The organism is Halalkalibacter oceani (assembly GCF_023715605.1).
GTDB classification, from domain to species: Bacteria; Bacillota; Bacilli; order Bacillales; family Bacillaceae_D; genus Halalkalibacter; species Halalkalibacter oceani.
Genome location: NZ_JAMBOL010000021.1, coordinates 1 through 50,670, shown reverse-complemented (window position 1 = coordinate 50,670; position 50,670 = coordinate 1). Strand labels below are relative to the sequence as shown.

Annotated in this window: 48 protein-coding genes, 1 tRNA gene and 2 rRNA genes; 2 read left to right on the top strand and 49 right to left on the bottom strand. The window is 48.1% G+C overall.

Annotated features, from left to right (window positions below; genetic code table 11):
* Positions 1–176: 176 nt before the first annotated feature.
* From ftsH to M3202_RS17065, 37 genes are all read right to left on the bottom strand, one after another.
* Positions 177–2,186: an ATP-dependent zinc metalloprotease FtsH gene (gene ftsH / locus M3202_RS17245; protein WP_251224508.1), complete on the bottom strand. Its 2,010-nt coding sequence runs from the start codon at positions 2,184–2,186 to the stop codon at positions 177–179.
* A 69-nt stretch (positions 2,187–2,255) separates the two neighbouring features.
* The gene (hpt, locus tag M3202_RS17240; protein ID WP_251195312.1) at positions 2,256–2,795 is read right to left on the bottom strand and encodes a hypoxanthine phosphoribosyltransferase; all 540 of its coding nucleotides are present in this window, start codon (positions 2,793–2,795) and stop codon (positions 2,256–2,258) included.
* 25 nt (positions 2,796–2,820) lie between these two features.
* The gene (gene tilS, locus M3202_RS17235) at positions 2,821–4,242 is read right to left on the bottom strand and encodes a tRNA lysidine(34) synthetase TilS (RefSeq protein ID WP_251224507.1); all 1,422 of its coding nucleotides are present in this window, start codon (positions 4,240–4,242) and stop codon (positions 2,821–2,823) included.
* Positions 4,223–4,672 carry a threonine/serine exporter family protein gene (locus tag M3202_RS17230; protein WP_251224506.1) on the bottom strand — a complete coding sequence of 150 codons (450 nt, stop codon included), beginning with the start codon at positions 4,670–4,672 and terminating at the stop codon, positions 4,223–4,225. The genes tilS and M3202_RS17230 overlap by 20 nt, the downstream gene beginning before the upstream one ends.
* A 21-nt stretch (positions 4,673–4,693) precedes the next feature.
* Positions 4,694–5,446, bottom strand: coding sequence for a threonine/serine exporter family protein (locus M3202_RS17225; RefSeq protein ID WP_251224505.1), 753 nt, complete (start codon positions 5,444–5,446; stop codon positions 4,694–4,696).
* A 31-nt stretch (positions 5,447–5,477) separates the two neighbouring features.
* Positions 5,478–6,452, bottom strand: coding sequence for a serine/threonine protein kinase PrkT (gene prkT / locus M3202_RS17220; protein ID WP_251224510.1), 975 nt, complete (start codon positions 6,450–6,452; stop codon positions 5,478–5,480).
* The gene (locus tag M3202_RS17215) at positions 6,418–7,158 is read right to left on the bottom strand and encodes a VWA domain-containing protein (protein ID WP_251224504.1); all 741 of its coding nucleotides are present in this window, start codon (positions 7,156–7,158) and stop codon (positions 6,418–6,420) included. Before M3202_RS17215 ends, prkT begins: the two co-directional genes overlap by 35 nt.
* Positions 7,159–7,246: 88 nt before the next feature.
* Positions 7,247–9,730 (bottom strand): stage II sporulation protein E, encoded by a 2,484-nt coding sequence (spoIIE, locus tag M3202_RS17210; protein ID WP_432805981.1) that lies wholly within the window; start codon positions 9,728–9,730, stop codon positions 7,247–7,249.
* A 336-nt stretch (positions 9,731–10,066) separates the two neighbouring features.
* Positions 10,067–10,143, bottom strand: a tRNA-Met gene (locus tag M3202_RS17205).
* 141 nt (positions 10,144–10,284) lie between these two features.
* Positions 10,285–10,761, bottom strand: a complete 477-nt coding sequence (locus M3202_RS17200; protein WP_251195275.1) for a S1 domain-containing RNA-binding protein — start codon at positions 10,759–10,761, stop codon at positions 10,285–10,287.
* A gap of 73 nt (positions 10,762–10,834) precedes the next feature.
* A complete protein-coding gene (locus M3202_RS17195; protein WP_251224503.1) occupies positions 10,835–11,215 on the bottom strand; it encodes an FtsB family cell division protein in 381 nt (126 codons plus the stop codon).
* Between the two features lie 11 nt (positions 11,216–11,226).
* Positions 11,227–11,808 (bottom strand): spore cortex biosynthesis protein YabQ, encoded by a 582-nt coding sequence (yabQ, locus tag M3202_RS17190; RefSeq protein ID WP_251224502.1) that lies wholly within the window; start codon positions 11,806–11,808, stop codon positions 11,227–11,229.
* On the bottom strand, positions 11,805–12,116 hold the full coding sequence (yabP, locus tag M3202_RS17185; protein ID WP_251224501.1) for a sporulation protein YabP: 312 nt from the start codon (positions 12,114–12,116) through the stop codon (positions 11,805–11,807). Before yabP ends, yabQ begins: the two co-directional genes overlap by 4 nt.
* 68 nt (positions 12,117–12,184) lie before the next feature.
* The gene (locus M3202_RS17180) at positions 12,185–12,448 is read right to left on the bottom strand and encodes an RNA-binding S4 domain-containing protein (RefSeq protein ID WP_251224500.1); all 264 of its coding nucleotides are present in this window, start codon (positions 12,446–12,448) and stop codon (positions 12,185–12,187) included.
* Positions 12,435–13,919 (bottom strand): bifunctional methyltransferase/pyrophosphohydrolase YabN, encoded by a 1,485-nt coding sequence (yabN, locus tag M3202_RS17175; RefSeq protein WP_251224499.1) that lies wholly within the window; start codon positions 13,917–13,919, stop codon positions 12,435–12,437. Before yabN ends, M3202_RS17180 begins: the two co-directional genes overlap by 14 nt.
* Position 13,920: 1 nt before the next feature.
* Positions 13,921–15,504 carry a putative polysaccharide biosynthesis protein gene (locus M3202_RS17170; protein ID WP_285890576.1) on the bottom strand — a complete coding sequence of 528 codons (1,584 nt, stop codon included), beginning with the start codon at positions 15,502–15,504 and terminating at the stop codon, positions 13,921–13,923.
* Between the two features lie 335 nt (positions 15,505–15,839).
* Entirely contained in the window at positions 15,840–16,379 is a 540-nt protein-coding gene (gene spoVT, locus M3202_RS17165) for a stage V sporulation protein T (protein ID WP_251224497.1), read from the bottom strand.
* 315 nt (positions 16,380–16,694) lie between these two features.
* Entirely contained in the window at positions 16,695–20,219 is a 3,525-nt protein-coding gene (mfd, locus tag M3202_RS17160; RefSeq protein ID WP_251224496.1) for a transcription-repair coupling factor, read from the bottom strand.
* 237 nt (positions 20,220–20,456) lie between these two features.
* Entirely contained in the window at positions 20,457–20,684 is a 228-nt protein-coding gene (gene fin, locus M3202_RS17155; RefSeq protein WP_251195315.1) for an anti-sigma-F factor Fin, read from the bottom strand.
* Positions 20,685–20,755: 71 nt separating this feature from the next.
* Positions 20,756–21,313, bottom strand: coding sequence for an aminoacyl-tRNA hydrolase (gene pth, locus M3202_RS17150; protein WP_251224495.1), 558 nt, complete (start codon positions 21,311–21,313; stop codon positions 20,756–20,758).
* 171 nt (positions 21,314–21,484) lie between these two features.
* Entirely contained in the window at positions 21,485–22,120 is a 636-nt protein-coding gene (locus M3202_RS17145; protein WP_251224494.1) for a 50S ribosomal protein L25/general stress protein Ctc, read from the bottom strand.
* 139 nt (positions 22,121–22,259) lie between these two features.
* Complete coding sequence (locus M3202_RS17140) at positions 22,260–23,210, bottom strand: ribose-phosphate diphosphokinase (protein WP_251224493.1); 951 nt, start codon at positions 23,208–23,210, stop codon at positions 22,260–22,262.
* A 43-nt stretch (positions 23,211–23,253) separates the two neighbouring features.
* On the bottom strand, positions 23,254–24,615 hold the full coding sequence (glmU, locus tag M3202_RS17135; protein WP_251224492.1) for a bifunctional UDP-N-acetylglucosamine diphosphorylase/glucosamine-1-phosphate N-acetyltransferase GlmU: 1,362 nt from the start codon (positions 24,613–24,615) through the stop codon (positions 23,254–23,256).
* 254 nt (positions 24,616–24,869) lie between these two features.
* Entirely contained in the window at positions 24,870–25,163 is a 294-nt protein-coding gene (gene spoVG, locus M3202_RS17130) for a septation regulator SpoVG (RefSeq protein ID WP_251224491.1), read from the bottom strand.
* Between the two features lie 175 nt (positions 25,164–25,338).
* Positions 25,339–25,716 (bottom strand): RidA family protein, encoded by a 378-nt coding sequence (locus M3202_RS17125; protein ID WP_251224490.1) that lies wholly within the window; start codon positions 25,714–25,716, stop codon positions 25,339–25,341.
* A 1-nt stretch (position 25,717) separates the two neighbouring features.
* A complete protein-coding gene (gene purR / locus M3202_RS17120; RefSeq protein WP_251224489.1) occupies positions 25,718–26,569 on the bottom strand; it encodes a pur operon repressor in 852 nt (283 codons plus the stop codon).
* Positions 26,570–26,623: 54 nt separating this feature from the next.
* Positions 26,624–27,490 (bottom strand): 4-(cytidine 5'-diphospho)-2-C-methyl-D-erythritol kinase, encoded by an 867-nt coding sequence (gene ispE, locus M3202_RS17115; RefSeq protein WP_251224488.1) that lies wholly within the window; start codon positions 27,488–27,490, stop codon positions 26,624–26,626.
* A 169-nt stretch (positions 27,491–27,659) separates the two neighbouring features.
* Positions 27,660–27,842, bottom strand: a complete 183-nt coding sequence (locus M3202_RS17110) for a small, acid-soluble spore protein, alpha/beta type (RefSeq protein ID WP_251195292.1) — start codon at positions 27,840–27,842, stop codon at positions 27,660–27,662.
* Positions 27,843–27,965: 123 nt separating this feature from the next.
* Positions 27,966–28,232 carry a biofilm formation stimulator Veg gene (veg, locus tag M3202_RS17105; protein ID WP_251195293.1) on the bottom strand — a complete coding sequence of 89 codons (267 nt, stop codon included), beginning with the start codon at positions 28,230–28,232 and terminating at the stop codon, positions 27,966–27,968.
* Between the two features lie 249 nt (positions 28,233–28,481).
* Positions 28,482–29,342, bottom strand: a complete 861-nt coding sequence (yabG, locus tag M3202_RS17100; protein WP_251224487.1) for a sporulation peptidase YabG — start codon at positions 29,340–29,342, stop codon at positions 28,482–28,484.
* Between the two features lie 50 nt (positions 29,343–29,392).
* On the bottom strand, positions 29,393–30,274 hold the full coding sequence (rsmA, locus tag M3202_RS17095) for a 16S rRNA (adenine(1518)-N(6)/adenine(1519)-N(6))-dimethyltransferase RsmA (RefSeq protein ID WP_251224486.1): 882 nt from the start codon (positions 30,272–30,274) through the stop codon (positions 29,393–29,395).
* Complete coding sequence (rnmV, locus tag M3202_RS17090) at positions 30,271–30,834, bottom strand: ribonuclease M5 (RefSeq protein WP_251224485.1); 564 nt, start codon at positions 30,832–30,834, stop codon at positions 30,271–30,273. The genes rsmA and rnmV overlap by 4 nt, the downstream gene beginning before the upstream one ends.
* A gap of 215 nt (positions 30,835–31,049) precedes the next feature.
* Positions 31,050–32,270 (bottom strand): resuscitation-promoting factor, encoded by a 1,221-nt coding sequence (locus M3202_RS17085; protein ID WP_251224484.1) that lies wholly within the window; start codon positions 32,268–32,270, stop codon positions 31,050–31,052.
* A 229-nt stretch (positions 32,271–32,499) separates the two neighbouring features.
* Positions 32,500–33,267 (bottom strand): TatD family hydrolase, encoded by a 768-nt coding sequence (locus tag M3202_RS17080; protein ID WP_251224483.1) that lies wholly within the window; start codon positions 33,265–33,267, stop codon positions 32,500–32,502.
* Positions 33,268–33,466: 199 nt separating this feature from the next.
* Complete coding sequence (gene metG / locus M3202_RS17075) at positions 33,467–35,530, bottom strand: methionine--tRNA ligase (protein WP_349775631.1); 2,064 nt, start codon at positions 35,528–35,530, stop codon at positions 33,467–33,469.
* A 292-nt stretch (positions 35,531–35,822) separates the two neighbouring features.
* Positions 35,823–37,655 carry an ATP-binding protein gene (locus tag M3202_RS17070; RefSeq protein ID WP_251224481.1) on the bottom strand — a complete coding sequence of 611 codons (1,833 nt, stop codon included), beginning with the start codon at positions 37,653–37,655 and terminating at the stop codon, positions 35,823–35,825.
* 24 nt (positions 37,656–37,679) lie between these two features.
* Positions 37,680–38,648, bottom strand: coding sequence for a DNA double-strand break repair nuclease NurA (locus M3202_RS17065; protein WP_251224480.1), 969 nt, complete (start codon positions 38,646–38,648; stop codon positions 37,680–37,682).
* 185 nt (positions 38,649–38,833) lie between these two features.
* Here M3202_RS17065 and abrB point away from each other — a divergent pair, with 185 nt between their 5' ends.
* On the top strand, positions 38,834–39,124 hold the full coding sequence (abrB, locus tag M3202_RS17060; RefSeq protein WP_251224479.1) for a transition state genes transcriptional regulator AbrB: 291 nt from the start codon (positions 38,834–38,836) through the stop codon (positions 39,122–39,124).
* 77 nt (positions 39,125–39,201) lie between these two features.
* On the opposite strand, the gene rsmI is transcribed toward abrB, so the two are convergent.
* From rsmI to M3202_RS17015, 9 genes are all read right to left on the bottom strand, one after another.
* Positions 39,202–40,068 (bottom strand): 16S rRNA (cytidine(1402)-2'-O)-methyltransferase, encoded by an 867-nt coding sequence (rsmI, locus tag M3202_RS17055; protein ID WP_251224478.1) that lies wholly within the window; start codon positions 40,066–40,068, stop codon positions 39,202–39,204.
* Positions 40,052–40,840 (bottom strand): tRNA1(Val) (adenine(37)-N6)-methyltransferase, encoded by a 789-nt coding sequence (locus tag M3202_RS17050; protein WP_251224477.1) that lies wholly within the window; start codon positions 40,838–40,840, stop codon positions 40,052–40,054. The genes rsmI and M3202_RS17050 overlap by 17 nt, the downstream gene beginning before the upstream one ends.
* 144 nt (positions 40,841–40,984) lie before the next feature.
* Complete coding sequence (gene yabA, locus M3202_RS17045) at positions 40,985–41,338, bottom strand: DNA replication initiation control protein YabA (RefSeq protein WP_251224476.1); 354 nt, start codon at positions 41,336–41,338, stop codon at positions 40,985–40,987.
* A gap of 15 nt (positions 41,339–41,353) precedes the next feature.
* Entirely contained in the window at positions 41,354–42,181 is an 828-nt protein-coding gene (locus M3202_RS17040; protein WP_251224475.1) for a PSP1 domain-containing protein, read from the bottom strand.
* A gap of 4 nt (positions 42,182–42,185) precedes the next feature.
* Complete coding sequence (gene holB / locus M3202_RS17035; RefSeq protein WP_251224474.1) at positions 42,186–43,175, bottom strand: DNA polymerase III subunit delta'; 990 nt, start codon at positions 43,173–43,175, stop codon at positions 42,186–42,188.
* Positions 43,176–43,188: 13 nt separating this feature from the next.
* A complete protein-coding gene (gene darA / locus M3202_RS17030) occupies positions 43,189–43,518 on the bottom strand; it encodes a cyclic di-AMP receptor DarA (RefSeq protein ID WP_251195306.1) in 330 nt (109 codons plus the stop codon).
* 28 nt (positions 43,519–43,546) lie between these two features.
* Positions 43,547–44,191, bottom strand: coding sequence for a dTMP kinase (gene tmk, locus M3202_RS17025; RefSeq protein WP_251224473.1), 645 nt, complete (start codon positions 44,189–44,191; stop codon positions 43,547–43,549).
* Positions 44,188–45,633: an aminotransferase class I/II-fold pyridoxal phosphate-dependent enzyme gene (locus M3202_RS17020; protein WP_251224472.1), complete on the bottom strand. Its 1,446-nt coding sequence runs from the start codon at positions 45,631–45,633 to the stop codon at positions 44,188–44,190. Before M3202_RS17020 ends, tmk begins: the two co-directional genes overlap by 4 nt.
* A 76-nt stretch (positions 45,634–45,709) precedes the next feature.
* Positions 45,710–45,913 (bottom strand): sigma factor G inhibitor Gin, encoded by a 204-nt coding sequence (locus tag M3202_RS17015; protein ID WP_251224471.1) that lies wholly within the window; start codon positions 45,911–45,913, stop codon positions 45,710–45,712.
* 164 nt (positions 45,914–46,077) lie between these two features.
* Here M3202_RS17015 and M3202_RS17010 point away from each other — a divergent pair, with 164 nt between their 5' ends.
* Positions 46,078–48,126 (top strand): molybdopterin oxidoreductase family protein, encoded by a 2,049-nt coding sequence (locus M3202_RS17010; RefSeq protein WP_251224470.1) that lies wholly within the window; start codon positions 46,078–46,080, stop codon positions 48,124–48,126.
* Between the two features lie 90 nt (positions 48,127–48,216).
* Here the strand turns inward: M3202_RS17010 and M3202_RS17005 are convergent, their stop codons facing one another.
* The 3 genes from M3202_RS17005 to M3202_RS16995 all read right to left on the bottom strand — a co-directional run.
* Complete coding sequence (locus M3202_RS17005; RefSeq protein ID WP_251224469.1) at positions 48,217–49,896, bottom strand: methyl-accepting chemotaxis protein; 1,680 nt, start codon at positions 49,894–49,896, stop codon at positions 48,217–48,219.
* Between the two features lie 257 nt (positions 49,897–50,153).
* Positions 50,154–50,269 (bottom strand): 5S ribosomal RNA (gene rrf, locus M3202_RS17000).
* Between the two features lie 228 nt (positions 50,270–50,497).
* Positions 50,498–50,670 (bottom strand): 23S ribosomal RNA (locus M3202_RS16995); the annotation flags it as partial.

Below are 50,670 nucleotides of genomic sequence, written 5' to 3'. Positions count from 1 at the left end.
TGCCTCGGACTTCCTTCAGATTCTAGGTCACCCTAGACACCCTTGTCGTTGGCTAACAGTTACAGTGACCTTCACTGCTCGGGACTTGAACCCTATAGCCCATGCACATGCCGGGCACACCAAAAAAGCGGGAAGCGAACCAAGTCGTCGCTTCCCACCCGCATAACGGTTGCTTTTTAATTATCTTCTTTTTTTGGTGGCACTTCTTCATCAGGAGACGTTTCGACTGCATCTTCAGCGGTTGGCTCAGACTCATCCTCGCTCTTGCGCATCTCGTCATCCTTTTTTGAATGGATATTCACCTTCACATCACTATCTTCAGAAGGCTTTTTGTTCGTGTGATGATTCTCAGGCAGCTTGCCTTCGTTGATGAGTGATTTAATTTGCTCGGCATCAAGCGTCTCAAGCTCAAGCAATGTTTCAGCAACAAGATCGAGGCTCGCTTTGTTCTCGACAAGGATTTCCCGGCAGCGTTCATAACACTCTTTAATAATACGCTGTGTTTCCATGTCAATTTCATGAGCAATCGCATCACTGTAATTCTGTTCATTCTGGATATCCCGGCCTAAAAATACCTGTCCGCCAGAATTGGAACCGAATTGCATTGGACCAATCTTCTCACTCATCCCGTACTCAGTTACCATTTTCCGGGCAATCGCGGTCGCACGCTGGAAGTCGTTATGCGCGCCGGTACTAACCTCGCCAAACTGAACTTCCTCGGCCACCCGGCCTCCAAGCAACCCGACAATCTTATCAAGCAGCTCCGGCTTTGTCATGAAATAGCGGTCTTCCTTCGGCAGCATAACAGCATAGCCTCCCGCCATTCCCCGCGGAACGATCGTTACCTTATGAACCATATCGGCATTTTCAAGCTTCACACCGACAACGGTATGACCCGCTTCATGCCACGCGACGATATTCTTTTCCTTTTTCGAGATGACACGGCTCTTTTTCGCCGGCCCGGCAATGACCCGGTCAATCGCTTCTTCGACATGGATCATGCTGATTTTCGTCTGATCGTTTCGGGCAGCAATTAAAGCCGCTTCATTCAGAAGGTTTTCAAGATCGGCACCAGAAAAGCCCGGTGTCCGAGCAGCAATCGCATTCAAATTAACATCATCATTCAACGGCTTATTGCGGGCGTGAACTTTAAGCACCGCTTCACGGCCGACAACATCAGGACGGTTGACCATAATTTGACGGTCAAAACGGCCTGGACGCAACAAGGCAGGATCAAGGATATCAGCACGGTTCGTCGCGGCAATAATGATGATTCCTTCATTGGCGCTGAAACCGTCCATTTCAACAAGCAGCTGGTTCAACGTCTGCTCACGCTCATCGTGTCCCCCGCCGAGACCAGCACCACGCTGACGTCCAACAGCGTCGATCTCATCGATAAAGATAATACATGGCGCATTCTTTTTCGCATTCTCGAACAAATCACGGACACGGGATGCCCCGACCCCGACAAACATCTCAACAAAGTCAGAACCACTGATCGAGAAGAACGGTACACCCGCTTCGCCTGCAACAGCACGCGCCAGCAACGTTTTCCCCGTTCCTGGAGGCCCCACGAGCAGGACACCTTTTGGAATCCGTGCGCCGATGGCCGAGAATTTGCGCGGATCTTTTAGAAATTCAACAACTTCGATAAGCTCCTGTTTCTCTTCATCGGCACCGGCCACATCCTTGAACTTCGCTTTTTTCTTATCATCACTAACGATTTTCGCCTTACTCTTACCGAAGTTCATGACGCGGCTGCCGCCACCTTGAGCCTGGCTTAGTAAGAAGAAAAAGAGAATGAAAATAATGATAAACGGAATGATCCCTGTAAAAAAGGTCACCCAACCGCTCGTTTCATCCGCCGGCTGGAAATCTAATTCAAACGTACCGCCCGTAGCTGACTGGGCATTCATCAGCAGCTCGGCCGTTTGCTCGCTTTGCAAGGCATACGTCTCAAAGAACTCTCCTTCACCATGATCCGTAAATTGACCACGTACAAGGTATACCTGACGAACAGGCTTCACTTCAAGGTCACGCACCTCACCCTGTTCGAGTCTCTCTGTGAATGTTGTAAACGTAACCTTTTCTGTATCTGTCTGATCAGAACTAAATACATTTACGATCCCGACGATAACGAGAAAGATAAGTAAATAAAAAATGGTGTTACGAAATATACGATTCATCCTTGACCTCCTCCCACAAGCAATATAGCTTTGTTTATCGTATCACAAATGATCTTTTGTCCACAAACGTTAACTCTCATAGATCTCAGGCTTCAGGATACCGATGTAGGGAAGATTACGATAACGCTCGGCATAATCAAGCCCGTATCCCACAACAAATTCATCAGGTACGATAAACCCAGCCATATCTGGCACTAAATCGACCTTACGTCCTTCCGGCTTGTCTAAGAGGGTCACAACCTTTACTGTTTTCGCTTTGCGATAATGAAACAGTTGAACAAGATAGCTTAACGTCAAGCCACTGTCGATAATGTCCTCTAAAATCAGCACGTCGCGTCCTTCCACGGAAGTATCGAGGTCCTTTATTATTTTGACCTCTCCTGATGAAACCATACTTTTTCCGTAGCTTGACACATCCATAAAATCCATTTCAAGATGAGTGTCAATTCGTTTCGTCAAGTCGCTCATAAAAGGCATCGCGCCTTTAAGAACGCCGACAACAAGGGGAAAACGCCCGCTGTATTCTTCTGTAATTTGCCTTCCCAGCTCGCGGCATTTTTCCTGAATTTGTTCTTCTGTAATTAATATTTCTTGAATTTCGTCCCTAATCAATGGCCAACAAACCTCCTGTTATTCAATCGGAACTACTGGTGAAGTCCGCTTTCTTTTTTCCTTGACGGCAGCAAGCAACTACGAGTCTGCAGGAGCTGTCATCCTCTGCCTGTGCCACTCTTGTACGATGCAGATAAGGAACCCAAAGGACTTCCCCGTTTCCATCCACAAGGATTGGCCAGTTCTCACGTTCTTGCTTGGGAATCTTACGGTCAATAAATAAGCGCCCCACTTTTTTTGTACCTTCCATACCTCTGCAGGCAATCCGGTCGCTCGGCTGTCGCTTTCTGATCAAAAGCGGCTCAGCAAGAGCTTTCTTATCCAGGACAATCTCATTTTCTGCTTCAGTGAAAGCGGCATCCTCTGTTATGTATGCCTCAAGCACCCAGTCTGCAAATTCAATGCGGCCCGGAACAGAGAGAATATGCTCCTGCTCTTCCAACGTATTCTCCTGAGCACCTGAAAAATGACAAAAATCGTACTCACGGCGAACGATAAATGAGCGGGATAAATGATAGTCCCAGGATGGGTTATCCTGATTCATCAACTCGAGGACCTGCTCAATATGTATCGAGGTAATCGATGGAGAATTTTTCCCGTAAAGATAATTTAATATTAGATGAATCAACCTTCTTTGTAAAGGGAGTGCTACGCTCAGAAGGGCCGCACAGGAAATTGTAACGTTTCGTTCACTTTTTTCAATAATAATAGACGATAAACTTTCCTCCGCTTGCTGTTGCAGCCACTGTTGATCATCCTTCATCCATTCCTGCCATCTCTGCATATGCGTATGAACCTGCTGATTTTCCCGTTTCAAAACAGGCAGCACGTCCTGCCTGATCCGGTTCCGCGTGTAGGTCCGGGCACGATTGCTCGAATCATAGCGCGCGTTTAAACCGTGCTGTTTACAATAATGCTCAATCATTTCCTTTGTTATTCCTAAAAAAGGACGAATCACCACTCCGTCTCCAAGCTTTCGCACAGCCGGAATGCCATAAGCGCGTATAGGCAGACCGCCTCTGATCATTTGCATCAGCATCGTTTCCGTCTGGTCATCTCCGTGGTGGCCTGTCGCCAGCTTACTGTTTGGCATTTCAGAAAGCAGCTCGCTAAACCATTCGTAGCGCAGCTTGCGGGCCGCCACCTGCGTTCCGTCTCCGCTGGCCATTGCATACTTCTTGACGTCAACCCGCTTGCTGTACAGCGGAATCCGGCGTTTCTGACAGAACTGTCGAATATACGCCTCATCCTCATCAGCCTCTACGTCGCGCAGCTGGTGATGAACGTGACATGCTCGGACGTCGATCGAATAGCGCGTCCGCTCCTTCCATAAAAAGTCGAGCAGAGCGATGGAATCCGGCCCTCCGGATACCGCGACAATAATTGTGTCTCCCGCTTCAATCAACCGATGCTTTCGAATGAACTTATGAACGTCGTGCTTCATAACGTTGGCCGATCCCTCCTTTTCCAAGTGAGAAAACGGAAAGAGCAAACACGAGCCCAGCGGCGATCGCTCCTGCCTGAAGCATCGTTTCAATTCCTATTTGCAGCCCGTTTAAATAATCTCCGTCAACGAAGGCCAGCATCGTAAAGTACGCCTTACTTCCAGGTACGAGCGGAATGATTCCGGGAATACTGAACGTCGTGACCGGCACGCGGTACAGCTTCGCCATCAAATGCGAGCACGTCGCACTTGCCAGCGATGCCACGGCGGTGGCGAATATGACGGTAATGCCGAAGGCCGGTAAAGTCGAGTACAACAACCACGCTATTGCGCCGATCACCCCGCCAACCCACAGTACCCGCTTCGGAACATTGAAAATCACGCCAAAAGCGACGGTCGCAATAAAACAAAAAAGCAATTCAACCCACATTCGCATCTCCCCTTACTAGGCTTACAAAAACAACGCGATCGCCAAAGCAATTCCTGTCGCAATCGAGAGCGCCGTAATAACCGCCTCCGCTCCCCTGCTCACTCCGGCAATAAGATCCCCCGACATCAAATCACGAACCGCATTTGTTAACGGAATACCCGGAACAAGAGGCATCAGTGTTCCGATAATAACCTGGTCAAGATTTTCGCCCAGCCCGAACCAGACAAGTCCAATCGCCAGCATTCCACTTAAAAAAGCTGACATAAATTCCGCGAAAAACTTTACCTTTGTATATTCCTGCAACGTGACAATACTCCAGCTTGCGGCAAAGCCTGCAATAAAAGCCGGAAGCGTATCGGAGACATCTCCGCCAAATAAATAGGAAAAAGCCCCGCCTGCCACACCGGAAGATAGATGCAAGAGCAGGCCGGGATAATGGCTCGGTGCACGCGCAATTTCATTCAACTGGCGCAGCGCCTCATCAGCGTCGATCTGTCCGTTGACAAGCTCCCTTGAAACCTGGTTAACAAGCGTAACTTTATTCAAGTCCTGGTTGCGATCATCGACGCGGATCATCTGCATAAAGTCCCCGCGTCCTTTTTCTTCAAACGAAAGAAAAATTCCCGTCGTAGTTACGAAGCTGTGCACATTGTCAAAGTGAGCCGACTTCGCCATCCGTTCAAGGGTTTCTTCGACGCGATAGGTTTCCGCTCCGTAGGTAAGCATGATTTCGCCCGCTAACATGCAAATATCCATCATTCGATCTGCATTCATGCTAACGCCTCCACTCCTTCTCGCCCGATCCCTACATCATTTGTCCAAATAAGTATAGGATATATGCCAGTAGAAGAAAAGAGGTTAACAAGAAGATTTCAACAAAGTAGGAAGGTTTTCTGTCCTTCCTTTTTGCCGCCTTCCGCTTCGCAGGCTTATTTTTCTTCACCTTCGCGCCCCGCTGGGTCTGCGCGGCATTTTTAGAAAGAGCTTCAAGCAGACCCGCTCTCATCGCCGAGGCATCCTCGTACTTCCCTTGCAGGGCGCGCATCAGTACATCACGGTACCGTTTTAACGACGGATGACTTTCGATCCGCTCCTTTAACAACGCAAGCGATTTTTCACCCCGTTTTTCAAAACGGTTCGGATACGCGCAGTTAATCATAATCATCGCCACCGCAAAAAGGTCGTAGCCCGGTTCCGCTTTCCGCGAGCCAAGACCCCAGTAACCACGATCAAAAAACTCAGTATATTCCTTGATTGAGCGACCGAGCAATGTCGTCCCTCCGACATCAAGCCAGCGAATTCTCGGTGGTGGACCGACGACGAGAATATTGTCAGGCTTTAAATCGCCAAATACCCAGCCGGCGGCATGCAGCCGTTCCAAATCACCAAGCAGCTGGACCATCAACAGCCCAAGCCATTCGGCACCGCGGTTTTGCATATAATGAATCAGACCCGGTCCTTTTAAGTATTCCATGACATAGAACGGATATGTGCCATTGGTCGTCACGAGGTCATCAACATCAAGCAAAGAAGGTCCAAGGACTTGCCCTTGGACCTTTGAAAAATGTTTTAGCACATTCACTTCGGACGTGATTGACATATTATTAATGCCAACTTTCAGGGCAACAAGTCCGCTGGCTGATTCCGCTAAGTAAACCGTTCCGTTCGCCCCCGCCCCAAGCGTCCTGACGATATGATAGGGATTCCGGTGCCATTTCCCGACGATTTTTGTACCGGCTACTAGCTTACATTCCTGACTCGTTGAGTAGCTGTTCTTCATCACCAGCAATCAAACTCCTTCTTGAGCCTGACGTTGAAAACTTCGAGAGTGCTTCTCGCAAAGCCGGCCCAGTCGGTGTCACACCACCAGAAGACAATTTTTGGAAAATTCCGGTCAGTGCCGTCAATTGAGGTGTCCAATCAAGCAGCTTGTCGACATCCTTTCGTTTCCCGGGAAAGGAATAGAGAGAGAAGCGGTTTGATCCCATCCGCGATGTGAGGCTGATTGATAAATCAACCAATGACTCCTGCACCATCGGCAGTTTATTGTTCATACTGGCACTCGTATCTACGAGGATTAACACTTCAAGACTCATCGTTTCACCGAGCTCATCCACAACTTCCATCACTTGGCCGCGTTTTTCCGGAGGAAGGTCCTCCATTTCCTGATCGGCCCCGAGAATCTGTTGCAGCTCTTTGTTGACGACACCGTGAATCGTCTGTGTCATCGCCTTTCGCGTTACCATTTGCACCGTTTTCGCCAGCTGTTTCGCGTAGACAATTTGGCTCACCCCTCCGCCCGAGAGCGCGATTGCTTCGATTTCCTCAATTCCCTGCTCATTTAAGTGATTTTCATCGACGATGCCAATGACATTTACCGTAATGCCCTGCTCTTTTGCCAAGGCAGCAATTGCCACTGGATCTTCCCCTTGATTTGAATGACCGTCAGTAAGTAACAAAATTTGCTTCAGCGTTCCTTTACTCATGATTTTCCCCCCAAGTCATTTGAATGTTATCATCATTCACTAGCTTGCGAGGTTTTATACATCTATCGAGTAAGGAGTTGCTTCTTGTTTAAGAGAAAGAAGCAGCCCTCTGCGCTTTTTTCCGCGTGAAGGAAGGCGCTTTGTACAACGGGATGGCCGCCCACTTCGGCGTATTCCGCTTCACCTTGGCGACGATCACCGTCATGTCATCATTGATCGACCCTTGCTCGGAGCGGATGATCTTCTCCAGCAGCAGGTCGGCCACCTCCTGCGGATCATCCGTTTTCAGCTCGTTAATCACCCGCTTCATCCACATTTCCTTATTCTCAACATGCTTCGGCGCATCATAAATTCCATCGCTCATCATGATCAGCAGATCGCCCGCCTTTAGCTGCTCACTGACGACATCGACATCAAACTCCTGAAGCATCCCGATCGGCAAATTATTCGCTTCCACTTTCGTGACGTTGCTCCCTCTTTTAATAAAGCTTGGAATTGATCCAATTTTCAAAAATTTTGTTGTGGCATCCTGTAAGTCAATCATCGCCAAATCGAGAGTTGAAAAGATTTCGTCCGTCGAGCGCAATGACAGCACAGAATTGACCGACTTGATTGCAATCGTTTCTTCAATACCTGACTGCAAAATCTTTTGCAGCAGCTGTAGCGTTTCATTGCTTTCAAGATGGGCTCGCTCGCCATTCCCCATTCCATCGCTGATCGCGATCGCGTACTTCCCCGACCCGAGCTCAATTGTCGAATAGCAATCACCGGATACCCATGCTCCTCCCTTGGCGACATGAGCGACTCCCGTCTCGACGACAAACTGTTTTATCGAGTTGAACGAAACGTGGCTGTATCCATTTGGATAAAAATCCGGTTCCTCCTGTTTGACGACAACGGTTTCATTTACAATGTCGGACAGCAGCGGGGCGATCACTTTTTCACTTTGACCATGACCGTTATCAGCGGAAATACTCATTTCAATTTCAATATTCCCTTTCTCGAGACTATAGATATCAATATGGCCGATTTCCAGCCCTACACTGCGCAAGGCGTCCAGCATCTGTTCTTCCTGATAATGATGGGCCTGTTTTTCCTTCTGTATTTCCTTCGCGAAGTCACCCATTACGCGTGAAACCCCTAATAGTTGGTCGGCAACAAGCTTGCGGCTTTCCAGCACCTGCCGCTTCAGCTTCTGATTCACCTGATAATACTCATGTTCACTCGCAATCGTCTGAATGACCTTTTCCGGTTTAATGCACAGCTTTTTCCATTCTGAAAGCAGCATTTGATTTTTGATTTCTCCATGCTCCTTTGTTTCTGTCATAATCTTTTGCATCGAATCATATGTTTTAGAAAAGTTCTGCACCCAGCAACGTTCTTTTTTAAAGCAGGTCTGGCATGTTTTTTCTGTAACATTGCTCAGGAAATAATCGGTCTCTCTTTCGTCCTCTTCTTCATTCGCTGTTTGAGGAAACGCTTGAAAGCTGCTGGATAGCGTCTGAAATAAAGTAGAGAACTGTTCAACTCGACCCGCTGTCAGATCACGTATTTTTCTTACATATTGCTGCTGCTCCTTCGAGTGCTCCACGGTTCCGGGAATAAAGCGGGCCAGCCGCGTAATCAAATCTTTAGGCGTTAAGAAGAAGATCAGGATCGCCGCCATTGATTCCATTAATGTGACGGATACTTCAGCAGAACCTTCACTATAGAGTCCGATCAACAGCGTCCCGACTAGAAGGCCGAGAGCAACCCCGGTTCGCTTTCCTTCTTTTAATAAACCGCCTAGCAGCCCGGCAAAGGCGAGCAGACTCATTTGATATAAACTGGCGACACTCGCCAGACTGAGGATCAGCCCGGTCACGACTCCGACCGTTGAACCGATCGCCGCTCCGCCAACGAATGCAAATAGAAGAACGAGATAGCGCGCCAGAATATGTTCAATCGTCATATCATACATCATCCAGCCAATTGTTCCGGTCATAACGGAAGCAAGCAAAATAATTAAGCAGACAATTTCTTCATTTTTTAACGGCTGCTGAATTTTCTTCGCTGTAATCAGCGGCACACTCTGCATAAAAATCATCGTTAAAATAAAGCTTAGTCCGGCTTCGACTGTCGCCATCATCAGCGCGTAATTCGTCACCAGCCCTTCCATGGCATAGACGAGCCCCAGCCTCGTCATCATGCTGGCGATAAAGACGGTATAGGGGAGAAAGCTCGTCCGCTTCGTGATAAATTTCGTCACGACCTTTTGAACGAGAACAAAGGTGATAATCGCGGCAAGGACAAAAACAATTTGTCCATGATAGCTCAAGAGCGCGCCAGCCACAAGAGAGAGCGCTGCAATTCCGGCCCGTTCACGCTTGAGCAGGTAGACGGCAGCTAAATAAGGAAGAACAAACGGTGTTAACTCGGATAAAATCATCGCTCGTCCTAACAAAAAACCAATGATCGCTACCAACAGTCCATATTGATAAAAAATGGTATTTGCCATCGCTGAAGCTTTTTTCCCAACGTTTCCGATCATCGACCAGTCCGTCCATTTTGCTTTTGCTACCTTCCACATCATTTCATCCACCACCCTAATCAAATTGTTGTCCTCATTATAAACAGAGGATGCTTTCATTTTTTGTCAAAACAGCCAACGTAAACTAAAAAAACGTTCGACTTGTTTCGTCCTAAATAGGTAGCGATAGCTATAGTATTCAAAAAAAGCCGGCGCCTCCTCACTCTTTATGGGAGATAATTGGAGTCTGTAGGGAATGCTGAGGAACAAAAAAGGATTGATTTTCTTAGAACCCGCACTTTCCCCCTTGCGAATTACTTTTAAAGCTGCGCCTCTTTCTTTCCTAGAACGCAAAAAAACAGCTGATCATAGCGATCACCTGTTTATCATGAATATGTATGGTAGCGGCGGAGGGAATCGAACCCCCGACCTCACGGGTATGAACCGTACGCTCTAGCCAGCTGAGCTACACCGCCATTTCACTTATTTGCGACAAGTATTAATATACTTGTTTTGCCTTTATAAGTCAAGCACTACTTTTACATTTTCTTATCCGATTAAAAAAGCCGCCTCACTCTCGTGAGACAGCTCCATTCTATTCCAAAGATAGCAGCAAATTATCCTCGACGGGCTCCTCGACCTCCACGCTTCGCTTCTGTTTGACGCTTCAATGTTGAAATACGTTCTTCGCTGTCCTTTAAAAACCGGCTCATCTTGTCTTCAAAGGAAATACTGGCACGAGCTTGATTTGGTCTCGGGCTTCGTCCCCCACCTTGAGGACGAGAGTTGTAAGGGCGACTCGGTCTGGCTGGACGCTCAGCACCTTCTGGTCTCGGAGGACGAGCAGGTCGTTCAGGACGGTCTTGGGCTTTGCGAATCGAAAGGCCGATTTTCCCATCCGCTTCCACGTTAACGACTTTTACCAAAACCTCGTCTCCAACTTTCAAGAATTCATTAATATCCTTGACATAATTGTCAGCTACTTCACTGATGTGTACAAGGCCAGTAACCCCACTCGGCAGCTCTACAAATGCACCAAAATGAGTGATTCCCGTAACCTTCCCCTGTAACTTGCTGCCTACTTCGATTGACATGTAAAAATAGATCCTCCTTAAGAAATCTTAAAAATGTTCACTAATATATTATACCCGAATGCAAAAAAGAGTGTCAATCTGACGAGTGTTCCGGTAATTTAAATAATGTTTCGCCCGGCTTGGACAGGTAATAATCACGTCGCGCAACCTCAGCAATATAATCCATGTTGTTGTAATTCTCAATTTCCTGTTCGAGTCGCTGCTCCTCGGCCTGAAGCTGCCGAAGCTGCTCTTCCAGCGCCACTTTTTCTTGTCTTTTCTCCTCAAGCGAACCTGTTTGGGCATAAATCGTCGCCACACCAACGCATCCAAGGATAACGGCAAGAATGGCCAGTGCACTTAATCGTCTGATTAAGCCTCTGCGCTTTTTCGACTGGAATTGGATCTCCTGTTCACGCTGCTCGGTATATGCTTTATCCAATGTTCGGACCCTTGTTGCTCGATTTGCGGACATATTATCACCCCTTACTCTTTCTTCTTCCTCATCGACTTGATAAATTCCTTTATTTTAGCAAATATCGGCTCGGATTTCTTTACATACGTTAACAGACCTGTCCATTTTAACAGCAAGAGGGCCAGCCCTCTAAGCGGCACGAGAACAAGACGAAGCAAAAACAAGATAACCGCGGTACAGCCTGTCACTATCATCATACATAAGGAATAGAGCAGTTTCAATATGAAGGTGACCGGTTTCATGACAAGATAGCGAAAAAGCGTGACAATCCCTTTATAAATCGAAACCGTCAGCATAATGCACCGCTCCAGTAAACCTCGGTAAAATGGACGGAGCATCGCCTGGTAGGCCGCATAACCGCAAATAAGGGCTAAAAAGACGTAAAAACGGATTTCTCCATGATTCGTTTGCAGCAGAACATAAAACACGACAAGCGCCTGCATCAGCCAAAACATCACATCATTACAAGCGACAAACCAATGAAAGGAGCTCCTGCGTTTTGAAAACCGGTGATACGTATCAATTGCCGCGCCAATGTAGCTGCCCATCGCAATCATGGACAGCATCGTATAAAGTTGGACGCTCAGGCTCACTTGAATAACTTCCCGAAGAAGCCTTTCGATTTATCCTGATGGCCTTGATCAAGATAAACGAGGTCAAAGATCTTCCCTTCAATGGAGACATTCCCAAGCTCCACGTTCAGGTTTTTCATATGCAGGTTTTGACCGCGTACCGACAAGAAGCCCATCACCGTTTCGAGCAGGAACTCTTCATTATCGAAGCTTTCCACCTGCTTCACTCCTGTTATATCAAGCTGTCTCCGCCCTTTTAATGTAATATCGTGGTCATTATTTTGCCGCTCTCGCCCCATCGGTGTACCGAATTCATACGAATGATCCATCCCATGACCCTCCTCTTTTTATACTCTCACCGCATTATATGAAAGGAGGAGGGAAAATAGAACAAGCCCTAGTCAGCGGCGTTCGACGTTTCACTGACAATCGTATACATCGTGCCGGCTTCTTCCTTGCGCACGATATCACGGATCGCTTCGACCTTGACGGTAACCGTCTTCTGGCCGAATTTAATGACAAGCTCATCACCCGCTTTCACCGTCGAGCCCGCTTTCGCCACCTGGCCATTAATTTGAATTCTGCCTTTGTCACATACTTCCTTCGCCAACGTTCTTCGTTTAATCAAACGTGAAACCTTCAAAAATTTATCTAAACGCATCGTGTTCATTCTCCTCTCGTTCCAGTTGCTTCGCTTGCTCCCATCGTTCGTCAAGCTCGTCCAAAGACAGCTCGGTCAGCGCCTTGCCTTCCGCACCGACCGACTCTTCAATGTAACGGAAGCGTCGCTTAAACTTGCGATTTGTTTGCAGCAAAGCCTCTTCTGGATCAATTTTATAATATCTTGCTAAATTGGCAAGCACGAACAGAATATCTCCAAATTCCTTTGTCATCTCCTCCTCGGCTCCCGCTTTCAATTCGACCATAAACTCACTGATTTCCTCCTGCAGCTTCATCCAGATCGGCGCCGCCTCGTCCCAGTCAAAGCCGCCCTTTGCGGCTTGCTTTTGCAGCTGTTCCGCCTCCATTAACGCCGGCAGACTTTTCGGTATATTGGCCAACAAGGAGCTGTTTTCTTCTTTCCCCTTTTCCTGTTTTTTAATAGCATCCCAATTCACAAGAACTTCCTCTGCGTCAGCCACAGTCGTTTCACCAAAAACATGGGGGTGACGCCGGATCATTTTTTCCGTTATCGCATAGATAACATCCTCAATCGAAAAATAGCCTTCGTCCTCGCCGATTTGCGCATGTAGCAAAACTTGAAGCAGAACATCGCCCAGCTCTTCGACAAGATGCTCATCGTCCTGCTCATCAATCGCCTCAAGCACTTCATATGTCTCTTCCAGTAAATACTTTTTCAGTGATTGATGAGTCTGCTTCTGATCCCACGGGCAGCCGCCCGGACCACGCAAAGCGGCGATCACCTTTCTTAGCTTTGTGAATTCACGGTAAAGAAGCTCCTCTTTATGTACCGGGGGCACGTAGACCGCGGTTACATTATTCAACGTCGTCCGCCGGTCGAGATCGTAAAGCGGTACCCGGATCAGCTCTTCTTCACTTGAGCCGGCAGCAGTGACGATCGTCACCTCATAATCATCCGGCAAACGCTCCATTAATGTCAGCTTGACCTCAGAAGCAATCATCGCATCATAAACCTGGACAATAATCATATGCTCCGTCAACACGAGCTGATCGCGCTGCAACGCCGTTCCATCAACAATTTGACAGCCTTCAATCGGATCGATCCGCAAAGCGGTATACATCGCATCCAAAAAGCTTTGCCCGCCCAAAATGTTCAGCTTGATCGTCCCCTTCGCTTCTTCTGCGACAAGCAGCTGAACGGTGCGCTCCGCTACAAAAGGATGTCCGGGGACGGCGTAAACGACCTGTTCTTCCGCGCTCTCCACTAGCTCATCGACAATCGCCTGATAGACCGCTTCAAATTCCTCATGCTGCTCGTACAAGTCATCAAACGCCTTACAAGCAACCCCTTCCTCCTTTAATGCCTGAACAGCCGGATGCTCAGCCGTCCGCACATAAACGACCTCCTGCTTCAGTAAATAACGGTATATTCCGAACGGCATTTGCTCAATCTCTCCGGCCCCTAAGCCAATAATCGTTATTTCTTTCATCTTATCCGCTCCTTTTGACTAATCTTCTGATCCGCTTTACCTTAGGAATCGTCCGCCATTCCTGCTCTGAAAAAATCGGGAAGTAGATAACACCTGCCGCAACGACAAGCGCGCCAAATCCGGCCGTACTGAGGGCGACGACTGCATCACCGAGCCTGCTGTCAGGAATGAGCAAACCCGCCGCCTCTCTCCACGCGAGAGTGAGCATCCCCATGGCCAGCAATACGCCCCCTATCCAAAAATAGACTTTGCCTCTTCCGAAAAAGAAAAGCTGGTGCCGCAGCAGCACGCCCACCGCATAAATGACCATGACGGTCAGCGCGGCAACGGTCGACCAGGCAGCGCCAAAGGTACCAAAGGCCGGAATGAGGACGATGTTGCCGATTGTTTTTATAGCAAGTCCGATTCCAACGGCCAGTGCGGCATAATGCTCGAGATGATACCCTTGCAAAATCCCGGCCAGCGTTGAAAATAAGGAGCCGGCGACAATCGCCAAAGCGACCACTCGTAACACTTCGGAGCCGGTACGGTCTGTAAACAGCATATGGTTCGTCGGTTCGATGATTACGAGTAAGCCAACGGTCGCCGCTCCTCCTACTAAAAGCGCCAGACGATAACAGAGATATTGATACATTGCGGCCCGCTTCCCGCGCTTTTTGGCAACCATGTTTGCAACTAAAGGGACAATTGCCAGACTCAGCACGGTTGCCAGCACCACGCCAAGCTGAAGCAACGGCTGGCCGCGGTCATAAACCCCTTTGGCGGCATAGGCCGCCTGCTCCTGAAGCCCGTTTCCCGCCAGCAGTCGAATCACGGTTAACGCATCGACAAGCTGAAAGAGGATAAAGACAAGCGCGCTCATGCTGATCAACAGCGCCTGGCTCCATAAAGCCGTCAGTTGCTTTCGCAGGCGCCGCCACGGAAGCTGCTGCGGCAAAATAAGCTGCCGCAGCCACGCCCCCTTGTTCAACAGCTGGAGCACGAGGAAGCCCGTCAACACCCCGAGAATCGAGCCAAGCGCCGCCCCGGTCCCGATCTCGTACACGTCTGCCCCTGAATGGAGGAGCCATATCGTTATCGCTAAAATACTGCCGACGCGCACGAGCTGCTCAATCATATGAGAAGCCGCTGTTGAGCCAAGCTCGCCCCTCCCTTGATCATAGCCCCGGCTCGTACATAAAGCCGGCAATAGCAAAATCAGAAAGCTGATTGCCCGAATCGGCCCCGTCAGCCCGCGGTCGCCCATCAGCGCAGCAAGCGGTTCCGCCAGGCTAAAGAGCGCAATCCAGCCAAGCAAGGCGCCAAACAGCTGACTGTAAAAAAAGATGCTGACAACCTCTCTCGCCTGTTGCCGATCAGCTTGCTTGAGTCCGGCGAGCTGCTTTGACAGCACGACCGGAAAGCCGTACATCGCCAAAACCGCCATAATGCCGTACAACGGATATGTTTGCTGATACACATAAAAGCCCACATCTCCGACCATATTTTGAAAAGGAATTCTGTAGATCGCACTTAGCAGCTTTGCCAAAACCGCTGCTCCTGATACTAATAAAAAGCCATACCAAAAAGAAGGCCTGTTCTTCATTTGAACGTCCAATCACCTGTCGCCTCACTTTATTATCCAATGCTCCTCTATCATACTAGAATAAGAGGAGTATCGCCAAGCAGATCCGTTACAAGAGGGGCTGAGCGAAAGGTTGTTTTTACTTTTCATTCAGTCGAATCAAAGGCCACCAAACGATCCCGTTATTGTCCTGTCATTATAAAAAACCTGCCAGCATCCCGGTTCCGGGACATGCCGACAGGCTAAGCTGCTTTTAAACTCTCCCTTCCACATCCTGCTTTCGTCTTCTCTCATTTCCACCTCTTCAAACAGAAAAGCCGTGACAAAAAGGATTACCCCTCCTTGTCACAGCCACTTTACTGCTCCATTTGCCGGGCGAGGAAGCTTGCCGCTGTTTCAGCGAGCTTCTGTTCAATCGTTCCGGATAGGTCCTGCTCCTTGCTGAATAAAACGACGGCGCCAATCGGGTCGCCATTTGCAATGATCGGAGCGATGACAAAGCCTTTCAGATCATCAAGATGGTCACCGACAAGATTATACTCTCCACTCTTAACCTCAACCCTCGTTTGCCGCTCATTCATCACCTTCTCAACGATCTCACCAACACTTTTGTTTGTATATTCCTTTTTTGGTGCTCCTGCTACAGCAATAAATGTGTCGCGATCAGCAATTAAGACGTAATGATTTAAGCTATCATATAAGGCCTCTGCATATTCCTTAGCGAAGTCGCCAAGCTCTGAAATAGGGGAATACTTCTTGAGGATGACTTCTCCATCGCGATCGACAAAGATTTCTAACGGATCTCCTTCTCGAATTCGTAATGTTCTTCTGATTTCTTTCGGTATGACCACACGTCCTAAATCATCAATGCGACGTACGATTCCTGTTGCTTTCATATTGACTAGCCTCCCTTTCTAATGGTGTGTGTACTTGGTGAAGTGGAATTATCTATAGTATCTTTCTTAGAAAAAGAACTATTCACCAATACATGAATTTCTTTGGCTGCTTACAACATCAATCCATAAGAAAAACGTGCAGCGGCTTTTCTTTGAAGCAACGCGCGAAGCTGACGCCCCTCCTCGAATTACCCGGAAAAATTTTAAAAAAACGCGCAGCGGCTTTTTTTAAAGCGGCTGCGCGGAGTCGTGACTAGAGGTTGACGTTTTCCCCGAATTCACCTCTGTGAGTTGTATACGTCCTTAGTCTTTTATTTAATTCTTTTTCGCGTCTTCAATTCCGCCGATAATTGTCTCGATCATCGTCAGGAGCTGTTCATCGCTTAATGTCTTCGTTTTAATCGAAAATTTGATTTTGTCTCCGGCCGTCCCGAGGGCGACCTCGCGCCCAAGCTGATGAGCGACTTCAAACAGCTTTGCCCCATCAAGGCTCTGCGTAGCCTCAGCCGATGCAATAATCGCCACATGATCCTTGCCTTCGACAATCTGCTCGATTTTTTCCCGATTGGCTTTCAGCTTTATCGCTGTTAAGCGCAACAGAAAGTCCACCTGCTTCGGATATTCGCCAAAGCGGTCGAACATCTCATCCTGCAAATCCTTTATATCCTCAACCGTCTCGGCACCTTTAAACCGTTTGTACATTTCAATCTTTTGCTTTGCATCATTGATATATGCTTCCGGAATGTAAGCATCGACCTTAACGTCAATCTCTGATTGGAAACGTTCTTTTTTCGGTTTGTCGCCTTTTCGTTCCTCAATTGCTTCTTTCAGCATTTGTGAATAGAGGTCAAACCCGACCGATTCAATAAAGCCGTGCTGCTGGGAGCCAAGCAGGTTTCCGGCACCGCGGATCGTCAAATCGCGCATTGCAATCTTAAATCCTGATCCAAGCTCTGTAAATTCCTTTATCGCCTGCAAACGCTTCTCCGCCACTTCCGATAACACTTTATCGCGCTGATATGTGAAATAAGCGTAGGCGACCCGATTTGAACGTCCGACACGTCCACGGATTTGGTAAAGCTGGGAGAGCCCCATTTTATCGGCGTCATAAATAATAAGCGTATTCACATTTGGAATGTCGACCCCTGTTTCGATAATCGTCGTCGTTACCAATACATCGCTGTTGCCTTCCAGGAAGTCGAGCATGATCGTCTCTAATTCCCGCTCATTCATTTGCCCGTGGGCATAGCTGATGCGGGCATCCGGAACGAGCATCGACAGTTGCTCCGTCATCCGCTCGATATCTTCGACGCGGTTATAGAGAAAATACACCTGACCTCCGCGGGTCAGCTCCCGTTCAATCGCCTCCCGTACAAGAGCGGCATTGTATTCCACAACGTAGGTCTGGACAGGAAAACGGTTTTCCGGCGGAGTTTCAATAACGGACAGATCACGAACACCGAGCATCGACATATGCAGCGTCCGCGGTATCGGGGTCGCTGTAAGCGTTAAAACATCAATATTTGCTTTTAACTGTTTAATTTTTTCTTTATGCGTCACGCCAAATCGCTGCTCTTCATCGACGATGAGCAGACCGAGATCGTGAAAAACAACATCCTTCGATAAAAGACGGTGCGTACCGACAATCAAATCAACCGTACCTGCCTTCAAGCCTTTAAGCGTTTCTGTTTGTTCCTTTTTTGAGCGAAAACGGCTCAGGACACCGATTTTGATCGGGTGCTCGGAAAAGCGCTCTTTGATCGTCTCATAATGCTGCTGGGCAAGGATCGTCGTCGGCACAAGGATCGCGACCTGCTTGCCATCCATGATCGCTTTAAAGGCGGCGCGAATGGCCACTTCTGTTTTCCCGTAGCCGACATCGCCGCATAATAAGCGGTCCATTGGCCGCGGCCGTTCCATATCCTTTTTAATTTCCAGGATCGCTCTTTTTTGATCCTCTGTATCCTGATAGGGGAAGGAAGCTTCAAATTCCGCCTGTTCAGGCCCATCAGCGGAGAAGGCAAACCCTTTGCTCGCTTCACGCTCAGCATAGAGCTTGATTAAATCATCGGCAATATCCTCGACCGATGATTGTACCTTCTTTTTCACCTTCTTCCAATCACTTCCACCCAACGCATAAATTTTCGGATCTTTTTCTTCCGATCCGACATACTTTTGCACCTGATCGATCTGCTCGACCGGCACATATAGCTTATCATTTCCTTTATAGCGTAAGTGGAGATAATCCTTATGGAGACCATTGATTTCCAGCGTTTCTACGCCAAGGTATTTTCCGATACCGTGATTCGTATGAACGACGAGATCGCCAACTTTTAGCTCAGAGTAGCTTTTAATCCGTTCGGCATTCGATAATGTTTGCTTGCGCTGTGGCCGCTTCGCCCTTTTCTTGGCGAACACTTCCTCTTCCGTAATCACAACTAACCTGCTCGAGGGCAGTTCAAAGCCGCTTTGCAGGTTTCCAACCATAATATATGTGTGACCTTCGCGTAACTCTGTGGAGCGTTCCACAATTGCCGCTTCGATTTGCTCCGTCTCAAGGTTTAAGGAAAGTCGTTGAGCCCGTTCCTTTGAGGCGGCAATGAATACGACAGCCTGCCCCGCCTTTTTCCAGCGTGCAACCTCCGACTGAAGCAGCTGCATTTGACCGTGAAATTGCTGCATCGATTTGCATGTGATGCTGATCACATTTTCCGGGTTAGTCTGGGCAACATGCTTCAAAAATAGCGATAAATAAATAATCGGATAATGAGAATGCTTTAATTGCTCAAAAACGGCTACCGACATCGAAACATCATGAATGATTTCTCCCTGCTCAAGCAAGGCGATGCTCCACTCGGCCTCTTCCTTATCGAGGCTTTCCGCCATTTCCTTTACCCTTGCCAATTCATCAATAACCAGTATCGAATTCGCGGGAAGAAATGACAGCAGCGAATGCTCGCCTTCATAATAAAGCGACATATACTTATACATTCCCTGGAAGGTCGAACCTTGCTTCAATTGCCCGATTTCATAGGAAATATTTTGCGAAAGCTTCTCCTTCGTCTCTTTCGCCCGAACTTCCTTTAACGTCTTCGCCAAACCTTCCGCCAAAGCAGCCGCCGCTTGTTCATAATGTGTCTTCTCAAGCAGCACTTCCTGGGCCGGACCAATCCGGACGGCCTTCTTCTCTTCTTTTGAGCGTTGATTTTCCACGGAGAAAGTCCGAATCGAATCAACCTCCGTGTCAAACAGCTCGATTCGAATCGGATCCGGTTCCGTCAACGGGTACAAGTCAATGATTCCGCCACGGACACTGAATTCACCGGGTGAGGCGATCATATCGACACGCTGGAAGCCCATTGCCACCAGCTTATTCATCAATTGGTCAATATCGCCGATATCCGTTCCAATCTCGACATCAATCTGGTGATGCTTCCAAACGCTTACCGGGGGCAACTGGCGTCTGATTCCGGCAAGCGGTGCGATGACCACCCCTTTGAATCCATAAATCAGCTTATTTAACACGTCAATACGTTGCGCCTTCATCTCCGGACTCGCTATTGCAATTTCTGCTGAAATAAGCTCATTGACTGGATACAAAAGAATCTGGTCTTCCCCTAATAAATCAACCAAATCATCATACAGCTTCTGGGCCTGATACAAATTATGCGTAACAAGCAATGTCGGCCGTTGTGCCTCACGGAAGACAGTCGAAATAAACAACGTGCGTGCCGATCCGGTTAAACCCGATATAAGCTGCTCTTTCATATTCGCTTCAAGACTTGTTGAAACCGCTTTTATCTCATCATTATTTTGATAATATTGCTGCAATCCTAACATGCTGTTCCCCCTGTTATTCCAGTAACGCCATGGTTAGTGTTCAATTTATATTTATTCTGTTAATCTCATAAAAGCACTATTTACTGTTTATTCTTGCTAGAACCCTAGAATCCTGCTTTATTCTAATTAGAGACAGCTTCGCTCATGGTGTAAAGGCTCTTTTCTGCTTGATTTCATTGCTTAAAGAGGTTGTCCCAAAGCGTGGCTTTTGGGACAACCCCTTTTTTGCTGCTCATTCTATTGTATCATTCTGTCCAGCTCGTGTAAGCCGGGATTTCGCATAAGAGCCTCGTGACAGTCCTCACATATAACATTCACATGTATATCACCATTCGGCTCATATGTCAACATATCGGTTCGTTCCGTACTGGTCAGACTATCAAAGCCAAGCGCTTCAGCCCGCAGCTCCTCATCAATCGCTCCAAGCTCGACCTGGCAATGACGGCATTTGTAATGAATCGCCACCGTATCTAGCTCCTTTCCCGCTACTCGTAACTTTAGTATGAACAAGGCGGGAAAACTCTATACGACGGCGGTCAATTAAATTGATTCATCACTTCAAGAAACGGCTTCGTTGTCCACGCTTCAACGGCCTTGGCCACCAGCTCAACCGACTCTCCAACCGCATCTCTTTCCTCAGGATAATAGTTCCCCAATACATAGTTAACAATCGTTTCCCCGTTGCGCGGCCGGTCAATTCCGACGCGAATCCGGTTGAACTCCTGTGTACCTAAGTGGGCAATTAGCGATTTAATACCGTTATGGCCGCCAGCGCTTCCTTTTTGCCGCAGCCGGATTTTTCCTGTCGGTAAATCCAGGTCATCATAGATGACAACGATATCCTCAATCGGGATTTGATAATAATCCATCAACGGACGAACGGATTCTCCTGACAAGTTCATATAGGTCAACGGCTTCAACAGAAAAACGGTTTCCCCGTTGACGACGCCCTTACCAAATACCCCTTTAAATTTACTCTGGTTAAGTTCAATTCCCCACTCTTTTGCACAACGATCAACGCAATCAAAGCCAATATTATGACGCGTACCATCATACTTGCTTCCTGGGTTGCCCAGTCCGATAATTAATTTCAACCTTCACCCGCTCCCAACTTTACTTCATCTCGCTCCATCAAAAAAGAGAACCTCTTACTATAAAAGAGGCGCTGCATCTTTTAAAAGCCTAGAAAGGAGTGGGATTCTCCTCTCTAGGCGGGTGCAGCGCAGCCTTGCCTCACATGAGCCAGACTTTCTGTTATGTGGATATTATTCTTCTGTTTCTTCCTGCCCAGTCTCTCCAATCACTTCCGGCTCTTTCGCCTCAGCCTCTGTTCCTTCAGGCTCGACTTCTGCTGCCGGCGGCTGGACTGTCACAATGGTTTCTTCATCATCGCTCGTGATCTCGACCTGAACAGTTGACCGAATATCAGCTACTTGAATCGAGTCACCAATTGCCAGCCCGGAAATATCAACGCTGATCTCCTCCGGAATATCTGACGGCAAACATTTTACGCTGATTTCGTACATCAAGTGAGAAACGATGCCGCCTTCCTTCTCACCCGGTGCTTCTCCTGTTAACCGGACCGGTACCGCCGCATCAATTTCCGAAGTCATATCGACTTCAAAGAAATCAATGTGGAGGTATTCGTTTTTCAGCGGATCGATTTGCAGATCATGGATCATAACCTGATGTTTATTCTTCCCGGACACCTCCAAAGAGAATAACCCGTTTTTCCCAACCTCTCTAACCGTTTTCAGAAAATCTACTCCTTCAACGGATACTGGCTGGCTTTCAATTTTGTTCCCGTATAATACAGCCGGCACATAACCGTCTTTACGCAATTGTCTCGTTGCTGAACCTTTCAAATCTTCTCTGGGGCTTGCTTTTAAAATCGTAGCCATCTCGCCTCACCTCAAATTTGTTTTCAAGTCTCTATCACTTGTATTCCCTAAATGAGTCAATTTAAACCACTTACTTACGTTTTCGCAGTAGCCCATTATTACATCTTGAGGTTCGTTCACCAATTACGCCAGTGGCCTATTAATCAAACAACGTGCTGACAGACGCGTGCTCATGGACGCGTATAATCGCTTCGGCCATCAGTGGCGCTACAGAAAGCTCAGTGATCTTCTCACTTTTCTTATTCTCATCAAGCTCAATCGTATTCGTGACAACAAGCTCTTTAATTTTTGAATTGTCAATCCGCTCCATCGCCGGTCCTGACAGCACCGGATGCGTACAGCATGCGTACACTTCCTTCGCCCCATGCTCCACTAAAGCATTCGCTGCCAACGTAATCGTTCCGGCTGTATCAATAATATCATCAATAATAATCGCCGTTTTTCCTTCAATATTCCCGACGATATTCATCACCTCGGCCACGTTCGGGCGCGGACGGCGTTTATCAATAATCGCAATCGGAGCTTTTAAGCGGTCAGCCATTTTTCTGGCGCGGACCACTCCGCCATGGTCCGGGGAAACGATGACAATATCTTCTAATTGTTTTCCTGAGAAATAATCGGCTAAAATCGGCACACCCATCAGCTGGTCAACCGGAATGTCGAAGAATCCTTGGATTTGTGTTGCATGAAGATCAATCGACAATACGCGTGTCGCCCCTGCTGTTTCAATCAGATTCGCTACGAGCTTCGCCGTAATCGGTTCACGGGCCCGTGCTTTCCGGTCTTGACGCGCATAGCCGTAATAAGGGATGACGACATTAATCGTTCTGGCCGATGCACGCTTCATCGCATCAATCATGATTAACAGCTCCATAATATGTTCGTTTGCAGGAGCGGAAGTCGATTGAATCAAATACACATCGCAACCACGAATGCTTTCTTCAATGTTGATCTGCACTTCTCCATCGCTAAAGCGCGTAACCGAGCTTTGACCCATCGTGACGCCAATATGCTCTGTAATTTCATGAGCAAGACCTTTATTTGAATTTAATGTAAAAACCTTTAAACTTGGATCACCGTATTTAGCCATTTTTATGTTTTCCCTCCAAAAATTCACTTCACCTTAGTGGTTGTTATTTGCCTTTTTGATAATCTTCTTTATTCGTCTGTCTTGCTCGCGCGATAGACAATGCTTCACTCGGCACATCATCGGTAATCGTAGAGCCTGCAGCAACTAAAGCGTTCCTTCCAATTGTAACCGGAGCGATTAAATTCGCGTTACAGCCGATAAAAGCCCCATCTTCAATTTTTGTTTTGAACTTGTTCTTGCCATCATAATTGACGGTCACAGCCCCGCAGCTGAAATTTACCCCCTCGCCTATTTCACTGTCACCGATGTAGCTTAAGTGGGAGGCTTTGCTGCCATTTCCGATTGTCGATTTTTTGATTTCGACAAAGTTTCCGATCCGCACGTCATCGCCGATATTCGATTGCGGACGAATATGGGCAAACGGGCCAATTCGTACGGCCTTGCCGATCTCGCTATCATGAATTACCGACTGTGAGATCACCGTTCCATTATCGACGACACTATCTTTGATTTCGGTGTGCGGGCCAATGTCGCAGTTCTCTCCGATTACCGTTTTCCCGTGGATGATTGTCCCGGGACGGAGTACGGTATCCTGACCGATTGTCGCTTCACTTGAAATATACGTTTGCGCCGGGTCAATCATCGTCACTCCCTGACGCATCCAATAATGATTGATCCTTCTTTTCATACTATTCTCTGCCTCTGAAAGCGCTATCCGGTCATTGACCCCTATCGTTTCCTCGAAATGCGGTGTTTGATAAGCAGCAACCTTCTCTCCGGCATTTTTTAATAATTCAATCACATCCGGAAGGTAGTACTCTCCTTGGACATTGTCATTGCCGACCTGCTTCAGCATCGCAAACAGGCTCGCGTTATCAAAGCAATATGTCCCAGTATTAATTTCACATACGTTCCGTTCTTGTTCGGAGGCATCCTTATGCTCAACAATTCGTTCAACAAGCCCTTTTTCATCGCGGATAATCCGCCCGTATCCAGTAGGATCTTCCGCAATCGCGGTTAGGACGGTTGCCTTTGCTCCTTCTTTTTCATGACAGTCAAGCAATTTTTCAATCGTCTCAGCTGTCAGCAAAGGCGTGTCTCCGCACAGCACCACCGTCGTACCTTGCTCTCCCTTTAACAGGCTTTCCGCCTGCATGACGGCATGGCCTGTGCCAAGCTGTTCCTTTTGCACGGCATAGGAGACCTGATCTCCCAGCTGCTGCTTGACAACTTCAGCGCCGAACCCAACAACCGCCACCTTTTTTTCAAATCCTAACGCTGTGACTTGATCAACGACATGTTGAACCATCGGTTTTTCACATACTGGATGAAGCACTTTATAAAGACTGGACTTCATCCTCGTTCCCTGTCCAGCTGCTAATATGACCGCAAAACGACTGCTCATGGTTTCCCCCCAGGTGTTCCTTTTTCCCTTACGAATATATCCTAAAACCAGGGGTATTTCAAGGAGATGTCGCAAAAGGGTATTTTTAATCTTTTGTGACAAAGCCAAGTTGAAAAGCGTCCATCAGCACGAGACGAAAAGAAAGTAATCGCTTTCCTTTTTGGGTTCAAATGAACGGGAATCGTTTGAGCCTTGTAAAGACTGTCCGCCCAAAGAAAAGAGCTCCACGCTTAGTAGTGGAACCCTCATTGTGATTAAGAAGCACCCGCTTCTTCATATTCAACTTCTTCATATTCGCCTGCTTTGTCGTATTCCGTCAGCACAGCCGTTTGAATCTTTTCTCTTGTTTGAGACGAGATCGGATGGGCAATGTCGCGGAATTCTCCATCAGGCGTCCGCTTGCTCGGCATAGCTACAAATAGGCCGTTATTACCATCGATTACTCGAATATCATGCACCACAAATTCATGGTCAATCGTAATGGAGGCAATAGCACGCATTCTGCCTTCTGTATTGACTCGACGCAATCTGACATCTGTCACCTGCATGTTGGTCACCACCTCTAGAATGTTATTCTTGCTATAAGAATTCTCTAAAAAGATGGCAATTCCTTCTTCTAAATCAAAAAATTAAAAAACATTTTATGAGTAAGAGTACATTCGTCTCACATAAGTTCCAGAAACCGTTTATTCCCCTTATTGTTAATAGGACTGACCCGGTCTTTTACGCTTTGACAAGAGCGATGACTTCAATTTCAATCAAAACATCCTTTGGCAGACGGGCAACCTCAACGCACGAGCGGGCAGGCTTGTGCTCCCCAAAATACTCGCCGTAGATGTCATTGATAGCTGGAAAGTCATTCATGTCCTTAATAAAAACGGTCGCTTTGACGACGGTGTCGAGAGACGCACCAGCCTCAGCCAATACCGCTTTTACATTTTTGAAAACCTGATGAGTCTGTTCTTCCACCGTCCCGTTGACTAGCTCTCCTTCAGCCGTAAGCGGGATTTGACCGGAACTGTAAAACATATTATTGACAATAATCCCTTGAGAATATGGTCCGATTGCAGCTGGCGCACTGTTTGTATGTACGATTTTCATTTTATTTTTCCTCCTCCAATGTGATTGTTTTTAATAAGTCTAAAACGTTCCCAGGCTCGACCGTAATCTTTCGCTCCTTGACATTAACTTCCGAGAGCCTCGTGATCGACATGTATTCATCGACAAGCCGTTCTTCGACCCCGACCGACTCAACAAGGACACCAATCCCAACAAGCTCTGCCTGAAATTCATCAAGCAAATCCATCATCCCGCGAATCGTTCCACCGGCCTTCATAAAATCATCGACGATAAAGACGCGGGAATTGGGCGCAAGGCTGCGGCGGGCAAGGGTCATCGTCTGAATGCGCTTTGACGAGCCGGAGACATAGTTGATACTGACCATGGAGCCTTCCGTAACAAGATGATCGCGCCGGACAATGCTGACAGGGACATCTAAGTACTGAGCCACCGCATACGCAAGTGGAATCCCCTTTGTCGCTACTGTCATGACCGCATCAATACGTTTATTCGCCAGCACCGAAGCAAACACCTGCCCGACCTGCTGAATAAATCGTGGACTGCCAAGCAGATCCATCATGTACAAATAACCGCCCGGCAAAATCCGTTCCGGTACAGCAAGCTGATCAATCAACTCGCGCATAAACACTTCAGCCTGAGCATAATCAATCCGCGGTATGAACTTCACCCCGCCGCTTGCTCCTGAAATGGTCAGCAAAGTGCCGTAGCCTTCATCTTCGAAAATTTCTTTAATAATAACCAAGTCTTCGCTGATCGAAGACTTTGCCGATTGATACCGTTCTGAGAAATGAGTTAGTGAAATGACCTCATGTGGATGCTGGAGCAAATAATAGGTCATATCGACAAGACGACCGCTTCGTTTAAGCTTTTTCATGCTACCTCCACAAAACCGAATATTTTCCTTTAACATAACACTTTTATCCGGTTTCTAGCAAGTATCTGTTGAGCGAATGAGCCGAACGGCGTACACATCCTGACAAAAACCCCGCAACCCGTTGTAAATCCGGTGAAGTCTCGATTCATGCTCGACCAGTCCGAATACCGTCGGCCCGCTGCCGCTCATCAGGACACCATTTGCTCCAAAGCGGAGCATCTGCTCTTTAATATGGCGCACCTCCGGATACATATCCAATGTCACCGATTCCAAGACGTTATGAAGGTTGGCGCAAATCCCGGTGAAATCCTGCTGTCTGATCGCTTCGATCATCCGGTCTGTCGGCGCATGCTCAATGTTTTGCAGAGTGAGCCGCTTATAGATATCAGCTGTCGATACCCCGATCGGCGGCTTCGCCAAAATCACCCAGCACGAGGGAGGAGCCGGAATCGCCTCGATCACTTCCCCTCTGCCTGTCGCCAACGCGGTTCCGCCATAAACGCAAAAGGCGACATCCGAACCGATCTCCTTGCCGATCTCCGCCAGCTCGTCCAATGAAAGGCCCAACTTCCACAGTTTATTCAGCCCTTTCAATGTCGCAGCGGCGTCACTGCTTCCGCCTGCCAGTCCCGCCGCCACCGGAATCCGCTTTGTAATATAAATCGAAACCCCCTTTTGCACGTTCATCCGCTTTTGTAATAATTCCGCTGCCTGATAGGCCAGGTTCCGCTGGTCGCTCGGGACAAATCCCTCGGAAACATCGATGATAATCTTTCCGTTGTCCGTTAACGTTAAATCAATCCGGTCAGCTAAATCGACCGTCGTCATAATCATTTCCACTTCATGATAGCCGTCCGCCCGTTTATGAAGAACATCCAATGTTAAATTAATTTTTGCCGGGGCCTTTACTGAATATCTCACGTTTGTCACCTTCTACTCATTCCATTTGCTTACGCTATTTTATCACTTGTTTGCTGAACATACCACTCAAGAAGTATTCCTTTGCTTTTCTCCAGAAAAACAAAGGATGCCTAACAGGCCAGTTTCGACCTGCCAGACATCCTGTATACATAAGAGAATGTCTCTTCTCCTATGAATTGTCACGATTTGCTAATTGGTTTTCTGCTATTTCAATGGCTCGTTTTACCATATTCCCAGCATCTCTCGCTTTAATACCGCCCCAGCCTTCTTTTTGGACCGTATCGTAGAAGCCAAGCTCTTTGGCCAGCTCTTCCTTAAAGCGTTCTGACATGACTCCCCTGCGTCTGCTCATGTCTTAACCACTCCTTTTTGTAAGTTAGCAATAGCGTGACATTAGTAGTGTGAGCAACTACAACACAAATATGCCTCCCTGAAATTAACAGGGAGGCATATCCGGTTGTGTATCAATCGACGCTTACGCTTTGGAAACTGTTGAATCAACGTTATCTTCACAAAGCATGAGTTCGACCGTTTCTGTAAGGATATCAGCATAGCTGTATGAAACTCGCTCGAAAGCATTTTCTTGTTCATCTAATTTCACAATGAAAACAGACGGGTATGTTTCTTCGAGTAGACCAGTACGCTCTGACGTTTTACGACGACCACCATTTGCTTTAATTGTAATCCTCTTACCAACATTAGCATCCAAGGCACGCTTAATGTCTATTAACGTTTTTGCCATAACTACACCCACCTCACTCTTTATTCAGTATAGCACAGCTTGCATAATTCGTCAAATAAATTTTAAATTATAACAAGCAAACAAGAATATTGTCAACAGATTTCTCTTCAAACAACGGTTTTTTTTACGTTCCTGTCGTTCATTGTTCGTTAGTATGTCTCATTCGCCATGCAATATGTATGGAAAAAAATCCGAAGACACCAAAAAAGGACATGCACCCCGGGCCGGTTCTGCACATCCTTCAGCCATTCAATGATCGATTTTCAGCGGCATCCCCCGCCTCATGACACCTTTTGTTTCAATCCCGCCGAGACCCTTCTCCCCTGTAATCGTATTTCGTAGCACATCCGTTAACCGGATCGAATCCATAAACGATGTAAGGCTGATACGGGCGGCAATATAGACTGGATCAAGGGCGTGAATGTTGACGCGGTCCGGCGAGCTGGCAAAATTCGCTCCCGCTTTAATTAATGTCTCAAAGTGAGATTGGCACGCCCCGGCAAAGATGATCAGTTCATCACGGTGCCAGGTTTGCTTCCGCGCCACCCGGACACATTCGGCAAAGTATTTTGTATGGCGATATGCCCGCAAATCCCGCTCGTCGCCTTTTGTTTTTAAATAGGCATCATGACCGGTAATGACGACAATATCTGGTTGTACCATTTGCAAAAGCGACTCTATTTGTTCAGGCATTTCCTTTTCATGTAAGTGAACGCCATAGACCGGCACCCCGAGCTTTTCATACAGATCGGTGCACTTCCGCAAATATAAACTATCACCGTCGATATGAAGCACCCGTCCTCTCAGCTCAAAGTAGTTCGGACTCGTCGCATATTCCGACGTGACCTCGTACTCGCTCCGCTGCTTCATCAGCTTCGCATCCTGCCTAAACAGGCGATAGGAGTTCTCTTCAAGGGCTTTGGCTTCTTTTTGGTAGGCCGTTCGTTCTTCTTCCGAAATGAGAACGAGGTCATCTGCCGGAGCATCTGCGAGCAGGCGCATATCTTCCCCGGCTAATTCGACTGTATCGCCCCGGATGGAAACAACCCGAAATAATAAATCGCATTCGTATGAAAGGCGGGCAACGATATCTCCTTTTTTCAGTTTCATCGGCACGGCCTCCTCTCCCCTTAGGCTATGTCAGAAGAGGAGGGAGTGTGCTAGGTCTTCGGCAACCTTTTATATAAGCTATCGCTCAAGCGGGCAAACTCTTCAAGTGAGAGCGTTTCGCCCCGACGCTGAGGATCGATCCCAGCCTCCTCCAACGCCGCAAGCACAGCCGGCTTCTGCTCCTTCGTGCTGTGATTATGAATCAAATTGTTTAAAATCGTTTTGCGGCGATTCGCAAAACTGGCATGAAAGACGCGGAAGAAATAAGCTTCATCTTCAACTTGAACAGCGGGCTTATCACGGAGCGTCAACCGTAACACAGCGGAATCAACCCGCGGCTGCGGCACAAAAACCGTCGCCGGGACCGTCATCACTTTTTCAGCTACAGCATAATACTGAGCGGCTATCGAGAGCGCGCCATAATCCTTTGACCCAGGGGCTGCGGCGATCCGGTCCGCCACCTCAGCCTGAATCATCACGACAATTCCGCGAATCGGCAGCTTTTCCTCAAGCAGCTTCATCAGGATCGGCGTTGTCACATAATACGGCAGGTTCGCGACGACCATCACATCGGACACGTCTGCAAGCTCAGTCGTCAACGTCGCCTGAAGGTCAGCCTTTAGCACATCAGAATGGACAATCGTCACATTATCATAGGGAGACAGCGTTTCTTCCAGGACAGGCAACAGCCTCTGGTCAATTTCAAACGAGACCACTTTCTTAGCCCGTTTTGCCAGCTGCTCCGTCAGCGCGCCGATTCCGGGGCCGACCTCCACCGCGCCGGAATCGGGGGTGAGCTGGGCCGCTTCTACTATTTTGTGAAGTATATTTGTGTCGATCAGGAAGTTTTGTCCGAGGCTTTTTTTAAAGCTGAAGCCAAATTTATCGAGTATTTCTTTCGTTCGCATTGGTGTCGCAATATCTTTTGTCATTCGTTGTTTTCCTCCTCAAACAGCTGATGAACAGCCCGGGCAAATTCCTCTGCTGTAATTCGAAACTTCTGCAAGCGTTTATGAAACTGTTTTCCATTCGCATATCCGATGTTCAGAATAATGCCAAGCCGCTCCCGGCGTTGCTTCGCTTTCGGTCCGGCAATTAATCCTGCGTCAAGGAGGTCTTGCCGGTCAATAAGCTCTACTTTCAGCTCTTCCTCTTCCTTTTTGGCGTGTCTGAGGGCATAGCGGATTGCCTCCGGCGAAGCGTTCTCGACACCTAAATCATTTTTCGTCCTTGAAAGAGCCTCGCGCTTCGGCAGAAACGCATGCTTGCAGGCAGGAATACGTTCACTGATGATCCGTCTAATCCTCTCTCCCGGATAATCGGGATCGGTTAAAATAATCACGCCCCTCCGCTGCTGGGCCAGCTCAATTTGCGCAAGCACTCTTTCGTTTACAGCCGAACCATTTGTTTCAATCGTATCGGCATCAACAGCCCGCTTAATCGCGACTGTATCGTCTTTTCCTTCTACGACAATCATTTCTTTAATCTTCATCATTATTCTCCTATCGGCATTGCTTATTCCATTGTAGCCTGTCTTAACGCTAACAGCAAAAAGAGCTTAAGACAAAAGGTCGGCTTTTTTACCTTTTGTCTTAAGCTCGAAGCAGTGTCCGAAGTCTGCGCCTCGTTGTATACGTCCATACCAAAGCAGGGTTCTTCGATATGGACGTCACGCAGTACAAAGCCACTGCTGCCTCTAAACACGTATTAGTTCAGAATTGTGATTTTCACTTGCTTTCTTCCCCACCGTTGTGCATCTGCCTGTGTCGGCACATGAACATCGATTTTATTCCCTTGAATCGCCCCTCCAGTGTCAGCAGCCACGGCTGTACCATAGCCTTCGACATGAACACGGGAGCCTAACGGGATCACATTAGGGTCGACCGCAATCACCTTCGCACTGCGGTTGTTCTTTAAATTGATTCCTGTTGCGGTTACTCCACTGCAGCCGCTGCATTGAGCCGTATATGCGGTAGCTGTTACCGTCAGCGTGCGGCCTTCCCCGCCCTGGCTGGCAGAAGCTGTTGATGGAGCTTGACTTCTTGAAACGGTCGGCGCTGCCGGACGCGTTCCGACTGCGACAATTTTGTCCGTACTTTCCTGCACCGTTTCTGTCTTCACAAGCTCGCGGGAAACCTCTTTGCCATCTTCAAGCACAACTTCATAGTGCTTTTTCACCCGTCCTTCTTCGCCTTCCTGAACGACTGTTTCTTTGCCGCTCTCCAAACTACTATCCTTCCGGGTTACCGTCCCGAATTCGACGGCCTCTTCCACCACATCGGTGACTTTTTCTACACGTATCACTTTAATGTCTGTTTTCTCGTCTATCCGTTCTTCCAACGCTGGTTCGACGCGATCAAGTTCACCTAATGAAACATTCTCTTTCTCTAAAAAGTCAGCGACAGTCGTCGAAGTTGTCCAAAAATCCTTTTGTTCACCGTCACTTGAAAGCACTACCTGAAAGGCAGATTCATAGACTAGGCTCATTTCGTCTGCAATTTCGGCTTCGAGCGAGGGCTTAAGTAAATCGTGCTCTTTGTAGTCAATATTTAGTTCATGTATAAGTTGTTCGACATTATCTGCTGTAGTCCATACCGACTCTTCTTGTCCGTCAATGGTGACAAAGACCTCCTTGGCCCTATCCCATGTGAGCGCCATATTGCCTGATATCTTTGTATCTAATCCAGGTTCAATATGGTCATACTCCTGGACATTCCAATCCTGCTCTCTCATCAATTCGGCAACTGTAGATGCGTGCGTTTGCACCGTAAGATTCTCACCATCAATCGAGATCGTTACCGTAGCCTTCGTCGTCTCATAAACTGCGTAAATCATTCCGCATACGAATAAAATAAGACTGATGACGGAGAGTACCACATTTCTCCAAAAGTGGTTGACTGGAAGAATTCGGAGCTTATTGGCTTCCATGTCATGCATTCCTCCTTCTCAACGTCCGAATTATATACACTCAGCCTCCCTTTGTCAACTTTTTGATTTTGTTTCTTCGCCGCATCGACCTTATTATCTATGAATCGGCCGGTAAAGAAAACAAAAACTTATCGACACGTCCACTGTATGCATGTCATCTCTTGTGTAGAACTTCTTCGAACGAGTGAGTCGTTAGACAAGCTTCGTCAACAGGCGTCAGAACCGGCTATCAAGAAATGCCAAAAAGTTTTTTTGCATTTTCTCTTGTTACCGCACTCAGCTGTTCATAACTCATCTCTCTCAGGCTGGCAATCTGCTCGGCAACGAGCTTCACATAAGCCGGTTCGTTGCGCTTTCCACGATTTGGATGAGGCGCCAAATACGGACAGTCGGTTTCAATCAGCAGACGATCAAGCGGAACAGCCTGAGCGACTTCCTTAGGCCGCCTCGCATTTTTAAACGTTACCGGTCCTCCCAAAGAAATATAAAAATTCATATCAAGACACTGCTTGGCGATTTCCACGCTGCCGCCAAAGCAATGCATAATCCCGCCAACCTCGCTTGCTCCTTCCTCCTTCAACAAGTCAACGATATCCTGATCAGCCTCCCGGTTGTGAATGATGATCGGCAGCTTCACTTTTTTTGCGAGGCGAATTTGCTTACGGAACACTTCTTTTTGCACATCCTTCGGCGACTTGTCCCAATGATAATCGAGACCCATTTCCCCGAGAGCGACCACCTTCGGGTGAGCAGACAGCTCCTCCAGCCAGGCAAGATGCTCATCGGTCATATCCACAGCATCAACGGGATGCCAGCCGACCGCCGCATAAAGCTCCTCATAACGTTCAACGAGCTCAAGGGCTCGTTTGATCGTTTTTTCATCAAAGCCGACGACAACCATATTTGTCACGCCGGCTTCCCGGGCGCGCGTCAGCACGTCGTCCAGGTCATCCTCGAACTGATCGGCATTCAAATGCACATGAGTATCAAATAACATAACGATCTCCTTTTTATTATGATAGGAAAGTTTTTAGTTGAAGAAATATGACACGATTGATTAGGAAGAGGTCGTCCAACAGAGAAAAAACTCCTCGATAGACGACCTTTCAGCCAGACCTGCGACTTTCTCCCCGCAAGGACCTTTTTCACAGATCTTGGTCAAACAAAATTATTTTAGCATCATGACATCTCTTCCTTTATTTTACTTTCGCTCCATTTGGCAAATTTCCATCAATCGTAGCAAGTTGCAATTTTTTCCCTTTTGTTCCGGCAAGAATCATGCCTTGCGACAGCTCGCCTCTCAGCTTGACCGGCTTTAAATTTGTGACACAGATGACTTTTTTTCCAACGAGGTCGCCCGGCGTGTAATACTTCGCGATCCCGGATACAACCTGGCGCTTTTCGTAACCGAGATCGAGCTGAATTTTCAACAGGCGATCCGCCCCTTCAACAGGCTCGGCAGCCAGTACTTCAGCAACCTTTAATTCGACCTTTGAGAAATCGTCGATCGTAATCTCGTCGACTTCAGGAACATCGCTGTCGTCTTTCTTGTTTTCATCAGCTTGCTTCACCGTACCACCCATTTGCGTGACGATATACGCCACTTCCTCTTCCATATCGAGGCGCGGAAAAATCGGCTCACCTTTTTGTACGGCCGTTTTAGCCGGAAGCCGACCGAACGACTGAATCGATTCCCAGCTCGTGTGCTCATCCGTGACGCCGAGCTGTTCCCAGATTTTCTTCGGCGTGCTAGTCATAAATGGCTGCAGCATCACTGAAATATGGCGGAGCGATTCAGCGAGATGGTACATGACCGATCCGAGTTCCTCTTTTTTCGCTTCTTCCTTTGCCAGCATCCACGGTTGAGTTTCATCTATATATTTGTTCGTCCGGCTGACAAGCTGGCCAATCGCTGTTAATGCGACGGAAAATTCCATTTCCTCCATCGCCGACTCGACCTTTGCCACCGTTGCACTGACAAGTTCAACAAGCTCTCCGTCAAACGGCGTCGCATCCTTCACGTAAGCCGGAATCTCGCCGTCAAAGTATTTATGAATCATCGCGACCGTACGGTTTAACAGATTGCCGAGGTCATTGGCAAGATCATAATTGACCCGTTCCACAAACGCTTCCGGCGTGAACACGCCGTCCGAGCCAAATGGCACTTCACGCAGCAAGTAGTAGCGCAGCGCATCCAGCCCGTAACGATCAATCAACGGCACCGGGTCGACGACATTTCCTTTTGATTTCGACATTTTTCCATCTTTCATCAGCAGCCAGCCGTGCCCGAACACTTTTTTCGGCAATGGTAAATCAAGCGCCATCAGCATGATCGGCCAGTAAATCGTATGGAAACGGACGATTTCCTTTCCGACAAGGTGGACATCAGCCGGCCAATACTTACGGTAAAGCTCCTCATTTTCAGAGCCGTAGCCAAGCGCCGTTATGTAGTTCGACAAGGCATCAATCCATACATAGACGACGTGCTTCGGGTTGCTTGGCACTTTCACTCCCCACGTAAAAGAAGTCCGCGAAACAGCCAGATCCTCAAGCCCCGGCTTAATGAAGTTATTAATCATTTCATTTTTGCGCGACTCCGGCTGTATAAAGGAAGGGTTTTCCTCATAAAACTTCAGCAGCCTGTCGGCATATTTGCTCATTTTGAAGAAATACGATTGCTCCCGGACCTTTTCGACCGGATGACCGCTGTCAGGGCTTTTCCCGCCAATGATTTTTCCATCCTCATCCTTGACCGGATCAACAAGCTGCCGTTCCGTGTAGAAAGTTTCATCAGGAATTGAGTACCAGCCTTCATACTCATCTAAGTAAATATCGCCCTGTTCAAGCAGCTGCTCAAAAATTTTGGCAACGATCTTTTTATGGCGTTCCTCTGTCGTCCGGATAAAATCATCATAGGAAATATCGAGCTTCTTCCAAAGCTCTTGAATGCCGGCGACAATCTCGTCGGTAAACTGCTGCGGCGTCTGCCCTTTCGCTGCTGCCTTTTGCTCAATCTTCTGCCCGTGCTCGTCCGTCCCGGTCAAATAGCGCACATCATAGCCGCGCAGGCGCTTGTAGCGCGCCATCGCGTCTCCGGCCACCGTCGTATAGGCGTGTCCGATATGGAGCTTGTCACTCGGATAATAAATTGGTGTCGTTAAATAAAACGTCTTTTTTTCTGTCACGTTCATATCCTCCTTTTTTGCATAGAAAAAGCCCTCATCCGCATCGGGACGAGAGCGACTCTCACGTGGTACCACCCAGCTTCCCCTTCACTTCGCAGCAAAGGGCTCATGAAGTCTTCGACGACTTCCTCTGTTAACGCCAGCTACGTCAGCCCCTTATGGCACAGCCACTCGAAGATGAACTCCTCCCGGGACCATTTTCCGACCATCCTCTATACCGGTTTCCAGCTCCCCCGGCTCTCTGCATAGCACACTGGCTACTTATAGACGACTCTGCCGTACTTATCCCTTCATCGGATCAACGCTTTTCTTTTTTCTCCATTATGTCTGGATTATACCCAAAATATACCGAAATCAGGCGATCCCGTCAAGGCTCGGTATACAGCGTCGCAAACGGTGTCTTTTCTTTTTTCAGCAGACCGTCGCGGCTAAGCCGGTCAAGCTCCTTCTTCCACTGCTGCACATCCCAGCTTCTTTTTGCCGCTTCATTTAATGCCGTCAGCTGACTCATAATGCTTGTTTCCGCAAGCGGAAGCTGAGGCTTGAGCGCTTCAAGCAGCTGGCTGCTGTCCTGCTGCTTCATCTCCCGCAGCTCGTCGAACGGGTTTAACGTATGCGGACTGGACGAATGCGCCATCCGGATTCGAACAGCCATCGTCCGGCCCATGATCGCTGAAGAAACAAAGACGTCGCCGGAGCGAAGATAAGGCAGCCGCTTGCCTTCCTCATGCGTCAAATCGGTTTCTTCTTTAATCGTTTGGATATCGGTGCCGCGCACGGTACGAAAAACGAACTTCGAATTGAGCTGGGCTGTTATCGTTTCATCAAGCAACGTCGGACGCTGCGTCGCAAAAATGAGAAAGACTCCGTACTTCCGACCCTCCTGGGCAATTTCCTTGAGCACTGACTTCGCCGGTGCGTCAAAGCCTTTCGGCGCAAAATTATGAGCCTCATCGGTCACGATGACAAAAGGCGGGAAAAACTCCCCTTGCAGCTGCTGCAGCTTTGCATCCTTATAAGAGCGGCGCTTGCCGTATAATGCGCCGACGACGTAGCTTGAAAACACTTGCAGCAGCCATACTGGTCCCTGAACGACGACAAGCTGGCCACTATGGATTCCTTCTTCAATCGAGCGGATATTTTGCTGGAACAGCCCGGCCTGATTAAGCCGGTTTACCCGCCATTGAATCCCTTTCACCGAAGCGAGCGGCAGACTGCCGAATTGGTCAAGCAGCTTGCGATATGTATCAAATCGCTCCAGCTCATCCCGCGTCATCCCGCCGTCGTGCAGCATCGCTTCCACTTTCTGCTTCCCTAATTCCAGAGCGGCGGCAAGGTTGGCAATCCGGTCGCTGAAAGACTGGTAGCTGTCCTTGCGCTTATGCGTCGACTGAATGACGTTGATCATCGACTCGGTTAATGAGCCGGCAGCCGACAGCAGCCGTTCCACATCACGAACGGACAAAGCCGAAAAATCGACGCCGACATCTCTTCCGATTTGGACGACAAGATAGCGTTCCTGATAATCGATTGAATCGGTCACCCCTTCAGCCTTGGCAGAAAAATTCATCTCAAAATGAGGGTCAAAGACGAGCGTCGGAATGCGCAGCTTCATCAGTTCCTCCAGCATTACCCGCAAGCCAAACGACTTTCCTGAGCCCGAACCGCCGAAAACGCCAATATGCGGGTATTGCTGCATCGCCCGAATATCGAAAATGAAGGGAACACCGTTTTGCGGACGAACGCCCTCATGATCCTGAATCGAAAGCAGCCCTTTCAGAGAAGCCGGAATCGTCTCGCTAATAAAGTCAGTCGACTTTACTTCTCCAAGAACGAGCCCTTCCTCCGGAGCAGCCTTAACCAGCAAGGACGAAATTTCGTCAAAATGCGGATGGCGAACCTCGGCCCCGGTCTGGATCGGCTGGACCGCCTCCTCAAACAGCCTTACCTTCGCTAAATGAATATCATCCGCTCCGATGTCATAGCCGATATGCTCAAGTGTTTTTAGCACTTGATCATCGGCCAGCCCTTTATCAAAGCCCATCGGAATATAGCGGTTATAGGAAAAGGTTTCAACCACCTCTCCTTTCGGCTGGTACAGGTCTCCATCCTCAATGACGACCATTTCATTCATGCGAAATTTGTGAACCTTTGACGCGACATACACTTCATGCTGCGTCGTTACCCCTACAACTTGCATCAGCCATCTTCCTTCCTTTTTCTCCTAATACGGACGGTAGTTTCTCTTCTTGGCAAAAAAACGATGTTGCAGCTCCGGATCAATATATTGCTCGACAAGCGCTTCGACCAATTTATCAGTGACGCGCACCTCCCTGTCGATGTAATCAAGCCAGAGTGGAATGCCGCGTCCATCCTTCGGCGTTAACGTCGCGAGCAAATTGCCAACCTCTTCTTTCAGGTGGGCCTGTTCCTCCAGCATATCGAATCCGGTAATCGCCGGATCGGCACTCGGACGCATCCAGACGGACTGCAAGCCGGCCTTATGCTGGATTGTTTCAACATAAACAAGCTCATCACGCTCCAATACGCCGAACAACAAGTCGCGGTCAAACGCCTGCGGCCGATTGCGGTACATATGAAACGCTTCAAGCTTCATTAAGTTTTCCGTCGTAATTTCTTCCGACACGCCGATTAAGACGACTTCTTTTTCAAGCGCCTTCTGCCGCAGTTTTTCCCATTCTTCCTGGGCGTCAATCCGATAATGATAAAGCGCCCCGTCCATCAACAGCAGCCCGACATCCCTTTCTTCAAGCAACTGAAAAGCGGCCTCCAGCTCAAGCTTGGCTAAAATATGGGCCCGCCAATTTTTCCCTTGATCTTCTTCATCGCTTTTTTCCAATATAGGCGCGTACACATCCGAGGTTAAGCATTGATGACCAGTTGTCGTTTTGGCGAGCGCCTGGAAAACATAAAGCACATGTGGCGCCTCTCCCTTTGTCTGATTGACAGAGCCGTCAACTCCCGCCACCTCTCGTCCATCCAGCCACTTTGAAATGGTTTCTGTCGAATATCGACACATTTGTCGAAATTCCGCCCCTGATTTAAGGAGATTTTGTCGAATGATCTTTTTATCCTCTTGATTGTGCTGATATGTCGATTTTATTTTTCCATTAATTCCCTTGATCTTTTCTACTAATAAAGAGGATATTTCCAACAATTCTCTTCCCTCCATTCTGAAAAATCCTTACATACTCCCGTTTTCTTATCATTTTTTTGAAATTTCACGAATTTTTACATAGTTAGTCAAAAAAAGAATTGACTCGTTTTGGAAACACTGGTATTCTTAGTTCAGATAGAAATATGTCGAATAATGACACATCATTATAAAATATATATTGTTGAGAGGGGAAATGGATAATGAAATCTACTGGGATTGTTCGTAAAGTTGATGAATTAGGACGAGTTGTTATTCCAATTGAACTTCGTCGTACACTTGACATCGCTGAAAAGGATGCACTCGAAATCTATGTTGACAATGACCGCATTATTTTGAAGAAGTACAAGCCTAACATGACTTGTCAACTTACTGGTGAAGTGTCTGATGACAACCTTTCCATTGCCAATGGAAAAATCATTTTGAGCCCACAAGGTGCCGAAGAAGTGTTGAAAGACCTTCAGGAATACCTTGCGCGCACATCAAAAGCTTAATAGGTGAAAACTCCACAGATGTCTCAAAGGTGTAAAAGCCTTTGCAGACATTTTTTTTTGCGAAATATCGCGGCTCGTCAGTCAAGCTGGTGGAAAGCCGCATAAACCTCCCTTTTCGGAAGAGCGCGATCCTTCGCTGTTTGCTTAATCGCTTCCTTCTGGTTCATGTCTAATCCGATATAATGCTGAACGTGTTGTACAATGCTCAGCTCTTCCCACCAGGCATCAGCTTCTACCTGACCATCCGTCCCTTCAACAACGAGACAAAATTCACCTTTAATTGTTCCTACCTCACACCAGAGTACTGCTTCTTCAATCGTACCTCGCTGATATTCTTCAAACTTCTTCGTCAGTTCCCGGCAAATGACGATCCGCCGATTTCCGAGCACCGCCAGCAATGCGTTCAGCGTCTCCTTAATCCGGTGAGGCGCTTCATAAAAAAGCAGTGTCGATTCATGCTGCTTCACCTGTTCCAGCACAGCCTGCCGCTGTTTGTTCTGCCTTGGCAAAAAGCCGATAAATTGAAAGCGGGTAGCGGGAAGGCCTGATGCGACAAGACTCGTCAACGCCGCATTCGCCCCGGGCAGCGCCACGACAGGGAGCTCTGCCGCAATCGCCTGCTGGACAAGCTCTTCGCCAGGATCGGAAATAGCCGGCATTCCGGCGTCGCTGACAAGCGCGATCCATTTTCCTTCCTGCATTTGTCGAATCAGACTCTCCCCGGCCTTATGCTTATTATGCTCATGATAGCTGACGAGCGTATTTTCAATCTCATAATGACGTAGAAGCTTTATCGTCTGTCTCGTATCCTCGGCAGCGATCAAATCTGCCTCCCGAAGAGTGCGGACGGCCCGATAGGTCATATCCTCTAAATTTCCGATCGGCGTCGGCACGAGATAAAGTCCACCTTCGTTCCTTTCGGCAAAGCTATTTTGCTGCTGCATCGTAATTATCCTTTCTCACTGATTGCTGTTGGTCGGCGCTGTTTTCATAAACGGCCCGAAACGCCGCGCTGTATTCCCCTTTTTCATTATAAACGGTTAACGGCGGCAAGCAGTTCATCCCAGCCCGCCCATCCTTAATTCCTTCTAGTAATACCATATTCGCTTCTTTACCCACTTTCGGATAAATCAATTGCATCCGCTTCGGCTCAATTCGATAGGCGCGCATCAGCGTGATCAGATCACCCAGCCGCTCGGGCCGGTGGACAAGGGCGACCTTGCCTTTTTGCCTCACGCATTCACTGCAGGCACGGATCACATCCTCAAGCGTGCAGTGGATCTCATGCCGGGCAATAGCGAGATGCGGATTAAGATTCCGCTCGGCGATTGTCGCTGTTTGAAAATAGGGAGGATTGCATGTCACGACATCGAACGAGCCACGCCTGACGTCCTGCGGCAGCTGCTTAATATCCGCTTCCACAATGTCGACCCGGCTGCTGAATTGATTCGCCTCCACCGTCCGCCTTGCCATATCGGCAAGCCGCGCTTGCAGCTCGACGCCAATGATTTCCGCCTTTGAGCGAGTCGCCATCACTAAAGGAATGACTCCATTGCCCGTGCATAAGTCAAGAATGCGGCCTTTCTGAATCGGCACGTTCACAAATCTGCCGAGCAGAATCGCGTCGATGGAAAACGAAAACACATCCGGGCTTTGGATCACACGCAGCTCAGTCCCGGCAATGTAATCCCAGCGTTCACCTTGTAATAAATCCACTGCTTGTCGTCATCTCCTTTTCTTAGAAGCACTGCAATGATCTTTGTTCTCAGCCAGTGCCTTCCTCGAACCTCCACTTTCTCTAAAGAAAAGGTTGCCCCCAAGCCGACATTTCGGCCTGCACGGGACAACCTCGTATATTGCTTATTTCTGATGCAAAAAGGACAGGCAGAATAAGCAATCATCTCCATCTGAACGAATGCTTCCATAGTGTGTATTACAAATATGAAAGCCCTCTTGATATAATCTTGCTAAATTATCATAACCTTCGCCGACAAGAGGCTTCTTTTGATTTGGTTGTTTCTTCGGATCAGCCTTCGCTTCGCTTTCCTGCTGCCCTTCCAGACGTTCGCGCAGCTTTTCATTTTCAATGCGGAGTGAATGGTTTTCTTCTATTAAAAAAGCGAGCTGTTCTTTTAGGCCGCGCACATCTTGATGAAAGGAACCGACTCTTTCTTCAAGCTGACTCATTTGCTTAAATATTGCCTTTTTGTCCACTCTGCTCCCACCTCATTATTCTGTGGCTTCTGTTGGCACAAATTCTTTGTTGAATAACTCATCCATCGTGAATTCGAGAATCCGCTCTCCATCAGCCAGCTCCACCTGAATTAAACGTTCAAGGAGATTAAGCCCAATCACCTTCCCCTTCCCATGAGGTGTTTTAATGCGCTTTCCGACATCAGGAAGCTGCTGTTTCGCTGATTCATACATGTCATTCTCATATTTGAGACAGCACATCAGCCGTCCGCACAGCCCTGATATTTTGGCCGGGTTCAGCGAAAGATTCTGATCCTTCGCCATTTTGATCGAAACCGGCTCGAAATCACCGAGAAACGAGGAACAGCAGAGCACTCTTCCGCAAGGACCGATACCGCCGAGCATTTTCGCCTCGTCCCGTACGCCGATTTGCCGCAATTCAATTCTCGTCCGGAAAATCGCCGCCAGATCCTTCACCAGCTCACGAAAATCAATTCGCCCATCTGCCGTAAAATAAAACAGCACCTTATTTCGATCAAATGTATATTCCACATCAACAAGCTTCATATCGAGCTCATGGGCCGTTATTTTCTCTGCACATACATCGAAGGCTTTCTTTGCCGCTTCGAGATTTTCCTGCACCGTTAATTTGTCTTTCTGTGTGGCAATTCGGATTACCTGCTTTAACGGCAGGACGACATCATTTTCACCGACTGTTTTCGTTCCGATGACAACCCGTCCGTATTCAATGCCTCTTGACGTTTCAACAATGACGGATTCTCCTTCCTCCAACTGAAACGTACCAGGGGAGAAATAATAGATTTTGCCCGCTTTTTTAAAACGGACGCCCACAACTTGATGCAATCTTCTATCCCTCCTGTATTGTAAGCAACAGCTTCTCCATCAGGAGCTGCAGATTCGCATTGGCCTGAAGCTGCCTTTTTGCCTCCTCGACAAATGACATCTTTTCGCTGACGCGATCATGCGAGCTTGAGAACGCCTGTTGTTCGATTTGTTTCTGCTGATCAATGTAGGTCAGACCGTCCTGCTTTCCGACTTTCGTATACATCACATCTCTCAGCCATAAGAGCATCATATCAAGGCCTTTTTCCTGCTGCCAGCGCTCCTTACATAAAGGAAGCCACTTTTCCTGCAACGTAAATAAAACTTGATTGGGCCGTTGATAAAGCTCTTCCATCAATTGTATCACTACGCTTCGTGCTTTCGCAATCCAATCTCCCTCTAATAGAGTGATTGCCTCACTGTAATTTGTTGTTAATCCAGCCAATAAAACCGCATTTCCGCTGGAAATTCCTTCTGCTTCAAGCTTGTCTACAAACAACTGCCGCGGCAAGGGAGCGAAGCTGAGCTGCTGACTGCGCGACTGAATCGTCGGCAGGATTTTCTGACGCCGCTCCGTCATCAGCACCGCCAACGTGTCCGCTGTCGGCTCTTCTAAAAATTTCAGCATGCTGTTTGCCGCACTGGCCGTCATGAGATCAGCATCATTGATGAGATAAACTTTCTTTCCCGACTCGACGCCTCTATATGTAAATTCCTTTTGCAAGTATTCAACCTGATGCTTCTTGATCGACTGCCCGTCCGGCTCGATAAAATGAACATCCGGATGATTGCCGTGTTCAATCCGGCGGCAATCACGGCACGTTTGGCACGGCTCGGCCCCCGTCCGGTTCCGGCAAAAGAAGCTCTTCGCTAACTGAAGAGCCACCTGCTGTTTTCCTGTCCCGCTGCTGCCTTCGAACAAATAGGCATGCGCCAGGCGGTTCCTTTCAATTACTTTCGTCAGCATGAGCACCACTCTCGGCTGCATGACGCTTAATTGCTCCCATGATTGCATGGCTCTTTCCACCTCAAAATTGCTCAAATTGCTCGACTGGCAAAACAAATACGGTTGCTCCCCCGACCTGCACCTCTACCGGATACGGGACATAGGAATCTGCATTGCCACCCATCGGCGAAATGGGAGCGACGAGCTGATCACGGCTTTGGCAATTTTCCTTAATGATCGCCATCACGTCGTCGACATGCTCATCCTCTGTTCCGATCAGAAACGTCGTATTACCGGCCTTCAAAAATCCTCCCGTACTTGCCAGCTTCGTCGCCCGATAATCAGCCTTCACAAGCGCATCTGACAAACGATTGCTATCCTTGTCCTGCACAACAGCCATGATTAGTCTCATCTTTTTTCAGCTCCTTTTCATAATCGTGCTACTTTATCATTTGAGCATCTAAAAATGCTTTCACCTGACGAAGCGCCTCTTCCTGTACATGCTCGATCGCCCGATTGGCGTCAATGCGCCTGATTCGCTCGGGAAATTGGTCAAGCACGAGCTGGTAACCCGCGCGCACCTCCTGATGAAAGCGGAGGTTCTCCTGATCAAGCCGGTTCAGCTCACGGTTGCGGTCAGCTTCAATTCTGGCGAGTCCCACCTCGGGCTCCACGTCAAAATAGAGCGTGATGTCCGGCATGTACCCTTCAATCGCAAACTCATTTATCGCTTTTACTTCTTTAAAACCAATCCCTCTTGCATAACCTTGATACACAAGGCTGCTGTCAATAAAGCGGTCACACAACACAATCGTGCCTGCCTGTAATGCCGGAATGACCTTTTCGACGAGGTGCTGACGGCGGGCGGCAGCGTATAACAGCGCTTCGGTGCGGGCATCCATTTTTGTATGGGCGACATCGAGTATCACCGCTCTGATTTGCTCGGATATATCAATGCCACCAGGCTCTCTTGTGCGCATCACCTTATGCCCTTCCTGCCGCAAACGAGCTTCAATGTAGTGCAACACGCTCGTTTTGCCAGCTCCTTCTCCGCCTTCTACGGTAATAAAAAGCCCTTCCTTCATTGTCTTTCCTCCAACTCTGTCACTAAAACCGATTCAAGCTCCGGCTGACTTCCCTGAAATGTCGCCCCGGCCCGCTGCAGCCGGCGAATGCTTTCCACTGCACGCTCCGTGATCATTTCCCCTTTAAGCACAAGCGGAATCCCCGGAGGGTACGGAATGATCGTTTCAGCGGCAATCCTGCCGCTCGCTTCCTGTAAGCGGACACGTTGCTTCGGCATATGAGCCAGCTCTCCAGCAAAGGCATGAAGCCTTGTCACCCGGCTGATGTCAATTGGAAGCTGCTTAACCTCAGGCACCAATTCATGCGGACTTAACAGCTCTTGTAATTGATCGATCGCCCGCTGCGGTACCGCTCCCCTGCCAAGGCCGAGCGTTAACAGCACATGACATTCATCGGCCATTTCCGGATAAAGCCCTATCTGATAAAAAAGCTCCTGAAGCTGATAGCCTGTTAGATTTGTATTTGATTTAATTGTAACTTTTAACGGATCGAAATGATACCTTTCTTCCGGCCAATTTATGATTTTTATTTGCTCAATTTTAGCGAGCCGTTGCTTCAGCTGATCCACCTCATCCAGGATCGAACGAATGTCATTCGCGTCCAGCTCTTCAAGATACGCCCTCGCCCCGTCAAGCGACGCAAGCAGCAAATAAGACGGGCTGCTCGACTGGAACATCGCCAGCGCCTCCTTCACGTTGCCGCACTGTGCTTGAGTCAGCGTGCCGTTCAAATGAAGATACGAGCTCATCGTCAAGGCCGGCAGCATTTTATGCGCTGATTGAACGACGGCATCCGCTCCTGCTGTTAAGGCCGACGGCGGAAACGGCTCCCCTAAGCAAAAATGAGCCCCATGAGCCTCGTCGACGACGACAAGCAGACCCGCCTTCTTCGCCACCTCCAGTACCGGCTCGATCGCCAGACTGACGCCAAAATAATTCGGATAGGTCAGCACAAGTCCTTTTCCTTCGGGATAGCGTGCGAGTGCAGCCTCAAGTGCAGCCGCGGTAAGGCCGACTGCATGCCCGGTGCCCTCATCATATTCCGGCCCGATCAGAACCGGCTGCACGCCGGCGATCTCGGCTGCATGGAAGACCGACTTGTGGCTGTTGCGCTGAATAAATACCGTATCGCCGCGTGAAAACAAAGCATATAATGTCGCTAAGTTTCCAACTGTCGTCCCCCCGACAAGAAAGAAGCTTTCGCGGGCGCCGTACAGCCTGGCCGCGGCATCCTGCGCCTCCTTGATCGGTCCCTCCGGCGCATGCAGGTCATCGAGACCGATCAGCTCTGTGACGTCATAGCCGAGCGCTCCTTGAAAATCAGCTTTCAGGCTCGAATGAAAAAAGCGGCCATTTTTATGACCCGGAACATGATAGGAATAAGGCTGCTTTCGGCGATGATCCTGCAAAGCTTGAATTAATGGAATACGTGCTTTCCCCACGAAGGAGAACCCCCTTACGAAAACGCTACTTAATTTCTTCTATTATATAGGAAGGGCGCCCGCTTGCAAAAATTCTTTATAAAAAACGCTCAAGTGAAAGCTGCCGCAGCTTCTCCACGTAAAGAGGATACGTTTGATCATCGACATTCACATCAACAAGCTTCCGTTCACATTCTTCACATACATGAACCTCGCACAGATGAATTCCGTCTTCCATCTGCTGCTTACATAAGACACAAGTGTCGCCAAGACGAATGATCATCGACTTTTTTACTGGCATTTCAATCACCTCTGCCATCATTATCGGCGCTGCGACGCCGTTTCATACGTTTTCACTATCATATTCATTACAGCAGATCAACGTGCGTGTACCCCCCTCCCTTTTCTACGATTCCATTAAATGATATAATCTAGTAACTTTATTTTTCGAGGGGATTAGATGATATGCATGCAAACCTATTGAAAAAAGACGGAATTTTTCCATCTGTATGTTCACTTGATTGTCCAGATCAGTGCGGCCTTCTCGTGCATAAAGAAAACGGGAAAATCGTTAAAATCGAAGGAGATCCCGATCATCCGGTCACGAAAGGAAACATTTGCAACAAAGTCCGCCATATGACGGATCGACTCTACGATCCGAAAAGACTGACCACTCCCTTAAAACGAACGGGGAAAAAAGGAGACGGTAGCTTTACGCCGATTACATGGGACGAGGCGATTGAAACGATTGTCTCAAACTGGAAGCGTTTCATAAAGGAACATGGACCAGAGTCCATTCTTCCTTACAGCTTTTACGGCAATATGGGAAATAGTAACGCCGAAGGAATGGATCGCCGCTTTTTTTACCGGCTCGGAGCGAGTCAGCTCGAGCGGGCAATCTGCTCTGTCGCCGGCTCAACCGGCTATAAGTATACGATGGGCGGCAGCGTCGGAACAGACCCTGAGGAAACGACGGAAACGAAGCTGTTCATCATGTGGGGCATCAATGCCGTCAGCACGAATATGCATCAAATGACGATTGCCCAGAAAGCCCGGAAAAACGGCGCTAAAATTGTCGTAATCGATGTCCATAAAAACCAGACAGGACGGATGGCCGACTGGTTCATTCCGATCCGTCCCGGCACCGATAGCGCACTGGCGCTCGGAATGATGCATATCCTCTTTGCTGAAAAGATGGTCGATCGCGACTTTATGAAGGAATTCACCGTCGGCTATGCGGAGCTGGAGGAGCATGTCCAACAGTACGATCCACAAACGGTTTCCGAGATTACCGGCGTGCCTGTCGATGATATTTACGCGCTGACACGGATGTACGGAACAACGTCACCATCGTTTATCCGGATCGGCAACGGACTCCAGCACCATGATAATGGCGGAATGATTGTCCGCACCATCGCCTGTCTCCCGGCTCTCACCGGGGCCTGGCAAGTAAAAGGAGGGGGGGCAATTAAGTCAAATAAAAGCTTTTTGCGCCATAATAGCGCAGCGCTCCAGCGTCCGGACTTACTTGAGAACAAGCAGACGAGAACGTTTAATATGAATCAGCTCGGCAAGGTGCTGCTTGAAGCCGATCCTCCGGTTTATTCATTATTTGTTTACAATGCCAATCCGGCTGTTGTCACACCGGAGAGCAATAAAGTCCGAAAAGGATTAAGCCGCGACGACTTGTTCACCGTCGTGCACGATCTCTTTTTAACAGAAACGGCCAAGTACGCCGATATCGTCCTACCGGCGACCTCGGCCTTTGAACAAACCGACTTTTATGCCTCTTACTGGCATCACTATATGCAACTGCAGCAGCCTGTTGTCGAGCCATATGGCGAAAGCAAATCGAATATGGAGGTATTCCGTCTGTTGGCAGCGGCAATGGGCTATGACGACGAGGCTCTCCAGGCTTCCGATGAAGAACTGATTCAAGAGACGCTTGCGCAGTCGAACAACCCTTTTATCAAGCATATCCGCTACGAGGATTTGGTCAAAAACCACTACGTCAAAGCTGATCGGAGTTCATTTTCATTGAAGAAGCTCGATACGCCGAGCGGAAAAATTGAGTTGTATTCCGAGCTGATGGCCAAGGATGGTCATCCTCCTCTCCCGACATATACGCCGCTTGTCGAAGAAGAGGAGTTTCCATTTTTATTCGTACCGGGTCCAAATCATAATTTCCTGAACTCAACCTTTTCCAACAACGAAAAGCATATTAAACTGGAAAAGACAGCGAAGATTCATATGAACAAAAAAGATGCGGAAACTTTAAATATCGAGGATGGCGAGCTTGTCCGCCTCTGGAATGCGCGCGGTGAATGCGAGCTGACGGCCGCTGTCGGAGATAACGTCCTTCCCGGCGTTGTCGTCAGCCAGGGACTCTGGGCTGATATGCCGGGAAAAAAGCAAACGGTCAATGCCCTCACCCCAGATCGATTGGCAGATATGGGCGGCGGAGCTACCTTTTTCTCTGGCCGCGTCAATGTCGAAAAGATCAGTTTAGACTAAAGGTTTCGTGAGCAGGGAAAGCATCTGTCTTTCTCTGCTCACTTTTCGCTGCCAACTTCTCAGTCTTTTGAAACTATCTTTAATCCTCGCCTATAGCGTAAACTTGCCGACAGCACCTTGCAGCTCTACCGACAGTTGACTTAATGCTTCTGCCGAACTGGCGATTTCCTCCATCGATGCCAGCTGCTCCTCGGCACTGGCGGCAACGGCTTGAGCAGATTCTGCATTTTGAACAGAGACATATTCCATCGAAGTGAGAGCCTCATTGAGCTGGCCTGTATGCTGCAAGATTTGCTTTGTCGCTGCCGAGACATGACTCATTTCTCCTGTCACGCGCTCAATTGCCGCGGCGATACTTGTAAACGACTCACCAACTTTGTGAACGGCTTTTGTACCCGCTTCCACTTCCGCTGTACCTTTGCTCATTTCATCGACCGCCTGCACTGTGCCCTTTTGAATCAGCTCGAGCATCCCAGCTATTTTCTGAGCTGACTGGCGGGATTCTTCTGCCAGCTTCCGCACTTCATCAGCGACAACGGCAAAGCCTTTACCATGCTCACCTGCCCGCGCTGCTTCGATCGCCGCATTTAACGCTAACAAATTCGTCTGCTCAGCAATTGTTGTAATAAGGGTCACGACTTGATCAATTTCTTTAGACTGCTCGCCTAATTGGTGAATAAGCTCCGCCGCCTGCGTAACCGTTTGTTGAATTGTATTTATTTGTTCGGCAGCCTGTTCTATTGCCTCTTCTCCTTCCAGAGCCTGACGCGAAGCCTCGTCTGCCAGCTGCTCCACTCCATTTGCCGCCTCGGTAATTTTGTGAATCCCGTCATTTACATGCCCGGCCGAGATACTGCTTTCTTTCGCTTGACGTACCCCTTGTTCGGAAGCTGTAGAAACCGTTTGAATCGCCCCGGCTATCTGATTCGTTGCTGCAGCCGTTTCTTGTGAACTCGCTGACAGCTGCTCTGCTGTCGCCGCTACTTGATCCGACATGCCCCATGTCTTTTTCAACAGACTTCTTAAACTTCCTGTCATGTCATTAAAAGCCTCCGACAGTTGGCCTACCTCGTCCTTTGTCCGTATCGAAATTTGATCCATTGATAAATCGCCGGTCGCCACAATTTTCACTCTTTGCAACAGCATCTTTAACGGCTTTACAATAAGATTCGCCATAAATAAGGCAATCATGATACTGAGAACGAACACGCTCCCTGCTATGATAGCGGTTACATTTAGAAGCTGAATGCTTCCTCTCGCCATCTCATCCAGCTGGAGAGAAAGCTCTTGCTCCTCCCTCTCGGCTCCCTCTTTATGACCTTCCATAAGCCGGTTCGCCAAAGGGGTCACCTGGGAGGAAAGCATCCGGATCGCCTGATCGTTATCTTCCGTATCGGAGCGTACAAAAATTTCTGTTTCTAACAAGGTGGCCCACACATCACTTTGAATGATTAATTCATTTATTTCATCATCATTCGTATTTTCAGCTAGCCAATTTTCCAGCGCCTTGCTCTCTGTCGTTAATTCCTCGAATTGCTGCAAGGTCTCATCTCTCCCGGCTAACACATAATTATTGGACAAAGCAAGCCTTTCTGCAATATTAAGTGCTAATCTTTCTCTCATTATCACAACGGGAACTTTTTCTGATCGGAGCTGTTCAATCGATTCTGTCGTTTGCTGAATGCTATAAATACTGTAAGCAGAAAATGATAATAGAATACAAATAATGATTGAAAAACCAAGTACTATTTTTGACTTAATGCTTTTCATCCTATCCCCCACTTTCTTACTAGGTCATTGCTAACATTCTATATCATAATATAAAAATTTGAATGTTCATACTATTTTTAATAATTATTCCTCAACTATTTATGAAGCAGCCAAAGAGGGAACTTGACATTTTGCTTCGTTGCTTCATTACACCGTACCCTTGGCTTTCTCATGAAAAGTCCCTTGTTCTCTCAAACCAGTGTCCTTTACTTTCAAACATACAAAAAAAGCACAATCCGCTTGGATTGTACTTTATCGCCCGGCAACGTCCTACTCTTGCAGGAGGAAGCCTCCAACTACCATTGGCGCTGAAGAGCTTAACGACCGTGTTCGGCATGGGAACGGGTGTGACCTCTTCGCTATCGCCACCGGACTTTTGATCGAGAGATTACCTTGTCAGGTTCTCTTTGATCAATCTATATCGGGGAAGTCGCAATGGCTCCGTACGCTACTCGTCTAGAGTGGAGAACCCCACTCCTCTCTAGACTTTGAAAAACTTGTAGCGACTCCGCACATTGCTGCGTCCATGTCCCGAAAAGGCAGGGACATGGACTTGATTCTTTCAAAACTAGATCATGATTATGCAAGTATCAAGAATGGCTTGGATAAGTCCTCGACCGATTAGTATCTGTCAGCTCCACGTGTCACCACGCTTCCACACCAGACCTATCAACCTCATCATCTCTAAGGGGTCTTACTGGATTAACTCCATGGGAAATCTCATCTTGAGGGGGGCTTCATGCTTAGATGCTTTCAGCACTTATCCCGTCCACA

What these genes read in the sequence shown, in the direction of transcription:
- M3202_RS17200 (WP_251195275.1), bottom strand. Translation starts at nt 10,761, where the DNA reads ATGTCAATCGAAGTAGGCAGCAAGTTACAGGGGAAGGTTACGGGAATC.
- M3202_RS17005 (WP_251224469.1), bottom strand. Translation starts at nt 49,896, where the DNA reads ATGAAAAGCATTAAGTCAAAAATAGTACTTGGTTTTTCAATCATTATT.
- M3202_RS17125 (WP_251224490.1), bottom strand. Translation starts at nt 25,716, where the DNA reads ATGAAAATCGTACATACAAACAGTGCGCCAGCTGCAATCGGACCATAT.
- M3202_RS17230 (WP_251224506.1), bottom strand. Translation starts at nt 4,672, where the DNA reads ATGTGGGTTGAATTGCTTTTTTGTTTTATTGCGACCGTCGCTTTTGGC.
- rsmI (WP_251224478.1), bottom strand. Translation starts at nt 40,068, where the DNA reads ATGCAGCAGCAAAATAGCTTTGCCGAAAGGAACGAAGGTGGACTTTAT.
- M3202_RS17080 (WP_251224483.1), bottom strand. Translation starts at nt 33,267, where the DNA reads ATGTTATTTGATACTCATGTGCATTTGAATGCCGATCAGTTCGAGGAT.
- darA (WP_251195306.1), bottom strand. Translation starts at nt 43,518, where the DNA reads ATGAGACTAATCATGGCTGTTGTGCAGGACAAGGATAGCAATCGTTTG.
- yabG (WP_251224487.1), bottom strand. Translation starts at nt 29,342, where the DNA reads ATGAAACTGAAAAAAGGAGATATCGTTGCCCGCCTTTCATACGAATGC.
- M3202_RS17070 (WP_251224481.1), bottom strand. Translation starts at nt 37,655, where the DNA reads ATGCAAGTTGTAGGGGTAACGACGCAGCATGAAGTGTATGTCGCGTCA.
- mfd (WP_251224496.1), bottom strand. Translation starts at nt 20,219, where the DNA reads ATGTTAGGATTGCAGCAATATTATCAAAATAATGATGAGATAAAAGCG.
- spoVG (WP_251224491.1), bottom strand. Translation starts at nt 25,163, where the DNA reads ATGCAGGTGACAGATGTCAGATTGCGTCGAGTCAATACAGAAGGCAGA.
- M3202_RS17225 (WP_251224505.1), bottom strand. Translation starts at nt 5,446, where the DNA reads ATGAATGCAGATCGAATGATGGATATTTGCATGTTAGCGGGCGAAATC.
- yabN (WP_251224499.1), bottom strand. Translation starts at nt 13,919, where the DNA reads ATGAAAGAAATAACGATTATTGGCTTAGGGGCCGGAGAGATTGAGCAA.
- M3202_RS17140 (WP_251224493.1), bottom strand. Translation starts at nt 23,210, where the DNA reads ATGGCTAAATACGGTGATCCAAGTTTAAAGGTTTTTACATTAAATTCA.
- M3202_RS17110 (WP_251195292.1), bottom strand. Translation starts at nt 27,842, where the DNA reads ATGAGCAGACGCAGGGGAGTCATGTCAGAACGCTTTAAGGAAGAGCTG.
- veg (WP_251195293.1), bottom strand. Translation starts at nt 28,232, where the DNA reads ATGGCAAAAACGTTAATAGACATTAAGCGTGCCTTGGATGCTAATGTT.
- M3202_RS17010 (WP_251224470.1), top strand. Translation starts at nt 46,078, where the DNA reads ATGCATGCAAACCTATTGAAAAAAGACGGAATTTTTCCATCTGTATGT.
- spoVT (WP_251224497.1), bottom strand. Translation starts at nt 16,379, where the DNA reads ATGAAAGCAACAGGAATCGTACGTCGCATTGATGATTTAGGACGTGTG.
- rsmA (WP_251224486.1), bottom strand. Translation starts at nt 30,274, where the DNA reads ATGACAAAAGATATTGCGACACCAATGCGAACGAAAGAAATACTCGAT.
- M3202_RS17065 (WP_251224480.1), bottom strand. Translation starts at nt 38,648, where the DNA reads ATGGAGGGAAGAGAATTGTTGGAAATATCCTCTTTATTAGTAGAAAAG.
- prkT (WP_251224510.1), bottom strand. Translation starts at nt 6,452, where the DNA reads ATGAAGAACAGCTACTCAACGAGTCAGGAATGTAAGCTAGTAGCCGGT.
- M3202_RS17195 (WP_251224503.1), bottom strand. Translation starts at nt 11,215, where the DNA reads ATGTCCGCAAATCGAGCAACAAGGGTCCGAACATTGGATAAAGCATAT.
- M3202_RS17215 (WP_251224504.1), bottom strand. Translation starts at nt 7,158, where the DNA reads ATGAGTAAAGGAACGCTGAAGCAAATTTTGTTACTTACTGACGGTCAT.
- M3202_RS17015 (WP_251224471.1), bottom strand. Translation starts at nt 45,913, where the DNA reads ATGCCAGTAAAAAAGTCGATGATCATTCGTCTTGGCGACACTTGTGTC.
- M3202_RS17180 (WP_251224500.1), bottom strand. Translation starts at nt 12,448, where the DNA reads ATGCGTTTAGATAAATTTTTGAAGGTTTCACGTTTGATTAAACGAAGA.
- rnmV (WP_251224485.1), bottom strand. Translation starts at nt 30,834, where the DNA reads ATGAAGATTAAAGAAATGATTGTCGTAGAAGGAAAAGACGATACAGTC.
- ftsH (WP_251224508.1), bottom strand. Translation starts at nt 2,186, where the DNA reads ATGAATCGTATATTTCGTAACACCATTTTTTATTTACTTATCTTTCTC.
- M3202_RS17145 (WP_251224494.1), bottom strand. Translation starts at nt 22,120, where the DNA reads ATGGCTACGATTTTAAAAGCAAGCCCCAGAGAAGATTTGAAAGGTTCA.
- tmk (WP_251224473.1), bottom strand. Translation starts at nt 44,191, where the DNA reads ATGAAGGAAGGGCTTTTTATTACCGTAGAAGGCGGAGAAGGAGCTGGC.
- M3202_RS17170 (WP_285890576.1), bottom strand. Translation starts at nt 15,504, where the DNA reads ATGAAGAACAGGCCTTCTTTTTGGTATGGCTTTTTATTAGTATCAGGA.
- M3202_RS17085 (WP_251224484.1), bottom strand. Translation starts at nt 32,270, where the DNA reads ATGGAAGCCAATAAGCTCCGAATTCTTCCAGTCAACCACTTTTGGAGA.
- tilS (WP_251224507.1), bottom strand. Translation starts at nt 4,242, where the DNA reads ATGAAGCACGACGTTCATAAGTTCATTCGAAAGCATCGGTTGATTGAA.
- abrB (WP_251224479.1), top strand. Translation starts at nt 38,834, where the DNA reads ATGAAATCTACTGGGATTGTTCGTAAAGTTGATGAATTAGGACGAGTT.
- spoIIE (WP_432805981.1), bottom strand. Translation starts at nt 9,730, where the DNA reads ATGATGTGGAAGGTAGCAAAAGCAAAATGGACGGACTGGTCGATGATC.
- yabP (WP_251224501.1), bottom strand. Translation starts at nt 12,116, where the DNA reads ATGGATCATTCGTATGAATTCGGTACACCGATGGGGCGAGAGCGGCAA.
- holB (WP_251224474.1), bottom strand. Translation starts at nt 43,175, where the DNA reads ATGCAATCATGGGAGCAATTAAGCGTCATGCAGCCGAGAGTGGTGCTC.
- purR (WP_251224489.1), bottom strand. Translation starts at nt 26,569, where the DNA reads ATGAAAAAGCTTAAACGAAGCGGTCGTCTTGTCGATATGACCTATTAT.
- glmU (WP_251224492.1), bottom strand. Translation starts at nt 24,615, where the DNA reads ATGAGCAGTCGTTTTGCGGTCATATTAGCAGCTGGACAGGGAACGAGG.